Here is a 48,628-nt window from a genome sequence, read left to right on the forward strand (position 1 = left end):
CCGCCGACAATCTGCGCGACCGTCAGGAGGCCGTTTGCCCAGATGGCAATGGCAACCCGCCGGTCGCCTTCTTTAGGCTCCATATGGGCATGATCATGCGGCACGAGAAGCCTCCTCATGGCCGTGGTTTGGCCGGCTGAGCCCTGGAACGCTTGGCAAACGACCAGCGCGGATCGCCCTGACGCGGGCATTCATCCAATGGCGAATGAGGTGCCGATAGATCCAGTCGCGCAGCGGGCCTAACGCCTGACGATGGTGCTCATAAAACATGTCAGGATTATCGAATGTTCCAAAATCGCGGGCGATGCCGGTCTTCTGGATATATGTACTCTCCCCCGTCCATCCGACTGGCGGTGCGCTCAAGCAGTCGGTCCCGGCACCGTAGCCGCATAGGGACTGAGTCTCGGAAAACGACCGCTGCAAGGCCAACAGGAAGGATGTGTCGAGGATGAAGCCCTCAAGATCGACCCATTCTGCCTCGGTCTCGACCTCGATCCATGAGTGGAGGATTTCTGCGGGTGCGATCGGATAGATCAGTTCAGGCACGACGCCCCGTTGCAACGCTTTGTGGATTGTGAACCCGTGCAAGCGGCATCTTACGCCGACAGCGCGTAGAAGCGCCATCAGCAGCGTTCCCTTCGTGTTGCATTGTCCATACCTGTCATTGAGTACTTCGGAGGCAGGAATGTCGTCGGCGCGGTTATAGCCAAAGTCGATCTCGTTTCGCACGAAGTCGTAGATTGCACCAATTCGATCATGCAACGGCAAGGTTCCCCACCCCCGGTCGGCGATCAGAGCGGCAAGTGAAGGATGCCTGACATCCAAGAGTGGCGTCGACGAAAGCAGCGGGTCAACAGGGGTCATGAGCGTTTCCTAGAATCAACTATACAAAGATGATAGTTTCTACAGTCACTGTAGCTTCAACCTTTATCTTGTGGCGACGCGAGAGACTATTCTGGTTGGTGATTGTGAACTGCCTTGTGATGCTCGTCATGCGCGTCCCGCAGGATGCCTATGCCGCCCCACGCCGCGATGCCAGCCACCGCGACCCCGACAACGAGGTCGGGCCAGTTGCTGCCCAACCACCAAACGAGACCGCCCGCGATCAGGATGCCGCCGTTCGATGCGAAATCGTTGAGGCTGAAGGTGTTGGCGGCCCGGATGTTCACGTCCGGTTCCTTCAGTCGCCCGAGCAGCCAGATGCAGGCGAGGTTGACGACCGCAGCGATCAGCGACATTGCGATCATCAGAGTTCCGAGCGGTTCGGAACCGCCGACATAGCGCCGCCAAGCGTCAATCAGAATGCCAACCGCAAAGATCAGAAGCAATCCGCCGGATACGTTCGCGGCACCCCGCTTCCACTTCGACGACCGGGACAAGGCCAGAAGGCTGATGCCATAGACGAGGCTGTCGGATGTGTTGTCGAGACCATTGGCGATCAGGGCGCTGGAATCGCCGATAGCTCCCGTGGCGAAGAACCCCGCAGCGATTGCGAGATTGAGACCGAGAACAATCCAGAGCGTCTGGCGCTCTTTTTCATTCTTCCCGCTGAATTCGCTTTCGACCATCGAACTGGCAAACCTTCCGATTTCTAAGAAAGGGGGCAGAAACGCCCTCTTCGGATGAAGCTGTCAAAAAGATATATAGAACCTCTAGCGACTATAGATCCAAAATAGCTTATTTACGTCCCTCTGGGCACCGAAAGAATAATCGCGGCACCGATCAAACAGATGGACGTCCCTATGAAGTCCCATCTGTCAGGTCGCTCGCCCTCGACGAACCACATCCAGAGCATGGAGGCCCCGATGTAGATGCCGCCATAGGCTGCGAAAGCGCGGCCCGCTGCGCTGGTTTCGACCTGCGCCAGCAACCAGCCGAAAAGCGCGAGCGCGATTATGCCGGGTGCGAGCCAGAGCGGTGATGCCCCAAGACGCCACCACGCCCAGATGGCGAAACACCCGCTGATCTCCGCGACAGCAGCCAGCGGATAGGCAATTGCGGCGTTCAAGCCCCAATCTCGTCGTGCTCGGTGAGACATTCCGCATGGTCTCGAAGGACCTCCAGAACCTTGCACTCCGCAACGCTGTCACCGTCGCACTCGGCGACCATGCGTTTCAATTCCTTCTTAAGCGCTTGCAGACGCTTGATCCGCTGTTCGACTTGGTGGAGTTGCCGACGCGCGATCGAATCCGCCTCCGCGCAGGATTGGGACGGGTTGTCCGAGAGGTCCAGCAGCTCCCGGATGGAGTCGAGCGAAAATCCGAGCTGGCGTGAGTGCCGGATGAAAGCCAGCCGGTCGAGGTCCTTTTCAAAGTACCGGCGCTGGCCGCCTGCGGTCCTTCCGGCCTCGTTCATCAAACCGATTTGTTCGTAGTAGCGGATCGTCTGAACCTTGGTTCCGGTTCTCCGCGAGAGTGTTCCAATTGCCAGCATGTGCGATCCTTCAATCTACAAAGACTGTAGCTTACTGAAGAGCCAACTCCATTGAAAAGACAAAGGTTTCACATCAGCGTGACTTCGGACAACAAAAAGTAACTTTTCGCTTGAACCTCTATCTGCTGTAGCTTGTATCCCGCGCACAGACGAACTGAACAGGTGGGTAGCGCAAGCAATGAAGAAGGTCCGGATAGTTCTCTGGTCGGCAGTGGTTGTCACTGCGGCGGTGTCAGCCACGCTTTGGATGACTGAACGCAATCAGGGACCGGTCGCCGCGCGTGTTGATCCTGAGGCCGAGAGTTTCACTGCGGATTTTGAGCTGACGGACCATACCGGTATGGTGCAGACCGACGAGGATTTCCGGGGACGCTGGATGCTCGTCTTTTTCGGATTTGCGAACTGCCCCGACGTGTGTCCCATGGGGCTCGCAACCATCGCGCAGGTCATGGACGAGCTCGGCACCCAAGGTTCCGCCGTCCAGCCCCTGTTCATCACGGTCGACCCTGAAAGGGATACGCCAAGCGCTCTGGCCAACTACGTTCCCCAGTTTGGTCAGGGAATCCTTGGGTTGAGCGGACCGCCGGACCAAATCGAACGCACTGCCGAGACCTTCAAGATCTACTACCAGAAGATCGAGGAAGCCTCGGCGCCCGACGGCTATACGATGGGGCATACGTCGTCCTTCCTTCTCTTCGATCCGGAAGGCGAATTTGTCCGCATCTACGAATACGACGAGGAACCCGGACTGATCGTTACTGATCTTCGCGAAAGGATCGGCGCGTGACAGCTAGCCCAGACGCAACGCCAAGCGCCGCGAGCCCGGTGGCTTTCCTCTTCGCGGCATGGTTCGTCGCCTTGTCCGCGTCGCTTGCCGTGCTCTTCATCGGAGAGGTTCTGGGGCAGACCCCCTGCAATCTGTGCTGGTTCCAGCGTGCCTTCATGTTTCCGCTCGCGATCATCCTCGGGGTGGCGGCGTGGCGCGCCGACCTCTCGATCTGGCGCTATGCCGCGCCGCTCGCGGTTCTGGGTGGTGCCGTCGCCCTTTACCATTCCCTGCTTTACGCAGGGATCGTGCCGGCGCCGATCGTCCCCTGCACGGCGTCCGGGCCATCCTGCACCGATGACGCGATGCTGATCCTTGGCCTGCCAATCCCTCTGCTCTCCCTGCTGACGTTCGGGGCAATCCTTGTCCTTCTCATTCAACTTCGACGGATATCAATATGAACCGAAAGACACTTCTGCTCGCGATACTCACTCTGGTACTGGCCGTTTTCGTGGCTGGTGCCTGGTTCGTATCGCGCCCCGATCCGACCCCGGTGGCGACAGCCGCTCCGCTGGAACAACAGGATCGTCTTGTTCGGTCCTATTCTCCCATACTCGGGCGTGAGGATGCGCCAGTGACCATCGTGGAGTTCTTCGACCCAGCCTGCGAGGCCTGCCGCGCCTTCCATCCCATCGTGAAGCAGATACTGACGCAATACCCCGACGATGTGCGCGTCGTCATGCGCTACACTCCGTTCCACGGCGAGGGGTCCGAGCTGGCAATCAAGGTGCTGGAAGCGGCCCGGTTGCAGGACGTTTTTGTTCCCGTGCTGGAAGCGCTGCTTGAAAATCAGCCTGCCTGGGCCTCCCATGGCGCGCCTGCGGCAGAGCGGATCATGGAGATCGCCGGAGCGGCGGGTCTGGATACTGCGGCGGCGGCGGACCAGATCAGGTCACCCAGCATCGTCGGCGTCCTCAATCAGGACCGGGCCGACGTCGAAGCTGTCGGAATCCAGGGCACACCGACGTTCTTCGTCAACGGTAAGCCTTTGCCAGAGTTCGGTGCGGAGCAGCTTTTGTCGCTCGTCCAAGCCGAAGTCGAGGCTTTGGCAACCAATTAGAACGAACAGGAGAATCAACGTGTTCAAAACCTTCGCAAAGGCAATCCAGAGCCTGTCTGTCGCACTTCTGATGGGCTTGCCAATGGCATCCTCAGCGCAGCAGATGTCAGACAACGCATCTATTGTGGTCGAGAACCCTTGGGCGCGTTCGAGCCTTGGAACGTCGCGGCCCGGCGGGGCCTATCTGACCGTTCGGAACGAGGGCAGCGACCCGATCTCCCTTATCGGTCTTCGCGCGGAGATCTCCGGCATGGCTTCGATCCACGAAACCAGAACCAATTCTGACGGCGTCAGCAGCATGGCTCCGGCGGACGATATCGTGATCCCGCCCGGGGGTATGTTCGCCCTTGAACCCGGCGGATATCACGCCATGCTGATGCAACTGCAATCTCCGCTCGTCGAGGGGGAGACCTTTCCGCTGACCCTGCTCTTTTCCGATGGAACAGAGCTTGAAATCACCGTCCCGGTCCTTGGCATCGGCGCACGCGGCCCCGAAGGCTGATCCGGCTGATGATGAGGGTGGCCAAAATCGCAGCGATCGGAGCGGCGGCGGTCTTTGCCGCCCTGTTTGTCGGCTGGTGGCAGGTAGATGGGCCTGGCGCTGACTCCGCGCCGGGCAAGCGGTCTCTACCGCTGACTGCTATGGAATTCAGCCTGACGGATCAGGATGGTCGGGATGTCGGCCCGGAAACCCTCATCGGCGAGCCGAGTCTGGTCTTCTTCGGATTCACCTATTGCCCCGACGTTTGCCCGACGACCCTCTCGGACATTTCCGGATGGCTCGACGAGATTGGGCCGGATGCCGAAGACCTGAATACCGTTTTCATCACCGTAGATCCGGACCGCGACACGGTCGAGACCATGGCCGAGTATGTCTCGTATTTCCATCCGCAGATACAAGGATGGACGGGCTTGCCAGACCAGATCGCGGCCATCGCCGATGGTTTCCGTGCCACCTATGAGAAGGTTGAGGGGGAAAACGGCGAATATACGATGAACCACACGGCGGGTGTTTTCCTGTTCGATGCAACAGGTCGCTTCGTCACCACCATCGACTATCACGAACCACGCGAATTCGCCGTGCCGAAGATAAGGCGCGCGATGCAGAACAGAACCGAGAGGGCAGAATCTTGAAACTGAGACATATCGTTCTGGGAACGACAATGGCCGCGGCAGCGGTCAGCACGATAGCGAGCCGGGCTTTGATCCTGGAGGCGCCGCCCGAGTACATCTTTTCCGAGGCTCCGGAAGCCTTGGACAGTCCACCCGAACCTCTCGATGGACCAGGCGTCAACGCATCTGGCGAGACGATGCCGAATATGCTTCCGGCCGCTTTTCAGCCGCCTGAGTTTCCCGCACTCGAACGGGCCGAGCCAGATAATCTGATGGCGCTTGTTCAGGCCCTCGCCACGCCGCCTTGGGAGGCGACGGTCGAGGCGGGTGACACATTGGACGTGCTTCTCTCTCTCGCGGACATGGATGCGCAAACACGGACCGAAGTCGCACTGGCACTGACGGTTGAATACGACCTGCGCCGCCTTCGACCGGGCCATCGTCTCAGCGTCGACTTTCGCCCGGACGGCACGCCATTCGTTGTGACGTTGGCTGTCGATGACGGTGTGCGGATCGAAGTCACCCTGGACGACACCATTGCGAGCCGGACGGTAACGCCGAGCGCGTTGACAGTCGAGCGTGCGAGCCAGTTGCTGGTGAACGGGTCGATCTACGCTTCGCTGGATCGAGCAGGCGTCCCGGCCCGTTTTGCCGTCGATCTCGCACAAATCCTCGGGGAAACGGTCGACTTTCGCAGGGATCTTCAAGGCGGAGAGACCCTGAATATCCTTTGGGGTCAGACCGTCCTTCGCGATGGTTCAGAGGTCGGTCAACCGTCAATCTCCTATGCGGCCCTCGATCTGGCCGACGACCGCTTCGAAATCCTCTGGTCAGCCGAAGACAGCGGGCGGGCAACGGTCTATTTGAATGGTGAAATCCTGCGGACGGTCGCGCCGCCGGTGGAAGGCGCACGACTGTCGTCGGTCTTCGGGCAGCGCAAGCATCCGATCTACGGCAATATGCGGATGCACACAGGTGTCGATTATGCCGCCGCTGCGGGGACACCGATTGCAGCGACCGCACCCGGACGGGTCTCCTTCATCGGATGGCGGAGCGGGTATGGCCGGGTGGTCGAGATCGCGCACGGGTCAGACACAATGACCCGCTATGCGCACCTCAGCGCTGTGCCGGAGGGTCTGGCCGTCGGAAACCGCGTGGTCGCGGGCGAAACGATTGGCCAGGTCGGTGAGACAGGCACGGCGACAGCTCCGAACCTTCACTACGAAGTGCGCGTGGACGGCCGACCTATCGATCCGCTCGGGGAGGAATTGCTCGCCTCTGCGGAAAATTTCGACACTGCGGATGCCACTGAAATCCTTGAAGAGACGCGCACACGGTTCGCGACCTTTCTTCGCGAAGACACATGACTGATTTGAAAGGAATTCCGATGAAAAACAGGTTTCAAACCTTGGCCGCTGCGACCCTCATGATTGGTGCCGCGACGGCAGTAACCGCCCAGACCGCTATCCACGTCGGAAAGACGCGCGGCTGCGGTTGTTGCCTTGCCTGGATGGAAAAGCTGTCCGATGCCGGGTTCGCTCCTGAAGGTGAGAATATGGGCGGGGCGTTGATCCGTCTGAAAATGGATCGCGGTATTCCCGTCGATATGTTCTCCTGTCACACGGCGACCGTCGAAGGCTACACCATCGAGGGTCACGTTCCGCCAGCCGATATTACTCGACTGCTTGAAGAACGTCCCGATGCCATAGGCCTGGCCGTGCCCGGCATGCCCATCGGCTCGCCCGGCATGGATTTCGGCGACGATGCCGAAGCCTACGATGTCTTTCTGGTGAAATCCGACGGCTCCACTGAGATCTTTTCGTCCTATCCGGCGAGTTAAAGTGGAGCAAATCACAACACTCTCACCAGTCGCACTGGGCTTTCTAGGCAGCCTGGCCGCCGGTCTCATGACCGCCGTCGGGGCGACGCCCGTGCTTCTCGGCAAGACCCCGTCACGCAAATGGCGCGATATTTCGCTCGGCTTTGCCGCCGGGGTCATGCTTGCCGCGTCTTTCTTTTCTCTCATTATACCGGCACTCGACGCAGCGGAGGGCCGATACGGGGATGGCGCGATACCGGCGCTGATCGTCTGTGCTGCGATCCTGATGGGCATGGGCGCGGTCGCCATGATGAACGAAATGATCCCGCATGAGCATTTCAGCAGCGGGCGCGAAGGCCCAGAGGCGGTCTCGCTGCGCCGTGTCTGGCTCTTCATCATCGCCATCACGATCCACAATGCGCCGGAGGGTTTGGCCGTCGGCGTTGCGTTCGGTGCCGACGGTTTTACAGGCGGATTTCCCGTCGCTCTCGGGATCGGATTGCAGAATGCGCCTGAAGGGCTGGCCGTTGCAGTCGCCCTACTGGGCGAGCGATACTCGGCGGGCCGTGCGTTCGGCATCGCAGCACTGACTGGTTTGGTCGAACCCGTCACGGGCTTTCTTGGTGCCGCGATGATCGTCGTGGCGCAGCCTCTCTTGCCCTGGGGTCTGGCTTTTGCGGCGGGCGCGATGCTTTACGTCATCAGCCACGAGATCATCCCGGAAACCCATCGCAGCGGCCACCAGAAGCAGGCGACGACCGGGCTCGCGATCGGGCTCGTCGTCATGCTGTTCCTCGATGTCTGGTTGGGGTGATCCATGGCAACTCGTTCCATCGGCATTTGTACAGCTGTCGCGGCGCTCGCCGCCGATCAGGCATCGAAGGCGTTCGTGCTTGCGAACGCAGAAGCGCTCGCCACCGGCGTCGCTGTATTCCCCGGCTTCAACCTGATCTTCCACCGCAACTACGGGGTGACCTTTGGGTTCTTTCAAAATGTGCCGTGGTGGGTCCTTGCATTGGTCGCCACCGCCGTCGTTCTGTTCCTCGTCGTTTCACTGATCCGGGCAACGCAGGCAGCCGAGGCGGTTGCCTACGGCATGGTGATCGGCGGCGCTCTTGGGAATATCGTCGATCGTCTTCGCTTTGAAGGGGTGACCGATTTTCTGGATTTCTATCTCGGAACGGTGCATTGGCCAGCGTTCAACCTCGCGGATGTCTTCGTGGTCTGCGGCGTCGGGATTTTGCTGATCTTCTCGGGGCGCGAAAAGGTCGCTGCGTCCGAAACCTCAAGATAGATCTCGGTGATTTCAATCGGCATCACTGTTCTCCGCATTTCCGGAATGTCAGGTATCATCCTCACATTCTGTGCATTCGGCCTCGGCGCTTTGGCAGTTTTCGCTCTGCCACCATTCTCGATGCCGGTGCTTTTGCCCGTCGCGTTTGGCGCGCTGTATCTCCTTACGGTCGGAGAGAGCCGCATGCGGGCCGGACTTGCCGGATGGGCGTTCGGCGTTGGCTTCTTCCTGTTCGGATTGTCCTGGATCGCGGAGAGCTTTTTCGTCGACGCGGAGCGGTTCGGCTGGATGGCCGTTCCTGCGGTGGCTGGACTGGCCGCCGGCCTTGCGCTGTTTCCGGCGGCGGCAATGGCAGCGTTCGCATGGAGCAGGACGAAAGGTGTCTCCGGCGCATTGATCTTCGCGGTCTGCTGGTCGGTTTCGGAATGGCTGCGCGGCACCATGCTGACAGGCTTTCCCTGGAACCTGATCGCCTATGCATGGGCCGACTACGATATTCCACGCCAAATGGCCGCATGGGTTGGCAGCTACGGACTTGGCCTCGTCACAGTTCTGCTGTCGGTCCTGCCCGTAACGCTCCTCATGCGGAATCGTCGGCAAAATGCGTTCGCCGCATTTGTTTTCATGTCGGTGGTGGGGGGTGCCGGAACCCTCGGTACGGTTCGCCTTATGGCCACCACACCGCCAACAGACACAACCGTCAGGATCGTTCAGGGAAACATTCCTCAGACGGAGAAATGGGACCCCGCGTTCCGCGAACGGAACATATCCCGCTATCTGGACCTGTCTGCGCAGTCTGGCAGCTTCGACGTCCTTCTCTGGCCTGAAAGTGCATTTCCCGGTTATCTTGATGAGAATCCTGAAATGTTGGGTCGAATTGCAGAACGTCTGCCTGAGGGCCGCGTTCTTCTGACCGGTGCACAGACGCGCGAGTCGGACGGCACTGGCACACGCTACAGAAATTCGATCCTCGCAGTCGATCAGACCGGACAGATCGTCACGCGATACGCCAAGCATCACCTCGTGCCGTTCGGGGAATACGTTCCCCTGCGGAGTTTTCTTCCGATCCAGCGACTGACCGCAGGGCTTGGGGACTTCACGCCCGGTCCCGGCCCCCAGACCGTTGAGCTACCCGGTTTATCTCCGGTCGGCCTTTCGATCTGCTACGAGGCCATTTTTCCGGGACGTGTCGTAGACGCCGCTTCGCGTCCGGACTGGATATTCAACGCCACCAATGACGCTTGGTTCGGTGCGTCTCTCGGTCCCCGGCAACATCTGGCCTCTGCCAGGATGCGCGCGGTCGAAGAGGGGCTGCCCTTGGTTCGCGCGGCCAACACGGGCATTTCAGCAGTTATCGATGGGTACGGCCGGATCGTCGCCCGCCTCGGGCTCGATGAGACCGGCGTGCTGGACGCCCGCTTGCCAGTTGCGCTCCCGGCCACGCCATTCGCGAAATACGGGCAGATGATGTTCCTGCTCGTTTTGGCAGCGTGCATCGCGGGTGCCATTGGGTTGACTATTGGAAAGGAAAAGGCACCATGATCGTGATCTTCGGAGCATTGGTCGGCGCCGCATGGGGCGGATATCTCGCCAAGAAGCGTGGCGGCAACAGGCTGGACATCGCCCAATACGCGACGAGTTCCGCGATCGCATTCGGACTCCTGGCGTTGTTCGCCTCGATCTTTCTCGCACGGGTTCTATGAACCGCCAGCCAAGGCCGGTACGATGCTATGCTATGCGAATATGTCGATTGGCGTCCCGTCCCGCACCATCGCGTAGATATCCTCAATCTCGCGGTCCGACACCGCGATGCAACCCGCCGTCCAGTCTGGTTTGATCGCGTCGATACCGGGTCGTGGCCCGCCATGGATGAAAATGTCGCCGCCCGGCTCTTGTCCCTGTGCAGCGGCATAGGCGATATCGGCCTCGTTCGGATAGGAGATGCCGATGGAGAGATGGAACAGACTGTCGGGATTGCGGCGGTCGACTGTATAGGTTCCCTCGGGCGTTTTTCCATCACCCTCGAATTGCTTGGGCCCCTCCGCCGCAAAACCGAGATCGATCCGGTAGGCTTTCAGGACCGAGGTATTGTTGAACAGGAACAGGTTCCGGTCACTTTTGAACATCTGCAACCGGGTGACTGCGGGCCCGTCGTAGGTCCGGAACTTGCTGGCGCATCCCGCAAGGCCGAGTGCCAGTCCACCCAATAGCGCAGTTCTACGTGTCGTTTTCATCATGTCGTCCGCTCTATCTTTCTATGTGCCCATTCATATCGGTGTCGGCATGCCTGATCAATCAATGGCCGTGTGCCAGGGCTCCCTGCGCCATCTTTTCCCCGATTTTCTCACCCCCTGACGGGTCTGGCCGATCCGTCGTGGCCCGGAGCAGCCTGAGCGCGTTGGCGACGACCAGCAGCGAAACGCCAACATCCGCAGCGATGGCCCCCCACATAGTCGCCATGCCGAACGCCGTCAGCCCGACGAACAGTGCCTTGGTCGCCAGTGCGATGCCTATATTCTGATGAATGATGCCCATGGTCCGGCGTGAATGCCCGATCAGCCATGGCACCTTGGCGATATCGTCCGTCATCAACGCGATATCGGCTGTCTCAATAGCGGCGTCCGATCCGACCGCACCCATGGCGATGGCGAAATGCGCCCGCGCCATGGCAGGTGCGTCATTCACACCATCTCCGATCATTGCCACGACATCGTAACTGGCAACCAGTTCTTCGATTGCCGCCACCTTGTCTTCTGGCAGCAGTTCTGCGCGAACCTCATCGATGCCGACTTCCGCCGCCACGGCGCGCGCCGTGCGTTCATTGTCGCCGGTCAGCATGATGATCTTTTGCACGCCTTGGGCATGCAGACGCGCCACGACCCCCTTCGCATCCGGGCGGATACGGTCGCGCAGTTCGATCAGGCCCAGCAGGCGGCTTCCGGAGCCTACGGCCACGAGTGTGCTGCCAGCCCCTTCGATCCGTTCCAGCAGGTCGCGGGGGATCGCTTCGCCAAGCCCCTTCTCGGTCGCAAATCGATCCGAACCGAGCCAGACGGGCTGACCCTCCCAGGTTCCCTCGACACCGCGGCCCGGCACCGTTTGGGTGTCGGTAGCCGCCGACTGCTTCAGCCCATCGCGTTCGCCGCGCACCAGGATGGCCCGCGCGAGAGGATGCGAAGAGCGGGCTTCCAGCGCGACAGCGGCGCTCAGAAGGTCGCGCTCGGCCGTGCCGCCCAAGGGATGCAGACCCGCGACCTCCGGTTCTCCCATGGTGATCGTCCCGGTCTTGTCCATTGCCAGAGCTGTCAGGCGTGACGGCGCCTCCACATAGGCACCGCCCTTGATCAGCACGCCATTGCGTGCCGAGGCCGCGAGCGAAGCGACGATGGAGACCGGCGTAGAAATCACGAGCGCACAGGGGCAAGCGATTACCAGGAGAACCAGTGCATTGTAGAACCAATAATTCCATGCCCCCGCGAACAGCAGCGGTGGAACGACGGCGATTAGAACCGCCAGCACCATGACAATAGGCGTGTAGATGCGGGCGAACTTTGTGACCCACTGTTCAACCTCGGCGCGGCGCGAATGAGCGTCGCCTACCATACGGATGATTTTCGAGAGCACGGTATCGCCTGCGGCCTTGGTGGCCCTGACCGTCAGTGTGCCGTCGCCGTTGATCGTTCCGGCATACACTTCATCGCCAGTTTCCTTTGCCACAAGAGCACTTTCCCCGGTAATCGGAGCCTGATCAACATCGCCGCGACCCTCGGTCACCTCTCCGTCGAGCGGGATACGGTCTCCGCCGCGCACCACGAAGCGGTCACCGATCGCAACCTGAGCCGCAGGAACATCGGTCTCCGATCCGTCGTCACGAATGACGCGCGCCGTGGGTGGTGCTAGGTCCAACAGGGCCGAGACCGCGTTGCGCGCACGCCCCACGCTCCAGGATTCGAGAGCGAGGGACAGAGCAAAGAAGAATGCGACCGTTGCCGCCTCGAAAAACTCGCCCAGACCGATCGCCCCGGCCACGGCGACGATCATCAGCAAATTCATGTCAGGCGAAAATCTACGCGCGGCGGACCATGCTTTGGGGGCGACCAGCCAGGCTCCGAACACCACCGCCAGCATGAACAGCCCCATCTCGACCAGAGGCATAGACGTCTCGCCATGACCGGAGAAGAGCCGCAGCGCGCCGCCCGCCCCCGTCTCGACGATGTGGTAAAGGAACCCCGCGGCCCAGAAGCCGCCGCTGAGCCCGGTGAAGAGGCGTTGACGTGCGAAATGGGCCGCCTGGTCCGCTTCGGCGCTTTCAGCATCCCACATCTTCGCGCTCATCCCAGTCGACCCGACGATCTTGATGATCTTATCGTCGCTGAGCGGTTTGGCGCTTTTGAGGATGGTCATGCGCCCGTTGATCACATCGAAGGCCAGATGCTCGCTGCCGCCGACTTCCGGCCCGACGACCTTGTTCAGGATCGCGACCTCTTCCGCACAATCCAGCCCGTTAACGCGAAAACTGCGTCCGGAGGATGGTGGAGGTGCTGCCACCTGCGCGGTGTCTTCGGCCGTCTGGCCGCAGCAAGCCTTTGTGTCTTTGCGATCATCCTGATGACCGTGCGGATGCGTGTCTGGACCGTGGTGGGACATGGGAAACCTCTGAGAATAAGCGTTGAGCCAAAGATAGGAGCTTCAGTTGCTAGAGGTTCAAGAAGTTTCTTGGGATGTTCTGTGCTTAAGGCCATCACAATCAGCACTGTACCTCCTCTGAACTGTTCGGGCGCGACAGCGAGGCGATTGGACTTGACCTTCCATCTACGGGAAGCACTATTTGCGGACCCAGTGTAGTTTTTGAAAGGCTGGGAAATGGATCAGATAGTAGGCAAGGATGCGTCAGAGCGGTCGTCGGATCATGCCGTGGATCCGGTGTGCGGCATGTCCGTCACAATTTCTCCGGACGCACGCCGTGCAGACTATGACGGTGAAATTTTCTATTTCTGCTCCGACAGGTGCCACACCAAGTTCAAGGCTGATCCAGTTTACTACGCCTCTGGCAAGGCATCGGATCGTCGCATGACCTCACAAGCAGGCGCGCAGTATACATGCCCGATGCACCCTGAAATCGTACGTGATGAACCCGGATCTTGCCCGATCTGTGGCATGGCGCTTGAACCGATGTTACCGTCGGATGAACCCAGTGAGGAACTGACCGACTTCACCCGCCGCATGTGGATCAGTGCCGCCGCGGCCGTTCCCCTGGTCATCCTAACCATGGGTGAGTTGGTCGGTCTGCCCGTCCGAGACTGGATCGGGCATCAACTGGCGACCTATGTCGAGTTCGCGTTGGCGACACCAATCGTCCTATGGGCGGCGAAACCCTTCTTCGAGCGGGGATGGGCGTCGATCGTGAACCGCTCGCCCAACATGTGGACACTGATCTCCATCGGTGTCGGTGCGGCCTACATCTATTCGCTGGTGGCTACGTTCCTTCCGGGCGTGTTTCCGGAGGTCTACCGGATGGGCGCGGGGGTCGGCACCTACTTTGAGGCCGCCGTTGTCATCATCACCCTGATTTTTGTTGGGCAGGTTCTGGAGCTGAGGGCGCGGGAACGGACCGGCGATGCCATTCGGGCACTACTCGACCTGGCCCCGAAAACTGCGCGACGTATCCTGCCCGACGGCACAGAGTATGACGCGCCGCTGGAAAACATCGTTGAGGGGGATCGTCTGCGGGTCCGCCCAGGCGACGCGATCCCCGTCGACGCCACGGTCATGGACGGTACGTCGTCCATCGACGAGAGCATGATCACCGGCGAACCCCTGCCGGTCGAAAAAGGTCCCGGCGATACCGTCACCGGCGGCACGATCAACAAGAAGGGATCCCTTGTCATCGAGGCCGCGCGCGTGGGTGCCGACACGATGCTGAGCCAGATCGTCGAGATGGTTTCGAACGCGCGTAGGTCCCGCGCGCCGATTCAGGGTCTTGCCGACAAGGTCTCATCCTACTTCGTGCCGACCGTTGTCCTGATCGCGCTGCTCGCATTCGTCGCGTGGCTGAGCTTCGGACCCGAACCTGCTCTGGTCTTTGCCATTGCCTCGGCGGTGTCGGTGCTGATCATCGCCTGCCCCTGTGCTCTGGGTCTGGCGACCCCGATTTCGATCACGACGGCCGCGGGGCGCGGTGCACAGGCGGGTGTGCTGATCAAGGACGCCGAAGCTCTGGAACGCATGGCCAAGGTCGATACGCTGATCGTGGACAAGACGGGTACCCTGACCGAGGGGAAGCCGAAGCTGACCGATGTGGCCGCTCTGGGCGACGAAAGCGAGGAAACCATTCTAACCCTAGCTGCCGCCCTGGAAAAAAGCTCGGAGCACCCGTTGGCGGAGGCCATCGTGGAGGGTGCGATGGAGAAGGGCATCAAGGTCGGCAATGCCGAAAACTTCGAGGCGGTGACCGGAAAAGGCGTGCGCGGAACTGTCTTGGGGCGGGCTGTCGCACTTGGAAATACCGCAATGATGCGCGACATGTCTCTCGACACATCTACGGCGGAGGAAGCGGCAGATGTTCTACGGGCCGAGGGTAAGACCGCCATGTTCGTAGCCATTGAAGGTAAGCTGTCCGGCATCGTCGCAGTGGCCGACCCGATCAAGGAGTCGACTGCCGAAGCCATCAAGGTACTGCACGAGGCAGGTCTGCGGATCATCATGGCGACAGGTGACAACGAACGCACCGCCAGCGCCGTGGCGCAGCGGCTTGGAATCGACGAGGTTCGGGCCGGCGTTCTGCCGGAAGATAAGAAGGCGCTGGTCGACGAGCTGCACGCCGAAGGCAGAAAGGTCGCGATGGCGGGTGATGGTGTCAACGACGCGCCAGCCCTGGCCGCAGCGGACGTCGGCCTTGCCATGGGTACGGGCGCGGACGTGGCGGTTGAAAGTGCGGGCATCACGCTGTTGCGCGGGGATCTGAACGGCATCGTCAAGGCGCGGACACTGGCGGTGGCGACGATCCGCAACATTCGCCAGAACCTGTTCTGGGCGTTTGCCTATAACACGCTCGGTGTTCCAATCGCGGCAGGGGTCCTCTACCCGGTCTTCGGCCTATTAATGTCACCAATGATCGCCGCAGCCGCGATGAGCCTTTCTTCAGTCTCGGTCATCGCAAACGCTCTCAGGCTGAGGCGATTGAAGCTTTAGCGGGTCCGCGTTTTGAACGTGAAGTAGGTCAATTATCCATTTCAGCAAAACGTGTATTGCTGGTCTGTCAGAAATCCAACATAGCTGACCGATGATACTCAAAACGCGCCTTTTTGTGCTTACTCTTTTGATTGGCGTTGTTCTGGCGCAAATCAGTCATGCGTCCATTTCAAGCGTGGATTCAGGGTCTTCGATGGTCATGCAAAGCGATTGCTGTCCAGATGACTGCCCGGACATGCCGGAATGCGATGCTGCTTGCATTTCGACGATGCAATTTCGGGTAGCCCCGATTGTGCTGGGGCTGGAACGAGCAACTCTAGCGAGCTTGCCGAGCCCCGGAAACGCAGAGTTCTCACGGGCCGAGGCGGCAGCGCACCGACAACATGCGGACATTGAGCTTCAAAGACCGCCAAAGGCATGACGGGTCAGGTGTCTTTCGCACCAAAATCCACGCGCCGATGTAACGTATAGACTCAGGGTTGATACGATGGCTGGCGTTCCCGTTGCCCGTCAAAATAGGCGTATCATGCTCCGTTATATCCCCACCTTTCTTGCGACCCTCGTGGTTGCGACCCAGCTCTCCGTGCCGATAGCACAGGCGGCTGCATCTGATTACAACCTTGTTCTCGTCGAAACGACCTATCCCTTCGGAGACGGCGCGGTTCTGGAGCTTCGTCTGATTGATACCCGCACCAATGCGCCCGTCGAAGGCGCCGTCATCTTTGCCACAAGGCTGGATATGGAGCCGGACGGCATGGAGACGATGACTTCGACGGTCTTGGCGTTGCCCGGCGAAGAGCCGGGTCTCTATCGCTTTTCCGCCGATCTGACGATGGACGGAAACTGGCGGTTTTCCGTTGCGGCCAAGGTGCAGGGCGAACCTGAAACTGTTCAGGCGCAAATCGTGCTCGAGGTGCTGCCATGAGCGTCTTTGGCAAATTGGTGCTTATCGGCGTGGTTGGCGGCGCGGCTGGATGGGCGGGCCTCGCGGCAGGCGTCAAGGGTTGGACGCCTGCTATGCTGGCAAATGTGGCGCAGACGCAATTCACCGCGCTGATGGGACGGCAAGCTGAAGCAATGCCAGCCGCAACCCGAACGCCGACAGGCCCGGTCATCTACTACCGACACCCTGACGGTCTCGCCGAATGGTCCGCCGCGTCGACCGAGACTGCCGATGGAAAGTCCTTTTTGCCGGTCCTGGCGAACGAAGACGTATCGTTTGATCCAGAGGCGATCACGCCTCTAGAGGCAGAGAGTGGCGAACGAACCCTACTCTACTACCGCCACCCGATGGGCCTGCCTGATACGTCGCCGGTGCCAAAGCTGGATTCCATGGGGATGGACTACCTGCCCGTCTATGCCGACGAGGTAAGCGATGCCGGATCAGTGACCGTATCGCCCGGCAAGCTGCAACGCACGGGCGTGCGTACGTCAATTGCAGTGTTTGATCCCATGGCAACAACAGTGCGTGCGCCGGGGATCGTCGCGCTGGACGACCGTAGAGTCAGCGTCATTTCATTGCGTGCGGATGCGTTCATCGAAGAAGTTGAGGATGTAACGACCGGATCAATCGTTGAAGCGGGCGAACCGCTGGCGATGCTCTATTCCCCAGAGGTCGTCGCCGCTGCGGCGCAATATGTTTCCGACCTTCGGGGCGGTGAAGGGAGGGTCGAAGGCAGCCGCCAAAGGCTGGCAAATCTGGGCGTCCCAGCAGCCGTCATCGACAAGATCGCGGCGGAAAGGCGTACGCCGGTGCAAATCACTCTGATGGCACCGCGGTCGGGCGTGGTACTCGAACGGATGGCCGTCGAAGGCATGATGTCAGAGGCTGGAGAAACGCTGTTTCGTATTGCCGATACATCGGTTGTCTGGGTCATGGCGGACGTGCCGGAATCTGCGCTCGCGGGCCTTTCGGATGGAAACGCTGCGACGATCACCTTCCCAGGCCTGCCGGGCGAGACCTTCAGCGGCTTGATCGACAAGATATACCCTGAAGTCGATATGCAGACCCGGACTGCACGCGTCCGCATCGATCTGTCCAACCCCGAGGGTCGCTTGCTGGTCAACATGTTCGCGGATGTGGTTTTGGCGACGGGCGACGGTGCGCCCGTGGTGCAGGTCCCGGAAACGGCGGTGATCGACACCGGCGATCGCCAGGTGGTGATCCGCGATATGGGAGAGGGGAAATTTGTGCCGCAGGATGTGGTGCTGGGGCGGCAGGCCGCCGGGATGGTGGAAGTCCGCGAAGGTATTGCCGAGGGCGACCGGATCGTCACCACCTCGACCTTTCTGATCGACGCGGAGAGCAACCTGAACGCAGCCCTGGCTGCGCTGACCGCCCCGGAGGCAGTCGAATGATCGCGCGTGTCATCGAATGGTCCGCCCGCAACCTTGTTCTGGTGTTCTTTGCCACGGCCCTGATCATCGCCGCAGGGGTCTGGTCACTGCGCAACTTGCCGATCGACGCTATTCCCGACCTGTCTGACGTGCAGGTGATCGTGCTGACCGATTATCCGGGCCAGGCTCCGCAGGTCGTCGAGGATCAGGTCACCTATCCGCTGACTTCGGCGATGCTGACGGTGCCGCGATCCCGCGTCGTGCGGGGGTTTTCGTTCTTCGGCATTTCCTTTGTCTACATTATCTTCGAGGACGGCGTAGACCCCTATTGGGCACGGTCTCGCGTTCTGGAATACCTGAACGCCGCGGCAGCCCGCCTGCCGGACGGCGTGACGCCCACGCTCGGTCCCGATGCGACCGGGGTCGGATGGGTTTACCAATACGCGATCACCGGAGAAAATCTGTCGCTGGCCGAATTGCGGTCGTTGCAGGATTGGGTCGTCCGCTTTGGTGCAAGCCGTGCCGAGGGCGTGTCCGAAGTGGCCAGCGTCGGCGGCTTCGTCAAGCAATACTCGGTCACGGTGGATCCGGTGCGGATGCGGGCGCAGGGGTTCACGCTGTCCGACATCGGCAAGGCCATCTCTGAAAGCAACATGGACACCGGCGGGCGCACGGTAGAGCTTTCCGAGTTCGAATTCATGGTACGCGGACGGGGCTATCTGTCGGGGACCGAGGATATCGGCAACATCACCCTGCGCAGTATCGGCGGCGTCCCGATCAGCCTGCGCGACGTGGCGCGGGTCGAAATCGTCCCCAATGAACGCCGCGGCATCGCCGAGTTGAACGGTGAGGGCGAGGTGGCCAGCGGCATCGTGCTGCAACGGGTGGGCGCCAATGCACTGGACGTGATCGAAAACGCCAAGTCAGAACTGGATGTGGTTGCTCAAAGCCTGCCGGACGGGGTCGACATCGTGCCGGTCTATGACAGGTCCAACCTGATCCTGTCGGCAATAGAGACGCTGAAAACAACGCTTCTCGAAGAAAGTCTCGTTGTGGCCGGGGTCACGATCATTTTTCTGTTGCACGTCCGGTCGGCCCTCGTAGCGATCATCATGCTGCCTATCGGATTGCTCATGGCTTTCACCGCGATGAAATTCCTCGGGATCGGGGCCAATATCATGAGCCTCGGCGGCATTGCCATCGCCATCGGCGCAATGATCGACGCCGCCATCGTGATGATCGAGAACGCGCACAAGCATCTGGAACGTGCTGCCCCCGACAAGCCCCGCATCGAGGTGCTGATCGAAGCCGCAAGCGAGGTCGGCCCGGCACTGTTCTTCAGCCTGCTGATCATCACCGTATCGTTCCTGCCGATCTTTGCACTGGAAGGACAGGAGGGACGCATGTTCGGCCCGCTGGCCTATACCAAGACGTTTTCGATGGCGGCGGCGGCGTTCCTGTCGGTGACGCTGGTGCCTGCGCTGATGGTGGTCTTCGTGCGCGGCCGGATCATGCCTGAACACAGGAATCCGGTGAATCGGGCACTCATCGCCGTTTACCGCCCAATCATCCGCGCCGTGCTGAAGGCCAAAAGTCTCACGATCATAGTGGCTCTCGCCGCACTGGTGGTCACGATCTGGCCCGCGCGGCAGTTGGGGTCAGAGTTCATGCCCGTCCTGAACGAGGGCACGCTGATGTATATGCCGACCACTTTGCCCGGTCTGTCAGTCACCAAGGCCGCCGAGTTGATGCAGACGCAAGACCGCATCATCAAGACCTTTCCCGAGGTCCTGACCGTCTTCGGCAAGGCGGGCCGCGCCCTGACCGCGACCGATCCCGCGCCGACCGAGATGTTTGAGACGATCATCCAGCTCCGCCCGGAAGACGAATGGCGGCCCGGTGTGACGACCGAAAGCCTGCGGCAGGAAATGGATGCCGCCCTGCAATTTCCCGGCGTATCGAACGCTTGGACTATGCCGATCCGCGCCCGGATCGACATGCTGTCCACCGGTATCCGCACGCCGGTCGGTATCAAGGTTTATGGCACGAGTCTGACCGAGATGGAGAAAGTGGCTCGTGAGGTCGAAGCCGTGGTACGCACGGTGCCGGGAACGACCAGCGCCTATGCCGAACGGGTGATCGGCGGCTATTACCTCGACATCACCCCAGACCGTACAGTGCTTGGCCGCTACGGTCTGTCGGTGCAGGATGTGCAAGAGGTAATCGGCATGGCGTTGGGGGCCAAGGCCATCACGCAGACCGTCGAGGGGCGCGAGCGCTACGACGTCGCAGTGCGCTATCCGGCGACACTGCGGTCTGATCCGGAGACGATTGGGCGCGAGGTTCAGGTTGCACTGCCGGGCGGTGGCACCATTCCGCTGGGGGACGTGGCCACCATTGAACGCACCCGCGGAGCTACGTCGATCCGCACCGAGAACGGACAGCTTGCCGTATATATCTTTGTCGATATCGTCGGACGCGATCTTGGCGGCTATGTGGCCGAAGCTCAGGCGGCGGTCGCGGCCTCCGTCACTCTGCCACCCGGCTATTCTTTGGGCTGGAGCGGTCAGTTCGAATACCTTGAACGCGCGAAACAGCGGCTGGCCACTGTTGTGCCGCTGACGCTGGCGCTGATCTTTCTGCTGCTTTACCTAAACTTCCGCCGCCTGACGGAAACCTTGATCGTGATGCTGTCGCTGCCTTTCGCTCTGGTCGGTGGCATTTGGCTCATGTGGTTCATGGGCTTCAACATGTCGGTTGCGGTGGCCGTCGGGTTTATCGCGCTGGCCGGGGTGGCGGCTGAAACCGGAGTGATCATGTTGATCTATCTCGATCAGGCTTTGAATGAAGCGCGTGCCCGCGCGGGCGACAGGGACCTGACCCGCGACGAGCTCCACGCCGCGATCATGGTGGGTGCAGTAGACCGCGTGCGCCCCAAGATGATGACAGTTGTCGCAATCATGGCCGGCCTGATGCCGATCCTTTGGGCGCATGGCACCGGGTCCGAGATCATGCAGCGCATCGCAGTGCCCATGATCGGGGGAATGGTGTCGTCAACCTTGCTGACCCTGATCGTCATTCCGGCGGTTTATGCCATCATCAAAGGGTGGAGCCAGAAGCAAGCCGGTACAGTGCCTGATTTGGCCCTTGGGCGGGCCGCAGAATAAGGGCAACGGCGTCAAGCAAGCAATAGGATATTGAGATGTATGCTCGAAACCTATGGAGTCACCGCGACTTCGACCATGCGGATTGTAGTGTCCCCGTCCCCGCCGCCGGTCGGCTGCGTCCAGGCCACAAACGTACCGGCGTCTCCGCGCGCCATTCGGGGAAAACCGATCGATCCGCCGCCCCGATTGATATGGAGCGCCTGAGGCGCTGCGCATCCGGTACTTCGCGATATGTGGCACATGACGATCGCTTCACCGCCTCCCACATATTCAATCCAGAGCGCCAATGCGCTTCCATCCGGCATTTGCAGAACATCCACCCGTCCCGCGGCTGTGCCGAGGTCAATGCGGAGCGGTTCGTCAAACTGCGCGCCGCCATCGGCCGAAAACGCGATATAAACCTCCGGTTTATTCTCAGCTGCAGTGAACCAGATAACGGACACCTTGTCGTCCATCGTATCAACGGCTGGGCCATTTACGGGGCAGCCGGCAATTTCCCATCCGTCGTCGTGAACAGTGAGGGGTTGCGTCCAGTCCCCTCCGGTAGATCGAATAATCGAAATGTCGCGGATTTCATCGGCGGTTCGATCACGATAGACCGCCACGATATCGTCCGAAGCGGTCCGCGCTGCGGACGTCTGACAACAAGTACAAGCGCGCGCGTCCAACAGGCTTTCTGGCTTCATCGTTCCGTCAGAGTTGATCTGTCGTGCGCGCAGCTGCATCGCATTCTCGAAGTTTTCGCCTTCTGTTTGACTGTCATACTCCCGGCCATCCAGCCACAGCGCCGTCAACCCGCCAAACTGATCGGGAACCAACGAAACAAAACCGTGCTCGCGTTGTGATCTGTCATCATGGGGAATAAGCGGTTCCGTCCAGCTTCTGCCTTCATCTTTAGAAAAAGCGATATTGACGTCATATTGGTAATCACCCTCCCCATTCAGTTTAAGCCATTGTGCCGCCAGGCCGCCATCAGCCAGCACCGCTACCGATGGAAAATCGGCCCAGTTGATGTAAATCTTTGACGATTTATGAATTGTGCGAGCGTCCGACCACTCGCTGCCATCAAGGATGGCCATGCGAACTTCCGCTTCGGCTCCGTTTTCTTCTGTCCAACTCAATACGACCCGGCCATCCGGCAAGGTTGCAAGTGATGGCTCACGGGCACCGATGCCGACCGGGGCTGCGCGGTCGGTCAATCTGAAGAGGTCGGTTTCCTCGGCATATGTTGCGGTGAAAGAACTGAAAAATGCACCAATACTCAATATGGACGCATAAAGACATTTACTCATGAAAACGTTCTTCCGCCAGTTGTGGCCATGTCGCGGCGAACCTAGTAGTCGTTGACCGCGAACCAAACTCCACCCTCTTATCTGTCGAAACGGCTTAATTGATCCCATTGGCACGCTGCAATGCTCGAATATACGTCACGATAGCAAGGATCTCTGATCGCGTCACGCCTTCAACCGCTGGCATGTTTCCAAATTTCCAATGATGCGCCCGCACTCCATTTTGCGCCGCGAGGACAAACGCCATGTCGCTGTGATGGCTCGGTTCGTAAATCTTGTGAACAAGCGGTGGAGCAACGCCATCCCGGCCTTGCCCGTTCAGGCCGTGGCACACGGCACAGACCGCATCATAAGCGCCTGCGCCGATTTGCTCCTGCTCTGTAAAACTTGCTGGTAGCGTGACAGTTACAAGCGCGCCTGCGGGAAGCGCGACGCCCTCATCCGTCTGCGTACCCGTTTGAGAGTAATCCGGCTGCATGATGTACCAGCCTGCTGAAGCAACGGCGATCAAAGCAAAGAATATCGCTGCCCATTTCATCCCATCAAACTCCTTCATGATGTTGCTATGGCCCCCTGCCCTACCAAAGACAGAGCTGGGTATCTCTGCTTGGATCGCTCGAATTGGCCAGCCTCTTGTGGCGCAGTGTTGTCTGGCTGAGCATGCCCCAATGGCTGAATCGATTTGTTTAAAAAGGCCATGATTTCCTGATACCGGATCCGCGTGTCTTCCAGCGTCTGATAGTAATTGAAGAGCTCTTTCAGCGGTGCCGAGAAGTCCTTGTGTGCTGCCAGGACGGCCACCAGCGCGCCGAGTGTAATGCGACCTTCGATGACAAAATATCCACCCAAAGAGTAGAACAGGAAGGGCGTCAGCGCGGTCAGAAAATTGTTGAGGGCCTTGATGAAGAACTTCAGACGGAAAATCTTCCTGCGCACGCGCTCAAGCTCTCTAAAACTTGTACTCACTGGCAGCAGCCCGGCCGGATTGACCTGTCGTTCGCGCAACTGATCGCTGAGCTGCCTGCCAAGTTGTCGGACTTCCCTGATCCTTGTGCGTGAAAGGGCGTTGACCCGGCGTTGTAGCTTGGGCAGCAGCACGAGTTGAATTGGCAGCACCGTCAGTGCGGCGGCACCCAACACAGGGTCCTGAACGAACATGAAAGACAGGATCGTCAGAAGCGTACCGCCTTGCAGGATTGGTAGCGCAAGGACATCTGCAGCAAAGCCACCTATGGGCTCAACTTCCTGTGCGAGAATAGGGATGATTTCGCTCTGGTTTCGAGCGTCTGGATCGCTGCGCCAGTGCCGATAGACCAGCAGGCGGAAGCGCCGCAGAAAACGCTCAGCGACATACCCTTTGAAAACATTAAGGCCATATTTGTTTAGCCCGTTCAGGATGATCGCCAGAAGGTAAAGACCGCAAAGCAGCATGAGGAAAACGACCTGATCGAGGTCTTGTCCCAAAATGGCAATCGGGAAACGGCCTGAATCCAGAGCGTTGTTTACGATCTGTTTTGGCAGTTCTAAAGTCAGATAGAGTATAGGCATTGCGATGAGGCTAACCAATATCATCAATGCCTGCTGACTTCTGGAGTAGCGCAAGACAGTCTTGAAAAGACTTTTTTCAAGCCCTCGTATGGGCTCTGTGTGTAACGCCGGCGTGCTGCGGTACTTCCAAAGCTTCAGAATGCCGCGAATAGCAAGATATGAGCCAACGGTGATCAGCAGCGCGGGGGCCAAGACCAGTATGAGATGAATGAACGGATGCACCCAGTCTGGCGTGGCATCGTTGTAGTCGTACCCAAAGGCGGCAGCTACGTCGTGTACAAGCAGGTGATACCTGTCCAAGAGTGACATTGAAAAGTCTAGCCCTTGGATTTCGGCGCAAGGTGGTCGTGCACGATGATGACGCCCCACATGCCCGCTTCCCGGTGGCCGGGGATCAAGCATACGAACTCCAGGTTGGCCATATCGGAGAACTCCCAGATCAACTCGGCATTTTGTCCACTAGGGATCGAAACTGAATTGGCGTTGTCATGTTGCATATCGGGATGTTCGCGCATCCACTGCTGGTGTTCTGCAACCTCGTCAAAGGAGCCAAGAAAGAACTCGTGATCCAGTCTGCCGGCATTGCCGATCGAAAACCGGATGACCGACCCCCTTTCAATCTGGATCGCGTCCGGCTCGAAAAGCATGTAGCCGCTTTCTGTCTCCCTGATGGACAATTCAATCGTCCTGTCGATCGAGGAGCCATCACCGGGTTTCCCGATCGGATCATGGCCAAGCATTTCGAAGGCTCGGGCGTGAGGCTGCTGGCCCTTCCCACTGGAAGCGCCTACTGAAAAAGCCGGAAGGACGAGCGCAAGGGCGATGGTGCAGGTTCTCAGGAAATTCTTCATGCTCGGCTACCTCCGTAGCGCTTGATTTTATGGGATCTTCTTGCTTGCTCGGGCCAAGCGATCAAGGCGATGGGGCCGGAGTGTTTACCCCCGACCCCATTGTTTGTAGTTACTTCATCTGCGTGACGGTCAGTTTACCCTTGACCCGGTCAGCGACGAATTCGATGCCCTGACCTTCCGCCATCTTGGCCATCATTGCTTCGTCGGCGCGAAACACCATAGTCATCGCGGGCATATCGAGGTTGACCAGAGGGCCGTGGATGATTGTGACCTTGCCGGCCTTGGCGTCGATTTTCTTGATGGTCCCGCTCGTGTATTCCACGTCAGCTTGGGCCATCTGGTCACCGACTGCGACCTCACGGTGCATGCCGGATTCGTAGTGGCCAGGGATCAGGCACGCCGCTTCGAACGTACCAGAATTCGCGAAAGTCCAGACAACCTCACCCGACGCGCCCGCATCGAGACGGATACGGTTCGGATCGTCGTGTTCCATATCCATCTTGGCCATTTCGATCTTGTGCTCGGCATTCCGCTCTACCGTGTCGAGGACGAATTCATGCTCCAGCTCACCCTTGTTGGTGATGTTGAAGCGGATGGTTTCGCCCTCCTTGATATCCATCGGCTCACTCTCGATCAGCATCTGGCCCTCATCGTTTTCGAGCAAAGTGACGTCGATTGTGCGGTCCACCTTGGCGGCGTCACCAGGGACACCGATGTCCATCTGCGGTGCCGCCGTTTCAGCTTTGCTGGTATGCCCGGGAGATGCATAAGCGCCCGTGGCAAGTGTGAGAGTGATGGCCGTGCTGAGAAGTATCTTTTGCATTTTATTGTCCTGTAGGTTGGTTAGGTTGGAGATGACGAAGGGCCGCTCAGCCCTTCGAGGTTGGTTTCGGTGTGAGAATGGTCTTGGGGCTGTTGTTGGAGGCAAATTCGGGTAATTCGCCGGTCCATTCGTAGGCCATCTCGCCCGGAGGATTCTCGTACCAGCCGGGATCGGAGTAATCGTCCGCGTCGATGCCGTCCCGCACCTTCACGACCGAAAACATGCCGCCCATCTCGATGGGTCCGTACGGGCCCCAACCCGTCATCATCGGGATGGTATTGTCGGGTAGCGGCATTTCCATTTTTGCCATGTCCCCCATGCCGGACATGCCCATCGGCATGTATTCCGGCTGGAATTGACGGATCTTCTGGGTCAGCGGCTTCTTGTTCACCCCGATGAACGTCGGCACGTCATGGCCCATGGCGTTCATCGTATGGTGCGATTTGTGGCAATGGATCGCCCAATCTCCCAGATGATCGGCGACGAATTCGTAGGCGCGCATCGCACCTACGGGAATGTCGATGCTGACCTCCGGCCACTGTGCTTCAGGCGGCACCCAGCCGCCATCCGTGCAGGTGACCTTGAAGTCATAGCCGTGCATATGGATCGGGTGGTTCGTCATCGTAAGGTTCCCAACCCGTACTCGCACCCGGTCGCCCTTGTTCACGACCAGCGGATCAATGTCGGGGAAGATCCGGCTGTTCCAGGTCCAAAGGTTGAAATCCGTCATCGTCATGATGCGGGGTACATAGGTACCCGGATCGATGTCGAAAGCATTCAGCATGATCAGGAAATCACGATCCACCGGCATGAATGTGGGATCCTTGGGGTGGACCACGAACATGCCCATCATCCCCATCGCCATCTGGGTCATTTCATCGCCGTGGGGGTGGTACATGAACGTTCCGGACTTCACCAAGTCGAATTCGTAGACGAAGGTTTTGCCCGGCGGGATGCTTGGATGGCTCAATCCGGAGACCCCATCCATGCCTGAAGGAAGAATGAGCCCGTGCCAGTGCACCGTTGTGCCTTCCGGCAGCTTATTGGTGACGTAGATGCGCACCCGGTCGCCTTCGACTGCTTCGATCGTCGGGCCGGTGGATTGGCCGTTGTAGCCCCACAAATGCGCGATCATGCCGTCGGCAAGCTCGCGTTCTACCGGTTCGGCCACGAGGTGAAATTCTTTCACCCCGTTGTTCATCCGGTGCGGCAGGGTCCACCCGTTCAATGTGACCACAGGTGTGTAGTCCGGCCCGGAATTGGGACGCGCCGTGATCGCCGTTGCTGCGCTATCCATTTGGGCAGCTTCGGGCAGGCCCATGTTCAGGGTTTGACCCCAGGCTTTCGAAGATACCAGCGTTGCACCTGCCGCGCCGGCTCCGAGTAATTGACGTCTATTTAGCATGTCAGTTCCTTTCAGTGTCCTGCGCCGCCACCGGCGGCAAGTGTCGCGCCTTCTCCACCAGCACCGCCACCGCCTTCGCCGCCGCCATAGATCGCAGCGGTCAGATCAGCCTGTGCCATGTAGAATTCGCGTTTTGCGTTTGCCGCTTCCAGTGATGCGCCCAGTTTCTCGCGCACGTCTGTCAGCAGCTCGAAAGTGTTGGTGATCATGCCGTTATAAGACAGCAGCCCCTCTTCTTCGACGGTCGTGCGTAGCGGCACCAGAACGTCGCGATAGTGGCGGGCGATCTTATACGCGGCGTGATAGGAGGCTTCAGCACCACGCGCTTCGGACCGCACGTTGACGGCTCTTTCTGCCAGCACGTTAGCTGCTTGCAGGTACGACAATTCCGCCTTGCGCATCCGTGCCTTCCCGGTGTCGTAAATCGGGATTGCGAACTCCACCTCCACCTGAGGGGTGGTCACGGTCTCCGTTTCTCCGTCCTCAATTTCCCGCTCCGCTTCGAACCCGGCAATGAATTCGAGATCGCTGATAATGCGAGTCTGATCAGTCAGACCAAACGCCTTGGCCTGTGCTTCCAGGCCAAGTTTGGCAACGCGCAGATCAACCCGATTTCGCAATGCTTTCGCTTCGATGTCAGTCACACGGCCGACGGAACGCGGCAGCGCAGGAAGGGCATCGGGCACATAATAGTCGACTTCGGTGCCCCACAGCCCCATGAGCCTGGTCAAAGCCTCCTTGGACCGGGTAGCACTCAATCGTGCCTGGGCAAGTTGTCCAGCGAGTTCGGCATTGAATGCCTGCTCGCGGGCCTGTCCAGCTTTGTTGAGTGCGCCGGTCTCACCCAGCCTCATAGCCAATTCCGATCCGGCGTCAGACGTCGCCTTCGCACGGCGGAGATAACTCACAGCCTCGAAGGCGGCTACGGCATCGACCCATGCCTTCCGCGTCTGATTGGCCAGTGCGAGTGTGTCGTTCACGGCGCTCAGTTGAGCCTGCCGGAAGTTTGCGTCTGCAATGGCCGTACGCTGCTTGCGAGTGGTGGCATCGAGCACGTTCGACCGGATCAGTCCCTCGATCGCCCTGTAGGCACCCAGTTCGGGCGCACCGATGCCCAGTATACCAATCGACACGATCGGGTTTTCCGGCGTCGATTGCTGCCAGGCCTCTGCGGCCGATAGGCCAACGTTCGCATAGGACGCCTGCAACCCTTTGTTGTTCAGAAGCGCGACCTGAACGGCGGTGTCCGCCGAAATGGTCTTGCGGTACACCATTGCGTGCACCTGCTTCTTCAAGGCCTCGTTTTCGGCCTGGGTTTCGGCGAAGGCTGTCCGTTTGCCGATGGCTGGTGTGACCTGGCTGGAAATGTTGGCAAAGCCAGCTTTTGGTTCCGTGTAGATGCCCGGTACAGCTGCAGCACAGGCACCCAAGATTAGCGGAAAGCCGAAAACCAGCGGAAACTTCGATACCCGCATCAGTTGCCCTCCGTCTGTTCTTGATTGACGGAACGCCAGTCGCGGGGACCTGTAGGGCCGCGATAGGTGTAGCCCGCCAAGGGGTCCTGATAGCTGATCGGCGATGAAACTGCCGTGTTGACGACGGCCTGTTGGGTCGCGACGGACGGCAACGGGGTGGGCTCATAGGCGCATGCGCCAAGCCCGAGGGCCGAAGCCCCCATAAGTATATGAATTTTCATGAAAGTAACCTGATTGGTGAACGTTGTCTCACGCAGAATCTGCGCAAGGCTCACACCCGATTTGGGCGCCGGTTCAGATCAAGAATCGAGGGGGCCGAAGAAACCCTGCTGTTTCTACCGAATACGTTTGACCGTCCAGAATGACATATTCACTTGTACCAACCGGCTCTGCTCTGATCCTAGTGTCTTCGATGAAGACGACAGAAATACAGATGCCGTTGCAACACTCTTGAGATTGTTGCTCTTTGCCATCCTTGTCGGACGCTGCGATGTCAATGTCGCTTGCGACCCTAAGCGTCTCATGCGCGTGATGCGCATCGCTTCCGGTGTCATGAGTCATGGCAGCACCAACGACACCAACAGACTTGGCTTGATGTCCGTCATGCATGCCGGATGCCGCGTGAGCGGCAGAAGGTGGTGACAATACCAATGCCAGCGCAAACGCAATGCACGTAAACACCCTTGACCAGCTTGATATGAAAACTCGAAAGCTCATGCCGCGAACATCGGAGACCTGTGCAGTACAGTCAATCCGTCCTGCGCAGGAAGGTTTGTCGCTTTTTTTGAAACAGGCGAGTTTTGGCCGCTGCTGTCAGAGAGTGCTGCATATCAGCGACATAGAGAGAGAGCCACTATCTCCGTCCAGCGGAGCGTTGCTGACGCATCTTGGCTACTGAACCTCTGCCAGCTTCTCAGACCTGTAGCCCGCATCGCTGATCGCTGCGGCCAATGCAGTTTCATCCAGAGTGCTGTCGACGTCGACGATACGTGCAGTCAGATCGCACGAAACCGTTGCATCTGGGTCGGCCGCCATAATGGCCTTTTGGATGGAAGCGGTACAATGGCCGCAACTCATGTTCGGTACGCTGAATTTGAACATCGCAATCTCCTTTGACGACATGCATGTAAGGCGTTCCGGCGCGGGAAGGTCAATGGCCAGAATTTTATTCTACATGCCTGTTGACCTTCCAGTAACTGGAGGCCCTATCTGCAGGAGTATCAGAACAAGGAGATTCTCATGTCGGATCCGCGCACCCTTCGGCTTTCCCTGCAAAACATGTCCTGCGCTTCCTGCGTCGGGCGCGTGGAACGTGGCCTCACGGCTCTGCCGGGGGTCAGCGATGTCCGTGTCAATCTCGCCAGAGAGACCGCCCAGGCGCAGATCGACGCACCGGAGCGCATCGCCGAAATCGCCACGACCCTTCAGGAGATCGGCTATCCGGCCCGGAGCCGGAGCGTACGTCTGAACATTTCATCTATGTCCTGTGCCTCGTGCGTCGGTCGGGTGGACAAGGCACTGGCAGTGCTGCCGGGCGTGCTGGACGTGAACGTCAACCTGGCCTCGGAAACCGCTACTGTCAGCTATCTGGAGGGCGCAGTCGCGGTTGCCGACCTTATCAAGGCGGCCAGCGACGCGGGTTACCCCGCCACGCGGGCCGAAGACAGTTCATCGGAAGACGCAGGAGCCCGCAAGAACGAAGAGGCACGGGTTCTGGCTCGCCGGACTGTCGTGGCGACGACCCTCGCCCTGCCCGTATTTTTGCTCGAGATGGGCGCACATCTGATCCCCGGGATGCACGGTCTCATCGGCGACACCATCGGCCATCGGGCCAGCTGGATGATCCAGTTCGTGTTGACCACGGCAGTCCTGCTCTGGCCAGGACGTGCTTTCTACACACGCGGTTTCCCGGCACTGTTGAAAGGCGCGCCGGACATGAACAGCCTTGTCGCGGTTGGCACATCGGCGGCCTACATCTATTCACTTGTGGCGCTTTTCGCACCGACGCTGCTGCCCGCGGGATCGCGCGCGGTCTATTTCGAGGCAGCGGCCGTCATCGTGGTGCTGATCCTTCTGGGCCGCTGGCTGGAGGCCCGCGCAAAGGGCCGGACCGGGGCTGCGATCCAGAAGCTGCTGGGCCTTCAGGCAAAGACGGCCCGTATGCTGGTTGACGGGGAGCCGCAGGATGTGGCCATCGACCGCATCGTCGCTGGCGACATTCTGATCGTGCGCCCTGGCGAGCGGATCGCAGTGGATGGTGAGCTGACCGAAGGCAGTGCCCGTGTGGATGAGAGTATGATCACCGGCGAACCGGTGCCGGTCGCCAAATCCGTGGGCGATCCCGTCACCGGCGGCACCGTCAACGGCAGCGGTGCCTTCCGGTTTAGCGCGACGCGTGTGGGTGCCGACACGACGCTGGCCCAGATCATCCGGATGGTCGAAGAGGCGCAGGGCGCCAAGCTGCCGATCCAAGGGCTGGTGGACCGGATCACCCTGTGGTTCGTGCCCGCGGTCATGGCATTGGCGCTGTTGACGGTGATTGTCTGGCTGTTGGTCGGTCCTTCGCCCGCGCTGTCATTTGCGCTGGTGGCTGGCGTATCCGTGCTGATCATCGCCTGCCCCTGCGCGATGGGTCTTGCCACGCCAACGTCGATCATGGTCGGCACGGGACGTGCCGCCGAGATGGGCGTGCTCTTCCGCAAGGGCGACGCGTTGCAACAGCTATCCAGCGTGGATGTGGTGGCGCTGGACAAGACCGGAACGGTGACCCAGGGCCGCCCGGAACTGACCGATCTCGTGCTTGTGCACAGCTTTGACCGCACCGAGGTGCTGACGCTTGTCGCCGCTGTCGAGGCGCAATCGGAACACCCGATCGCCGAGGCGATTGTGCGCGCGGCAAAGGTCGAGGGCGTCGCGCGGCATGACGCTAAGGATTTTGAATCCATCACCGGCCACGGCGTGCGGGCAAAAGTGGCGGGCCGCGAGGTGCTTGTCGGGGCCGACCGCCTGATGACCCGCGAGGGGCTGACAATCAGCGATCTGGCCGACGAGGAGCGTCGGCTGGCCGAACAGGGCCGCACCGCACTTTTCGCGGCGATCGACGGTCGTGTCGCCGCCGTCATCGCGGTGTCCGATCCGGTGAAGCCGTCCAGCGCCGCTGCAATCCGCGCCTTGCACGCACAGGGACTGAAGGTCGCCATGATCACCGGTGACAAGCGCGAAACGGCAGAGGCTATCGCCCGCGAAATCGGCATCGACCATGTGATCGCTGGCGTTCTGCCCGACGGTAAGGTGGCGGCGCTCGACGATCTGCGCGGCGCGGGCAAGCGCATCGCGTTCGTTGGCGACGGGATCAACGACGCACCCGCGCTTGCCCATTCGGACGTGGGTATCGCCATCGGCACCGGTACAGACGTGGCCATCGAATCCGCAGATGTGGTGCTGATGTCCGGCGATCTGCGCGGCGTCGTGAACGCCCTCGAGGTGTCGCGGAGCACCATGCGCAACATCCGTCAGAACCTTTTCTGGGCATTTGGATACAACGTCGCCCTGATCCCGGTTGCGGCGGGCGTGCTTTATCCGGTGTCAGGACTTCTGCTCTCACCCGTTCTGGCAGCAGGTGCGATGGCTCTCAGCTCTGTCTTCGTGCTGACGAATGCGCTGCGGCTGCGCCGCGTGCGCCCGGCGATGGACGAAACGGCGCGCCCCGTCTCCGAAGCCTCGGCATCCCCGATTCCAGCTGAATGAACTCAAGGAGGAAACGATTATGAACATCGGAGATGTGGCCGACCTTTCCGGCCTTCCCGCCAAAACGATCCGCTACTACGAAGACATCGGTCTTGTCGAACCGCTGCGCAGTTCAAATGGCTATCGCAGCTTTCGGCAAAGCGACGTGCACAAGCTGGCCTTTCTCGGCCGGGCACGGGCCCTTGGATTCACCATCGAGGATTGCCGGAGCCTGCTGAAGCTTTATGCCGATACTGACCGCGCCAGTGCCGAGGTAAAGCAGATTGCCGAAGAGCATCTTGATCGGATTGACAGCAAGATCGCCGAACTGACCGAAATGCGCGCGACGCTGTCGCATCTTGTGGATGCATGCGCGGGTGATCACCGCCCCGATTGCCCCATCTTGGCCGATCTGGCGATGGAACAAAAGGCGGGCAGTATCAGCAAGGCGTCCGGGTAGCTCTGACGTCTGCAAAAGCCGAACTTTCCCGAAAACTACGGAACATTCCAGCGCAGCAATGTTGTTCCTTCTATAGGACATCAATTTTTCGAGACTGGAGGTCGCCAATGACATACCTACGCTTTTTCGCGATGATCGCCACATCCACGGTGGTGATGTTCATCCTGATGTATCTCAACACCTATCTGCTGAGCCATATCTTCTGGTCCGAAACACGCGCCTATATGGCCGTGCTGATGGGGGCCATAATGGCGATCATCATGCTGGGCTTCATGTTGTCAATGTACTCCAGCAAGGCGATCAACGCTGCCATCTTTATTGGCGGCGCCGTGGTGTTTGCCGGATCCCTCTGGCTGGTCCGGAGCCAGGTGACCGTGGGCGATACCAGCTACATGAAGGCAATGATCCCGCACCATTCGATCGCGATCATGACATCGAGCCGCGCCAACATTTCTGACCCTCGGGTGCGCAAACTGGCTGACGAGATCATCTTTGCCCAAGACAAAGAAATCGCCGAAATGCGGTATCTGGTGAATGACATCGACACGAATGGTGACGCGGCTGATGAGGGTCTGGATGGTTCAGCCCGCATCGTCGATCTGAACGAGGCACTCTCATCCGCCGAAATCGCCATCCTTGATCTGGAATTCCTGACTGGCGATGAGATCGCGCAGCTTTTCCCGGATGGGGCCATCTGCACCTTCAAGTATACGACGACCAGCAAACCTGTGCTTGCCACAGGACAGATCGACGGTGCCCCGGCGGCGCTGGCAAAGATCAGCGGCGACCTGGTGCGTCTTGGTTCAACCGACGCAACCGGCACCCTGAGCACCGAAGGAATGTCCGTAAGCCTCAGTGCGCCGGACGGGGCTGCGGCGCTGGAAAACAGTGGTGAAGTGCAGGACGCCAACCTCGTGCTCGAACTCGATGCCGGCCTGCGGGCAGGCTATCGCGGCTATTATGGCTGCGACGCCTGAACCCTGAAACGGAGGATATGACATGCCAAGAGACACAACCCAGACAGCCAAGCTTTACCGGATGGTGATGCCCGACCACCTCTGTCCCTATGGGCTCAAATCCAAGGACCTGCTGGAGCGCAAGGGTTTCGAAGTCGAGGATCACCCTTTGACCACGCGTGAGGAAACCGACGCGTTCATGGAAGAGCACGGCGTCGAAACCACCCCGCAAACCTGGATCGGGGACGAGCGGATAGGCGGATATGACGACCTTCGGGTCCATTTCGGCATCGATGCGCCGGAAGACGAACGCTCGGACACGTCCTACCAGCCGGTGATCACGATCTTTGCCGTCGCGTTCCTGATGGCGCTCGGTTTGTCGTGGTACAGCTTCGAGAACATTTTCACCCTGCGCGGGCTGGAATGGTTCATTTCGATCTCGATGTGCTTTCTGGCGGTACAAAAACTTCAGGATGTCGAGAGCTTCTCGACCATGTTCCTGAACTACGACCTGCTGGCGCGTCGGTGGGTGCGTTATGGCAAGATCTATCCGTTTGGAGAGGCTTTCGCAGGTATCCTCATGGTCGCCGGGGCGCTGACCTGGCTTTCGGCACCGGTGGCCTTGTTCATCGGCACTGTTGGCGCAGTATCGGTTTTCAAGGCGGTCTATATCGACAAGCGTGAATTGAAGTGCGCCTGCGTCGGCGGCGACAGCAACGTACCGCTCGGCTTTGTCTCGCTCACAGAGAACCTGATGATGATGGTCATGGGGATCTGGATGCCGATCAGAGTCTATCTGATCGGCTGAAAGGCGGGTGCCGTTTTCATATCCCTCGGACTCGTTCTCCCGATAGATGCGCAAGTCGGACAGCACTGCGAAAAAGGGTCAAGCTGAATGGACCAGATAATCGAAGCATTCACGACCGGGGCGGGCATGCTCTGGAAGGCGCTCTGGGCGCTCATCTTCGGGTATATCATCTCCGCAGGCATCCAGATTTTCGTGACACGGGATCAGATGGCGCGTGTTCTTGGCGACCGTGGTGCCAGGAAGGCAGGCATTGCCGGCTTCTTTGGGTTTGTGTCATCGTCCTGTTCCTTCGCGGCTCTTGCCGCGTCGCGTTCGATCCTCGTGAAGGGTGCGCATCCGGTCAATTCGATCGCCTTCCTGATTTCATCGACAAATCTGGTGATCGAGCTTGGAATCGTCCTTCTGGTCCTGCTGGGCTGGAAATTCATGGTGGCAAATTTCATGCTTGGCATCCTGATGACGATCTACGCCTATGCCCTCACCCTGATATGGCTTCCAAGGTCGTTTGTCGAAAGCGCAAAAGAGCATGCGGAGAAGGCCCAGTCCGACGAAGGTATGGACAGGGACCAGACCATGAAGGGTTCGTTCCGCGACAAACTGCTGTCCCGCGAAGGATGGGACCGGATCGCCCGCGCTTTCTTCATGGAATGGAAGATGGTCTGGAAGGAGATCCTCTTCGGCTTCACGGTCGCGGGTTTCATTTCCGTCTTTGTGCCGCAGAGCTTCTGGAACGCGATCTTTCTGGTCGGAGATGGCGGTGCGCAGGACGCGCCGGGCTTCCTGATCGTTCTTGAAAACGCGCTGGTGGCACCGGTCGTGGCCTTCTTCACCTTCATCGGGTCGATGGGCAATGTCCCCCTGGCTGCGATGCTCTGGTCGCGTGATGCGTCGTTCGGAGGCGTGATCGCCTTTCTCGGAGCCGATCTTGTTGCTGCCACGGTGATATGGGTGCACGCAAAATATTACGGCTGGCAGTATGCGCTCTATCTTTCAGGCTTGCTGTACCTGTGCATGGTCGCTGCGGGAATTACGGTGCATTACCTGTTCGCTCTCGTAGGGATGATCCCGACCGAGCGGCCTTCGCTTCAGGAAATGGTCCGGTTCAGCATCGATTACACGTTCTTCCTCAACCTGATCTTTCTTGTCATCGGGTCAGCACTGATCTGGCTTCACATCAGGAATGCCGAGGAAGACTAACCGATTGAGGCCAAGAATGGGAAGGTTCCCAGAAGCCAGTAGGCAAACCGGGACAATTGGCCGGTCATGATGGCAACGCCCATGATGATCATGGCGACGCCCGCGCCCTTGTAGAGCCAGCGACCGGCTTTGCCGATCTGTCTGACCCGTGCGGCGATGGCGTCGGTGAACAGCGCGGCCAGCAGGAACGGCACGCCCAGCCCTGCGGAATAGATCGACAACAGCCAGATGCCGTCCGACATACCGCCGGATGTCGAACTGAGCGTCAGGATTGCGCCGAGGATCGGCCCGATGCAGGGCGTCCATCCAAAGGCGAAGGCCAAGCCCAGGACGTAGGCTCCAAGCGGGCGACCCCCCGGAATGTCGAGTGTGAAGCGGGTGTCACGCGAGAACGCTTCCAGACGGAAGGCACCCAGCATGACCAGTCCGAACAGGATGATGATCGCCCCGCCCAGATAGTTGAGCTCAGTGCGCCAAGTCAGCAGCAACGACCCGAGCGCGCTGGCCCCGGCCCCCAACGCGACAAAGACCGTGGAGAACCCCAGAACGAAGCAGGTGCTTAGGCCAAGTGCCCCGGCGCGTGCCCGCAGGCCGACCGATCGCGTCGTGCGCAAATCCGGCTGGCCTGCGATGTAGGAAACATAGCCCGGAACCAGTGGCAGGACGCAGGGTGACAGGAAGGAAATGGCCCCCGCCAGAAAGGCCGCGAAAATGCCGATGCCGGAAATATCCATCATGCTTTATGCTCGGCGCTGAAGGGTCGCGCCGCCCACCAGAAGGCAATCAGCGGGATTACGATCCATTGCAGCACGGGCGACAGCCCTGCATCGAGGACCGGAATGATCGGCATCAGGTCCGAATAGGCCCAAGCCGCGCGGATCACGATGTTGAGCCATTCGCTGAACAGCGTATATCCCAACCCGAACACCACCGTCAGGACGGTTACCGAGCGTCGCGTCGGAGCCACGAAGGGCCAGCCACGGCCGGTCAGCATCAAGGCAAGCACCAGCGCGCTCATGGCAATCAGGATGTCGCCACCCGTGCAATGAACCGCGGCGAAGACGATCTCACCCCAGGTGCCCTCGTTCCAGATCGTGTAGAGCGGCATATGGGCGAACTCCCAGATCAGATTGGCCGGGATGATTACCGAAAAATACCGACGTAGCGCTGTCAGGGATATTCCATCCGCCGAAGATGGCATGACGCCAGTCGCGGTGACACTCATTGAAACACCCCTGTCACCCGGTCCCACCAACTGCGTTCCCGGCGTCGATGCTGGGCATTGTTGATCAACTCGCTGACATAGAGGATCAGGTTCACATTCTTGAAATCCATGCCATGGAACTTTGCGGCGAACCGCCCGCCGATATCCACGACATGGGTGACCGCACCGTGCATCATCATGTCGCTGTCGGCGGTCGTGGTGAACTCGAGCCCATAGTCCCGCGCCACAAGGCGCGTCGCGTCGTCGCTCTGATCGGGCCGTTTGGTCAGAATGACCCAGTTGCTCGGATCGAGCCCATGCCGGTCCGCGTAGTCGCGCAGAACGTCCGGCGTGTCATTCACGGGATCGGTTGTGATCGAGATGAATTGCACCAGATCCCTCATCGGCCCGTCGTTGATCGAAGCCTGGACCGCCGCGATCTTTTCCGCATGGAGCGGGCAGATATCCGGGCAGTTGGCGTAGATGAAATGCAGGATGACGACCCTTTCGCTGAAATCCGCCAAGCGCACAGGATTGCCCTCCGCATTCAGCAACTCGAAATCCGGGGCCTGTGCCGCGTCGATGGCCTGGAAGTATGGCTCCATCTCGAACATCCGGGCATCCAGATTTTCACCCGGATGATCGGCGGAGGCCGGAAAGGCGATCGTGGCCGCAAATGTCGCCAAGGCGGCGCGCCGGGTCAGATAGACAATCAACTGCATCACCTTTCGGATTGATCGGGCTTGCCACCACCCGCATCGTCGCATTTCCCGCCGGACCCGCCCTTCATGCACAGACCGAGCCCGCACATCGCGGCACAGGGTGCCAGCGAAACCAAGACAGGCGCGAGACCGATCGCGGTGAGCCATCCCCAGTTCAGCGCCATGCCGCCGCCCATAACGGTTGCCGCACCGACGAACAGCAGTCGTCTGCGCGTCAACCACCGGGGCCAGTTGCCTGCGCTTTCGATGTCGGCGGCACCCGCATCGTTGGAAGATGATATGTCGGTCATCCGGAAAATCCTTCTGAAGTTTGAGTACTGGTCATTCTGATAACTGGGCGGTCAAGGGCGGGCGGCGCTCTTTCAGGGGCGCTTATTCGATAAAGCCTCGCAAGAAGGAGACCATCTCGGGATCATCCCATTCGGCCGGGCCGACCAGTCTCCCAAGCTCCCGCCCCTGCGCGTCGATCAGGATCGTTGTCGGCAGACCGACGGTGCGCAGCGCGGTCATCGACAGCATGGTCTTGTCGACATACATCTTGAGATTGTTGACACCGATCTCGTCGTAGAACCGCCGCACGACGGGCGACCCGGCCCTGTCGATGGACAGGGCGACAACCTCGAAACGGTCGCCGCCAAGTTCCGCCTGAAGTGCATCCAGCGTCGGCATCTCTTCCCGGCAGGGGACGCACCAGGTTGCCCAAACGTTCACGAGGATCACCTTGCCACGAAAATCCTCCATGTCCCCACGGCTGCCGTCCTCGGTCTCGTAGCGCACATTGATCACCGGCTGCGGCGTGTCGTGCAGTGCGAAGCCTTGCGGCCCGGCAAACGCCGTGCCGACGGACAATGCCCAGACGAGCAGCGCCGTTTTGAGATATTTCATGGCGTTGGCTCCTTGCCGGCTTGGGTTTTCAGATCACGGACGATCGGCAAAAGGGTTTCCTCCAGAATCGCTCGCGTGATGGGGCCGACATGGCGGTAGGCAATGGTGCCGTCGGAAGTGATGACATAGGTTTCAGGCACGCCGTAAACACCCCACTCGATTCCCGCACGTCCGTTTATGTCGGCCCCGATGCGGGTGTAGGGATCACCCAGTTCGTCTAGCCAGGCGCGCGCCTGTTCGGGCGGATCCTTGTAGTTGATCCCGTAGAGCGGCACTTCGCCCGTGGCGCTCAATTCCATGAATAGCGGATGTTCGGCGCGGCAGGGCACACACCACGAGGCAAAGACGTTCACCAGCGAAACATGGCCGATCAGGTCCTGCGTCGAAAGACCTTCCTCGCGGCCGAGCACCGGAGCGAGTGCAAACTCCGGTACAGGCTTGTCGATAAGCGCGGACGGCAGATCATCGCCCTCGCTGAAAAGCCCCCAGCCAAACAGGACCATAAGGGCCAAAGCCACGACGGGCACCAGCACAAAGCCGAGATTTCTCCGGCGGGGCGTGGGAACAGTCATATTGTCACGATAGCTGGTCATGGCTGTGCTTGCTGGTCCTCGCGGGTCCGCTCACTCTGAAAGGCACGTTCTTTGTCGGGCCAGGTGCTCTTGATGTAGTCGACGATCGACGTGATTTCGTCATCTGTCAGTACGCCCTCATATCCGGGCATGTCGCTTTCATAACCGGCCCCGACAATCGCCGCCGGTCCGCGTTTCACGATGTCGAACAATACGCGGTCCGTATGATGCCAGGTATGACCCGACGCATCATGCGGCGGGGCAGGCAATCTGCCGTTCGGCAATCGGGTGCGCCAATCAGGCTGCCCCTCCAGGTTTGCGCCATGACAACTGGCACAATTCTCCTGATAGAGACGCTCGCCCATGCGCAAGTCGCTCTCCGCCGAAACGGGAGAGACCGTTGTGGCGAGCAAGACCGCGGCGAGCCTAATGGTGTTTTTCATGTCGCTTGTGCCTTCTTCTGGCTATCCAAATACAACGAGAGTGCGACTATCGATGCCACGACAAGCAGGACGCACGCCCCCAGACCAATCCCCATCGACAACAGGCCGTCGCCGTTGCTGTCGCCCTCATTCCGCATCTTGGCGCATTTCTATTTTCCGCTGTCCGAGCGGATGTATTTGACCAAGGCGATTGCCGCGAGCACCAGCACCGCCACGATGAGTAACCAAACCAGTCCCATCGCGATCATCATGCCGCCACCCATCATTCCACCATCCATCATCATGCACTTCATCCTTTGTTTTCCCTTGAAACCGGTCAGGCACGGGATCGCACCAGTCCGCGCAATTAATCATTCGACCGCATAGACGGTCGGGTTCACACCTTCTTCGACGGTGTAAATCTTGAACGGTTCCTGCTTCGCGCCCCCCATACCCGGCGATCCCAACGGCATGCCGGGAAGTGTCAGACCGGCAATGTCCAGGCGCTCATCAAGCAACTTGTTGACGACATCAATTGGCACATGACCGCTGACGACGTAGTCACCCAGAAAGGTCGTATGGCAGCCCTGGAAATCGTCCGGGATACCTGCATCACGGCTGATCTGAGCCAGATCATGGGTCGGCTTTACCTCGACCGTGAAGCCATTCTCGCGCAGGTAGTCCGCATAGCTCTCGCAGCATCCGCATTGCGGGTTCTTGTAGAGCGTGGCCTCTTGCGCTGCTGCAGGCGCGGCATTCAGGCTCATTGCAAGGACAGCGGCAGCACCTGCGGTGCCAAGACTGGCAAGTCCAATTAGTTTCTTCATCGGTTCTTTCCTTTCGTGGTGATCGTTACGTGAGATTGTTTCAGGTTTTGGTCGTGCCAGGATCGACACGTATGATGCCCATCATGCCGGCCGCCTGGTGTTCCAGGATGTGACAATGGAACATCCAGTCTCCCGGATTGTCCGCCACGAAGGCGATCTCGACCCGTTCCTCCGGTGCCATCAGGACGGTGTCCTGCCATTCGCGATGCCGTGTCGGTTGCCCGCTCCGTGTGATCACACGGAACGAATGTCCATGAAGATGCATCGGGTGATGCCACGCGGTGCGATTGTCCATCTGCAGCACATGCGACGTGCCCTGCGGCAGGACCAGCAATGGATCCATCATGTGCCCCGTTGCTGCTTTGCCGTTGATGAACCACATGTTGCCTTCGCGCATCTGCTCCATCATGGACCCCATGCCGCCGCCCATCATCATCTGCCCCATCATGCCGCCATTAAAGATGATCTGATGCCGCGTGGCAGCTTGCATATCGGGTTCGGCCAGCGGGTTGGGTGGCAGTTCCATCGACCAGTCCGGGACCGCGTCCCGTAACCGATCCGGCCCGTAGGCGAGATCGACCAGACGGTATTCCAGATCCCTGTAGAAGACATCGGTGATGGTCAGGCTCTCTCCGGGCTTGCCGGTCATATCAATCACCAAATCGACACGCATGGCCGGACCGACCACCACGATGTCATCGTCTGGTACATGAGGTGACACGGGTTGACCGTCCAGAGCGACCACGACCGGCGCAAGCCCCCCGAAATCCAGCCCGAATATCCGCGCGTTCGCTGCATTGACCAGCCGAAGGCGGATGCGTTCCCCGGATCGCACCGCGATACGGTCAGGGATCTGGCCGTTGATCGTCACGGAATTGCCGATACGACCGCCGTGCATCGTGTCGTGCCGGCTTCCGAAATCTGTCGCAATCTGTCCGTCGCCGGTCATCCGCCAGTCATCGAGCATCCAGGTCAAATCGCGATCCACGCGGATCGGGTCCGCCTCCTCGACGATCAGCGGCCCGTAAAGGCCGCGTCCGACCTGTTCCGAACTGCGCTGGTGCGGGTGATACCAGAATGTACCTGCGTCCAGCGCATCGAATTCGTAGAGAAACTCGCCACCGACCGGGATCGGGTCCTGTGTCAGGAACGGCACACCGTCCATCGCATTGGGTGTGCGAATGCCATGCCAGTGGACCGTCGTCCCTTCATTTAGCCCGTTCCGGGCCAGAACCCGAATTCGGTCTCCCTGCCGCACCCGGATCTCGGGGCCGGGGAGGGATCCGTTGTAGCTCCAGACGTCGGTAGGGCCGTAGGGTGCCGGTCGCAGGGCGGCTTGTCCGGCCGCAGCGCGTAGCAAGAATGGGTCCTCTGTCGGACCTGCCATCGCTACTCGTGCCGGTGACAGAGTGGATATGGCCGTGAAAGCGGCACCGGTGCGCAGCACGTGCCGTCGTGAAATCAGTCTGTTGAGGGTCATTACTTCTGCCTTGATCTGAAAGGGTCGCACTCAGCCAGCTTCGGCCAAGGCAACGGTCAGGCCCCGCAACAAGCGAGGCCGCTATCAGGTTCAGACAGGCAGCTTGGGAGGAAATGGATCAAGGGAGGGAACCGCGCCAATCGGGATCACAGGTCCCGCGACCGGGATGACAACACCGAAGGCCATCTCAAGCGTCATCGCTGACGTACGAGCTACGATACCGGCCGTAGTTCCCGCGCCACAAGGGACTGTACACCCACCCTCGCAGGTTATCCCGTCAGCAAATCCGATCGGATCGCATCCGCCGCAATGGTCGTCCCCGCTTTCAGCGCCCACCATCTGAGCCATTGCTGCCTCAGCCGCATTCGCTGCCGATACATCCGGCGCAACCACAGCACCGAAGCTCAATGCAAGAATCAAAATGAGGCGGAAAACGCAGATCATGCGATCCTTATGCAAGCTTCCAGTAGGGGGAGGTCAAGAAGTATCCCGTAACATAGGCGTGACATTGCCACGCGGGTACTCACTGATTGGCCAAAAGATGCCCGAGGTTGGTTTCGGGGGAAAATCTGAGGCGAGACTGCGGACTCATCCAAGGTCTGTTTCGGAGCCAGGCAACCACCCGCATCTTTTCATGCGGGTGGCTGCCCTTGTGTCAACTTGCGTCTTTGAATTCGGTGTATTCGCCGCGCACCTGGACAGTCACGGTTGCGGGCTGGCTGTCCCGATTCCGCCAGAACCATCCGTGTTCGCCGTCGAATGCCGCGATGATCTCGCCCTCGTCGCCCGTCGAACCGCGGCCCTTTTCATAGGTCACCGAATTGCCGCCGCCGTGGCCGTGCATGTCAAAATTCACCCGACCGCCATCGACCAGCATTCGGTATTCCACCGTCTGGCCCTCTTCCATGACCAGCTTCCACTCGGCACTGTCGCCGGGTGCAAGCGTAAAGGTGGTTTCGTCACGCCAGATTTCGGCCTCCTGTGCATATGCCGTGCCGACAAAAAGTCCAAAGATATCGTTCATAAGGCTCGACTGCTCTTCGGCTTCGATCTCCAACAGCCTGTCGGCTTCGGCCTCCTCCGCAAGCTGGGCTTTGATCTCACCCATCTCGCTCAGCCCGAGAACCCCGCCGATCCCGGTCGGGTCGATGTTGTATTCGGCAGGCAGCACGACGGTCACAAGGATCGCAACGGCGCTGGCCGCCGCAATGGCAGTGGAACGGATAAGCTGCGCGGAGCTGGGAAGCTCATCAAGGCTCGGTTTTTTTGCGTTAAACATTTTGGTCTCCTAAATTCTCAGGTGGCTACGAAGTAGCCGGTGATTTGCAGGCCCATGAGGATGAATCCCATGGACATCATGACGACGTTGGCGGTGTAGGCTTGGCGGAAGAAGCTTGGGGATTTCCGCCAGAAGCCCATGACGATGAGGATCACGGCAAGCGCCATGATCTGGCCAAGCTCGACGCCCACGTTGAACGCCAGAAGATTGGCCAGTAGGCCCTCTGACGCGATCTCGTAGTCTAGGATCTTCGTGGCCAGGCCCGTGCCGTGGAAGAAGCCGAAGATCAGCGTTGCGGCCTTGGTGTTCGGCTGGAACCCAAACCAGCGCTGATAAGCCCCGAGATTGTCGAGCGCCTTGTAGACGACCGAAAGGCCGATGATCGCGTCGATGATGTAGGCGTTGATGCCCCAGCCGAACCAGACACCGGCCAGCATCGTGGTCGAGTGCCCGAGGGCGAAGAGGCTGACATAGATGCCTACATCCTTCATCTTGTAGAGGAAGAAGACGACGCCGAGCAGGAACAGGATGTGATCGTATCCCGTGACCATGTGTTTGGCGCCGAGATACATGAAGGGGATGATGTTCACCCCCCAGATTTCCTGGATATAGCCTGCGTCACCTTCTGTGACGGCATGGGCAAGAGCGTTTTCCGCACCCAGGACGAGCGCCGAAAGGGCAATGAAGGACAGGATCACGATCCGGCGTATGCCGGGATCGGTCCAGCCCTGGTGGACTGTATTCATGGATTGAACTCCGCATATGTGTTGATGATCGAATGCAGCGCGCTGTTGGCACGCAGTCGATCAGACGCGCGGAGGTCTTTCGATTTGGTATGTCTGCAAGGTGTTCGACGTGGCCGAACTCAACGGCCATGCGGCTCTATAAATATCGAGCGGGTGCGGCGATCGGTCGGGGCCAGGCACGACCGCCTGACTGTGATCGTGATCGATGCTGTCATGGCTATGTCCATGCATGGCCCAGGCGAGGTCTTCTTCCAGTCCATGCGAATGACCGTGCTCAGCAACCATTTCTGCGTGCTCTTGAAGGACGCCGATGACTGAGGGTGCGTGCGAGGTTGCGGGCACCACAGACCAGAGGAGTACGGCCAAACATAAGAGTGTCGCAAACGCGGCGTTTACAACTGTCCTCAAGGTATCCATAGGATCTGCCCGTCTCTAGCGTGGTGCGTCGTGGCACCATCTTGTTCTATCCTCCCGGGGGGGATAGAACTACTTTATGACAAAACATCCAGTCCATGCAACCCATCCCGCCCTTGTCGCCCGGCTGAAACGCGCTGACGGCCATTTGCGCGCCGTGATCGAAATGATCGAGGCGGGCAAACCCTGTCTGGAGATTGCTCAGCAGATGCAAGCGGTCGAAAAGGCCGTGACGAACGCCAAGCGTGCGCTGATCCATGATCACATGGACCATTGTATCGACGTTGAAAGTTCTGAAACTGATCGCGCCGAGTTGCGGGCGATCGCCCGATATCTCTGAGGCTGACCATGCTCGATATTCTCTCCGACCGCACTTATCGGCACCTGTTTCTGGCACAGGTCGTAGCCCTTCTGGGTACCGGACTCGCCACAGTCGCACTCGGCCTGCTCGCCTTTGATCTTTCGGGCGACGGGGCGGCGCTGGTCCTCGGCACAGTCTTCACCATCAAGATGGTTGCTTATGTGGGCATCGCGCCCATTGCAGGGGCTTTCGCAGACCGCGTGCCGCGCCGCGCGCTTCTGGTGACGCTCGATCTGGTGCGTGCCGGTGTCGCGCTCGCACTGCCCTTCGTGACCGAGGTCTGGCAGGTCTACGTCCTGATCTTCCTTCTTCAATCGGCTTCCGCCGCCTTCACGCCGACCTTTCAGGCGACGATCCCGGACGTTCTGCCCGAAGAGGCGCGCTATACCCGCGCGCTGTCGCTGTCGCGGCTGGCCTACGATCTGGAAAACATCGTCAGCCCGACGCTGGCGGCCCTTCTGCTCGCGGTGATGTCCTACAATTCGCTTTTCCTCGGCACGGTCCTCGGTTTCGCCGCATCGGCCCTTCTGGTTGTTTCGGTCGTGCTGCCCAGTCCCCGCCCATCCGAGCCGCGCGGTGTCTATGACCGCACTACGCGCGGCATCCGCATCTATCTGGCCACGCCCCGCTTGCGCGGGCTCTTGGCATTGAACCTCGCGGCGGCGGCGGCAGGTGCGATGGTGCTGGTCAATACCGTCGTTCTTGTGCGCGGCTCGCTCGGCCTTTCGGAAAGTGCTCTGGCCTGGACGATGTTCGCCTTCGGCGCAGGGTCGATGATCGCCGCGCTGGTCCTGCCGCGTGTTCTCGATGTGTTGCCGGACCGGCCCGTGATGTTCGGCGGAGCCACGCTGATGGTGGCTACTCTGGTCGGTCTGGCGTTGACGGTCCTTGGAGCGGGCCTTGGCTGGTCCATCCTTCTGACAGCCTGGTTGCTGGTGGGGCTCGGATATTCCGCTGTCCTCACCCCTTCCGGCCGACTGCTGCGCCGTTCCGCCCACGCCGGGGACCGCCCGGCACTCTTCGCGGCGCAATTCGCGCTGTCCCACGCCTGCTGGCTTGTGACCTATCCGCTGTCGGGATGGCTGCTGACAGTCTATGGTGTCGTTCCCGCACTGATCGGACTGGCCCTCATCGCCGCCTTCGGAATGCTCGCAGCGCTGAAACTCTGGCCGTCCGGCGATCCCGTTGAGCTTGAGCACACCCACGATAATTTGCCACTCGACCATCCCCACCTAAGGGGACATCGCAGGCACAGCCATGCCTTGATCATTGACGAGAGCCATCCTCGCTGGGCCACGCATTTATAAGCCGCAGCAAGAGACGAAGACTGGACACGGGCGGTTCGTTTTCATCCATGCGGACATTCGTGCTTCGAGCAAAATTCATCAAAGTGGGCTCGATGCGCGAATTCTCTGCAAGTTTGGCGGACAGAAGCGTTGACTCTAACATAAACTGTCGGCCCCCCGACAAAGAGCACGGCTTAAGTTGCGACCCTCCACATCCGATACCGCCCCTGCCCCGTCATCTCGTGGATCATACCACGCGCTTCCATCCAAGCAAGGTTGCGCTGGACGGCAGCACGGCTGGCGCCGATCAGGGCCTCGGCCATCGGAGCGGACACGAGCGGCCATTCGGTAAGTACCGCGCACAAGGCCGGGGGCGTGCGGCCGGAAAGCGGGCTCATCTCGGCTTCCGCCCTCGCCGACCATGCCTCGATATCATCGAGGTGACGCATTGCGGTCAGGCATGCGGTCTCCATCCCGTCAAGCCAACGAGACAGACGGTCAGCGGGTGGGCCACCGGAGCGCAATCCTCCTGCCCCGCCCATGGCCAAAGGCGCGAAGAGCGCCCCCTTGCCCTCACTGGCCACGATCCGTGCGGCTGTGACCGCCGCTTCCATCCGGTCGCCGTGCTGCCCGAGGCCCGCGAGACTCCAGAGATGGAAGCCCATGCAAGCGCGCGTGATTGGGTGAAGATCGGCGGCTTGCGCCATAAGATCGAGCCAACCGCCCGCGCGATCCGCGAACGGTTCGGCTTCAACGCCGAGGTTCTCGGGGTCGCGGCGGTCGAGGAAGGCGGACAGGTCCACTTCCGGTCCAAGGCCGCCTGTAAGACGCCGCACTGCCCATCCGACACGCGCGAGCGCCGCGGTGTCGTCCTGCACGCCGGACAAGCGCATGGATTTCCAGAGCGCCAGCCGATCCGGGCCAATTCGGTCGCCTACAAACCAGCTGAGGTCTGCCGCCTCCATCAGCGCGAGCCTGTGCCGCCAACCTTTCGGGCCACGGCGCAGCCGGTCGTCCAGCGCGCCGATCCGGCCAGCCACACGGGCGAGACGCGCGGCATTGCCCGCCTCTGCCTTCCGCCAATCGTCGAGGACTGCGGTTTCACGAAGCTCTGCCCTAGGTCCGGGCGGCAGATAATCTGGCTCCTCGTCCATCGGACCGGGCAGGAACCACAGGTCGTCCTCAGACGTCTCTTCAAGCCCCTCCGCATTCACAAGAGGATCGTAAAAAATATCATACTGCATAGATACTTGAGTCTTCATGTATGCAAAATACCGCACTTTTGCATTTTACCAAAGTGTTTTGTCAGAGTGCGCCTGCACACCTTATATAGCACGGGCGCGCGATGGTCTGCGAGAGCTCGCTGATCGCGCTCAGCGTATGGAAACCAAGGGTTCTCTGCTGAGCAGCGCCACAGTGCACGCCCTTGCATTCGTTTTCAAACGGTCGTTTATTAGCGATACATAAAACTGCAAAAAGACTGTTTTGATGCCCCTGATAGGTTACGCTCGGGTCTCGACCGAGGATCAGACCCCCCTGCCCCAGACGCAGGCCCTGAAATCCGTGGGCTGCGCCGAGATCCATGAAGAACAGGCCTCGGGCGGCAATCGTGCGCGGCCGGTGCTGGCGCGGGTGTTGGAGCGCATCGGCAAGGGCGACACGCTGGTGGTCGTGCGGATCGACCGCCTTGCGCGATCCCTGTCGCATCTGCTGGAGGTGATCGAGCGGCTGGAGGCCAAGGGCGCGTTCTTTCGTTCCATTCACGACCCCATCGACACCGGATCCCCGCAGGGCAAGTTCACGTTGCAAGTGCTGGGGGCCGCGGCCGAGTTCGAACGCGCCCTGATCCGGGAACGTACCAAGGCCGGCCTCGCCAGCGCGCGCACAAAGGGCCGCGTGGGCGGGAACCCTGGGCTGCGCGCCAAAGACCCTGCCGCTCTTCGTAAGGTACGGCTGGCAAGACAGGACGGCTACATGGAGCGCCTGAACGAGACGGCACAAGACTGGGTGCCCCATGTGCGCCGGTTGCGCCCCGACTTGGCCTGGGAAGACGTGTTGCGCATCATCAACGGCCCCTTGCCCGAGGCGCGTCGCTGGACCCAAAGCCGTCTCTTGCGCGCTGTGAAGGCATATGTCCGCGACGGCTTCCTGCCTGCCGAGGTTCTGGCCCGCGCCGGGCGCCGCGAAACCGACGACCGCCTGCCCGCCATTATTGCTGGCATCAAGGGCGCAGATCCTGACATCACGCTTCGAGCGATCTGTGAACGGCTGGAAGCTATGCGCGAACGCACGCCCCGTGGCCGAACGAGATGGCAGCCCTCATCGGTCAAGATGCTGTTGGAGCGAGCCGAGAGTCTGGGAATGATTTAAGAGACTCAGATTCGTTCTTTGGAAGCAAAACCGCCTATGTGAATCGAGTACATCTTGCGTTTAAGAGATGGCAGCGACACAAGCACTTGACGCGCTGGATCCGCAAAATAAGATAAGTCATTGTAAATAAATGATTTCACCGGATACCGGCCCACGATTTGAAAAAATCCTTGCCTGTCAAACGCTTTCCTGACATTTTTGCGGAAGAACGCTAACCATCAGTTTCCGGCGGTTTTGCGTTCCTTCTCAAGATAGACCCGGAAGACGGGCGGCGGGACGGGC

Annotated in this window: 53 protein-coding genes (1 of these 53 cut by a window edge); 23 read left to right on the top strand and 30 right to left on the bottom strand. The window is 59.8% G+C overall.

The window, feature by feature from the left end:
- The 5 genes from DSM14862_RS21440 to DSM14862_RS21460 all read right to left on the bottom strand — a co-directional run.
- Nucleotides 1-104 carry the 5' end (the start) of a cation diffusion facilitator family transporter gene (locus DSM14862_RS21440; protein ID WP_007121394.1) on the bottom strand. Its footprint begins 805 nt before the window's first position, so only the first 104 of its 909 coding nucleotides appear in the window; its start codon is at nt 102-104; the stop codon falls past the left edge of the window.
- Nucleotides 94-864 carry a transglutaminase-like domain-containing protein gene (locus tag DSM14862_RS21445; RefSeq protein WP_007121395.1) on the bottom strand — a complete coding sequence of 257 codons (771 nt, stop codon included), beginning with the start codon at nt 862-864 and terminating at the stop codon, nt 94-96. Before DSM14862_RS21445 ends, DSM14862_RS21440 begins: the two co-directional genes overlap by 11 nt.
- A gap of 86 nt (nt 865-950) precedes the next feature.
- On the bottom strand, nt 951-1,568 hold the full coding sequence (locus DSM14862_RS21450) for a cation transporter (protein ID WP_024099354.1): 618 nt from the start codon (nt 1,566-1,568) through the stop codon (nt 951-953).
- Between the two features lie 113 nt (nt 1,569-1,681).
- A complete protein-coding gene (locus tag DSM14862_RS21455; protein ID WP_090270124.1) occupies nt 1,682-2,008 on the bottom strand; it encodes a YnfA family protein in 327 nt (108 codons plus the stop codon).
- Nucleotides 2,005-2,433: a MerR family transcriptional regulator gene (locus DSM14862_RS21460; protein ID WP_243254686.1), complete on the bottom strand. Its 429-nt coding sequence runs from the start codon at nt 2,431-2,433 to the stop codon at nt 2,005-2,007. Before DSM14862_RS21460 ends, DSM14862_RS21455 begins: the two co-directional genes overlap by 4 nt.
- Nucleotides 2,434-2,611: 178 nt before the next feature.
- On the opposite strand from DSM14862_RS21460, the gene DSM14862_RS21465 reads away from it, so the two are divergent.
- The 11 genes from DSM14862_RS21465 (at nt 2,612) to DSM14862_RS21515 (ending at nt 10,248) form a co-directional block, all read left to right on the top strand.
- On the top strand, nt 2,612-3,220 hold the full coding sequence (locus DSM14862_RS21465; protein WP_040701839.1) for an SCO family protein: 609 nt from the start codon (nt 2,612-2,614) through the stop codon (nt 3,218-3,220).
- Nucleotides 3,217-3,660: a disulfide bond formation protein B gene (locus tag DSM14862_RS21470; protein WP_007120864.1), complete on the top strand. Its 444-nt coding sequence runs from the start codon at nt 3,217-3,219 to the stop codon at nt 3,658-3,660. The genes DSM14862_RS21465 and DSM14862_RS21470 overlap by 4 nt, the downstream gene beginning before the upstream one ends.
- Nucleotides 3,657-4,319 (top strand): DsbA family protein, encoded by a 663-nt coding sequence (locus tag DSM14862_RS21475; protein ID WP_007120865.1) that lies wholly within the window; start codon nt 3,657-3,659, stop codon nt 4,317-4,319. Before DSM14862_RS21470 ends, DSM14862_RS21475 begins: the two co-directional genes overlap by 4 nt.
- A gap of 70 nt (nt 4,320-4,389) precedes the next feature.
- The gene (locus DSM14862_RS21480) at nt 4,390-4,821 is read left to right on the top strand and encodes a copper chaperone PCu(A)C (RefSeq protein ID WP_050770452.1); all 432 of its coding nucleotides are present in this window, start codon (nt 4,390-4,392) and stop codon (nt 4,819-4,821) included.
- Between the two features lie 8 nt (nt 4,822-4,829).
- On the top strand, nt 4,830-5,453 hold the full coding sequence (locus DSM14862_RS21485; RefSeq protein WP_007120867.1) for an SCO family protein: 624 nt from the start codon (nt 4,830-4,832) through the stop codon (nt 5,451-5,453).
- The gene (locus DSM14862_RS21490) at nt 5,450-6,799 is read left to right on the top strand and encodes a M23 family metallopeptidase (RefSeq protein WP_243254687.1); all 1,350 of its coding nucleotides are present in this window, start codon (nt 5,450-5,452) and stop codon (nt 6,797-6,799) included. Before DSM14862_RS21485 ends, DSM14862_RS21490 begins: the two co-directional genes overlap by 4 nt.
- Before the next feature lie 20 nt (nt 6,800-6,819).
- A complete protein-coding gene (locus DSM14862_RS21495) occupies nt 6,820-7,272 on the top strand; it encodes a DUF411 domain-containing protein (RefSeq protein WP_007120870.1) in 453 nt (150 codons plus the stop codon).
- A 10-nt stretch (nt 7,273-7,282) separates the two neighbouring features.
- Complete coding sequence (locus tag DSM14862_RS21500; RefSeq protein WP_040701850.1) at nt 7,283-8,065, top strand: ZIP family metal transporter; 783 nt, start codon at nt 7,283-7,285, stop codon at nt 8,063-8,065.
- 3 nt (nt 8,066-8,068) lie between these two features.
- Nucleotides 8,069-8,545, top strand: coding sequence for a signal peptidase II (lspA, locus tag DSM14862_RS21505; RefSeq protein ID WP_007120872.1), 477 nt, complete (start codon nt 8,069-8,071; stop codon nt 8,543-8,545).
- A 6-nt stretch (nt 8,546-8,551) separates the two neighbouring features.
- Nucleotides 8,552-10,087 (top strand): apolipoprotein N-acyltransferase, encoded by a 1,536-nt coding sequence (gene lnt, locus DSM14862_RS21510; protein ID WP_007120873.1) that lies wholly within the window; start codon nt 8,552-8,554, stop codon nt 10,085-10,087.
- A complete protein-coding gene (locus tag DSM14862_RS21515) occupies nt 10,084-10,248 on the top strand; it encodes a hypothetical protein (protein WP_007120874.1) in 165 nt (54 codons plus the stop codon). Before lnt ends, DSM14862_RS21515 begins: the two co-directional genes overlap by 4 nt.
- A 30-nt stretch (nt 10,249-10,278) precedes the next feature.
- Here DSM14862_RS21515 and DSM14862_RS21520 read toward each other — a convergent pair whose 3' ends face one another.
- Together DSM14862_RS21520 and DSM14862_RS21525 are read right to left on the bottom strand one after the other, a co-directional pair.
- Entirely contained in the window at nt 10,279-10,779 is a 501-nt protein-coding gene (locus DSM14862_RS21520; protein ID WP_040701851.1) for a L,D-transpeptidase family protein, read from the bottom strand.
- Between the two features lie 61 nt (nt 10,780-10,840).
- Entirely contained in the window at nt 10,841-13,192 is a 2,352-nt protein-coding gene (locus tag DSM14862_RS21525) for a heavy metal translocating P-type ATPase (protein WP_243254688.1), read from the bottom strand.
- A 216-nt stretch (nt 13,193-13,408) separates the two neighbouring features.
- On the opposite strand from DSM14862_RS21525, the gene DSM14862_RS21530 reads away from it, so the two are divergent.
- The 4 genes from DSM14862_RS21530 to DSM14862_RS21545 all read left to right on the top strand — a co-directional run bounded on the left by DSM14862_RS21530 (nt 13,409) and on the right by DSM14862_RS21545 (nt 21,240).
- The gene (locus tag DSM14862_RS21530) at nt 13,409-15,736 is read left to right on the top strand and encodes a heavy metal translocating P-type ATPase (protein WP_007120877.1); all 2,328 of its coding nucleotides are present in this window, start codon (nt 13,409-13,411) and stop codon (nt 15,734-15,736) included.
- 526 nt (nt 15,737-16,262) lie between these two features.
- The gene (locus tag DSM14862_RS21535) at nt 16,263-16,661 is read left to right on the top strand and encodes a FixH family protein (RefSeq protein ID WP_007120878.1); all 399 of its coding nucleotides are present in this window, start codon (nt 16,263-16,265) and stop codon (nt 16,659-16,661) included.
- Nucleotides 16,658-18,094, top strand: a complete 1,437-nt coding sequence (locus DSM14862_RS21540) for an efflux RND transporter periplasmic adaptor subunit (RefSeq protein WP_007120879.1) — start codon at nt 16,658-16,660, stop codon at nt 18,092-18,094. The genes DSM14862_RS21535 and DSM14862_RS21540 overlap by 4 nt, the downstream gene beginning before the upstream one ends.
- Nucleotides 18,091-21,240 carry an efflux RND transporter permease subunit gene (locus DSM14862_RS21545; protein ID WP_007120880.1) on the top strand — a complete coding sequence of 1,050 codons (3,150 nt, stop codon included), beginning with the start codon at nt 18,091-18,093 and terminating at the stop codon, nt 21,238-21,240. The genes DSM14862_RS21540 and DSM14862_RS21545 overlap by 4 nt, the downstream gene beginning before the upstream one ends.
- 50 nt (nt 21,241-21,290) lie before the next feature.
- On the opposite strand, the gene DSM14862_RS21550 is transcribed toward DSM14862_RS21545, so the two are convergent.
- From DSM14862_RS21550 to DSM14862_RS21595, 10 genes are all read right to left on the bottom strand, one after another.
- Nucleotides 21,291-22,532, bottom strand: coding sequence for a sialidase family protein (locus DSM14862_RS21550; protein WP_007120881.1), 1,242 nt, complete (start codon nt 22,530-22,532; stop codon nt 21,291-21,293).
- A gap of 94 nt (nt 22,533-22,626) precedes the next feature.
- On the bottom strand, nt 22,627-23,067 hold the full coding sequence (locus tag DSM14862_RS21555; RefSeq protein ID WP_007120882.1) for a c-type cytochrome: 441 nt from the start codon (nt 23,065-23,067) through the stop codon (nt 22,627-22,629).
- A 14-nt stretch (nt 23,068-23,081) separates the two neighbouring features.
- Complete coding sequence (locus DSM14862_RS21560; protein ID WP_007120883.1) at nt 23,082-24,386, bottom strand: ABC transporter transmembrane domain-containing protein; 1,305 nt, start codon at nt 24,384-24,386, stop codon at nt 23,082-23,084.
- Between the two features lie 8 nt (nt 24,387-24,394).
- Nucleotides 24,395-24,928, bottom strand: coding sequence for a cupredoxin domain-containing protein (locus DSM14862_RS21565; protein WP_007120884.1), 534 nt, complete (start codon nt 24,926-24,928; stop codon nt 24,395-24,397).
- Nucleotides 24,929-25,037: 109 nt separating this feature from the next.
- Complete coding sequence (locus DSM14862_RS21570; RefSeq protein WP_007120885.1) at nt 25,038-25,751, bottom strand: copper-binding protein; 714 nt, start codon at nt 25,749-25,751, stop codon at nt 25,038-25,040.
- 46 nt (nt 25,752-25,797) lie between these two features.
- Entirely contained in the window at nt 25,798-27,156 is a 1,359-nt protein-coding gene (locus tag DSM14862_RS21575; protein ID WP_007120886.1) for a multicopper oxidase family protein, read from the bottom strand.
- A gap of 11 nt (nt 27,157-27,167) precedes the next feature.
- On the bottom strand, nt 27,168-28,631 hold the full coding sequence (locus tag DSM14862_RS21580) for a TolC family protein (RefSeq protein ID WP_007120887.1): 1,464 nt from the start codon (nt 28,629-28,631) through the stop codon (nt 27,168-27,170).
- Nucleotides 28,631-28,852 (bottom strand): hypothetical protein, encoded by a 222-nt coding sequence (locus DSM14862_RS21585; RefSeq protein ID WP_237280028.1) that lies wholly within the window; start codon nt 28,850-28,852, stop codon nt 28,631-28,633. The genes DSM14862_RS21580 and DSM14862_RS21585 overlap by 1 nt, the downstream gene beginning before the upstream one ends.
- Nucleotides 28,853-28,925: 73 nt before the next feature.
- Nucleotides 28,926-29,348: a hypothetical protein gene (locus DSM14862_RS21590; protein ID WP_237280027.1), complete on the bottom strand. Its 423-nt coding sequence runs from the start codon at nt 29,346-29,348 to the stop codon at nt 28,926-28,928.
- A gap of 174 nt (nt 29,349-29,522) precedes the next feature.
- A complete protein-coding gene (locus DSM14862_RS21595; RefSeq protein ID WP_007120889.1) occupies nt 29,523-29,732 on the bottom strand; it encodes a heavy-metal-associated domain-containing protein in 210 nt (69 codons plus the stop codon).
- Between the two features lie 138 nt (nt 29,733-29,870).
- Here DSM14862_RS21595 and DSM14862_RS21600 point away from each other — a divergent pair, with 138 nt between their 5' ends.
- From DSM14862_RS21600 to DSM14862_RS21620, 5 genes are all read left to right on the top strand, one after another.
- Nucleotides 29,871-32,378, top strand: a complete 2,508-nt coding sequence (locus DSM14862_RS21600; RefSeq protein ID WP_007120890.1) for a heavy metal translocating P-type ATPase — start codon at nt 29,871-29,873, stop codon at nt 32,376-32,378.
- Nucleotides 32,379-32,397: 19 nt separating this feature from the next.
- Nucleotides 32,398-32,817, top strand: coding sequence for a Cu(I)-responsive transcriptional regulator (gene cueR, locus DSM14862_RS21605; RefSeq protein WP_007120891.1), 420 nt, complete (start codon nt 32,398-32,400; stop codon nt 32,815-32,817).
- A 107-nt stretch (nt 32,818-32,924) separates the two neighbouring features.
- Nucleotides 32,925-33,794: a DUF305 domain-containing protein gene (locus DSM14862_RS21610; RefSeq protein WP_237280026.1), complete on the top strand. Its 870-nt coding sequence runs from the start codon at nt 32,925-32,927 to the stop codon at nt 33,792-33,794.
- Between the two features lie 22 nt (nt 33,795-33,816).
- Nucleotides 33,817-34,581, top strand: a complete 765-nt coding sequence (locus DSM14862_RS21615; protein WP_197089315.1) for a MauE/DoxX family redox-associated membrane protein — start codon at nt 33,817-33,819, stop codon at nt 34,579-34,581.
- An 87-nt stretch (nt 34,582-34,668) separates the two neighbouring features.
- Nucleotides 34,669-35,778: a permease gene (locus DSM14862_RS21620; protein WP_007121398.1), complete on the top strand. Its 1,110-nt coding sequence runs from the start codon at nt 34,669-34,671 to the stop codon at nt 35,776-35,778.
- Here the strand turns inward: DSM14862_RS21620 and DSM14862_RS21625 are convergent.
- From DSM14862_RS21625 to DSM14862_RS21675, 12 genes are all read right to left on the bottom strand, one after another.
- Nucleotides 35,775-36,515 (bottom strand): cytochrome c biogenesis CcdA family protein, encoded by a 741-nt coding sequence (locus tag DSM14862_RS21625; protein ID WP_040652296.1) that lies wholly within the window; start codon nt 36,513-36,515, stop codon nt 35,775-35,777. The genes DSM14862_RS21620 and DSM14862_RS21625 overlap by 4 nt on opposite strands.
- Entirely contained in the window at nt 36,512-37,003 is a 492-nt protein-coding gene (locus DSM14862_RS21630) for a hypothetical protein (RefSeq protein WP_007121400.1), read from the bottom strand. The genes DSM14862_RS21625 and DSM14862_RS21630 overlap by 4 nt, the downstream gene beginning before the upstream one ends.
- Nucleotides 37,000-37,704, bottom strand: coding sequence for an SCO family protein (locus DSM14862_RS21635; RefSeq protein ID WP_007121401.1), 705 nt, complete (start codon nt 37,702-37,704; stop codon nt 37,000-37,002). The genes DSM14862_RS21630 and DSM14862_RS21635 overlap by 4 nt, the downstream gene beginning before the upstream one ends.
- Nucleotides 37,704-37,994, bottom strand: coding sequence for a hypothetical protein (locus DSM14862_RS21640; protein ID WP_007121402.1), 291 nt, complete (start codon nt 37,992-37,994; stop codon nt 37,704-37,706). The genes DSM14862_RS21635 and DSM14862_RS21640 overlap by 1 nt, the downstream gene beginning before the upstream one ends.
- Before the next feature lie 82 nt (nt 37,995-38,076).
- A complete protein-coding gene (locus tag DSM14862_RS21645; protein WP_007121403.1) occupies nt 38,077-38,589 on the bottom strand; it encodes a TlpA family protein disulfide reductase in 513 nt (170 codons plus the stop codon).
- Nucleotides 38,586-39,182: a DsbE family thiol:disulfide interchange protein gene (locus DSM14862_RS21650; protein WP_009820201.1), complete on the bottom strand. Its 597-nt coding sequence runs from the start codon at nt 39,180-39,182 to the stop codon at nt 38,586-38,588. The genes DSM14862_RS21645 and DSM14862_RS21650 overlap by 4 nt, the downstream gene beginning before the upstream one ends.
- On the bottom strand, nt 39,179-39,604 hold the full coding sequence (locus tag DSM14862_RS21655; protein WP_090270163.1) for a c-type cytochrome: 426 nt from the start codon (nt 39,602-39,604) through the stop codon (nt 39,179-39,181). Before DSM14862_RS21655 ends, DSM14862_RS21650 begins: the two co-directional genes overlap by 4 nt.
- 149 nt (nt 39,605-39,753) lie before the next feature.
- Nucleotides 39,754-39,888, bottom strand: coding sequence for a hypothetical protein (locus DSM14862_RS21860; RefSeq protein WP_007121580.1), 135 nt, complete (start codon nt 39,886-39,888; stop codon nt 39,754-39,756).
- A 66-nt stretch (nt 39,889-39,954) separates the two neighbouring features.
- Complete coding sequence (locus tag DSM14862_RS21660) at nt 39,955-40,410, bottom strand: DUF411 domain-containing protein (protein ID WP_007121581.1); 456 nt, start codon at nt 40,408-40,410, stop codon at nt 39,955-39,957.
- 40 nt (nt 40,411-40,450) lie between these two features.
- Entirely contained in the window at nt 40,451-41,890 is a 1,440-nt protein-coding gene (locus tag DSM14862_RS21665; RefSeq protein WP_243254689.1) for a multicopper oxidase family protein, read from the bottom strand.
- 655 nt (nt 41,891-42,545) lie between these two features.
- Nucleotides 42,546-43,169, bottom strand: a complete 624-nt coding sequence (locus DSM14862_RS21670; protein WP_007121517.1) for a hypothetical protein — start codon at nt 43,167-43,169, stop codon at nt 42,546-42,548.
- 17 nt (nt 43,170-43,186) lie between these two features.
- Nucleotides 43,187-43,915: a HupE/UreJ family protein gene (locus tag DSM14862_RS21675; RefSeq protein WP_009820205.1), complete on the bottom strand. Its 729-nt coding sequence runs from the start codon at nt 43,913-43,915 to the stop codon at nt 43,187-43,189.
- A 493-nt stretch (nt 43,916-44,408) separates the two neighbouring features.
- Here DSM14862_RS21675 and DSM14862_RS21680 point away from each other — a divergent pair, with 493 nt between their 5' ends.
- The gene (locus tag DSM14862_RS21680) at nt 44,409-44,669 is read left to right on the top strand and encodes a metal-sensing transcriptional repressor (RefSeq protein WP_007120627.1); all 261 of its coding nucleotides are present in this window, start codon (nt 44,409-44,411) and stop codon (nt 44,667-44,669) included.
- Nucleotides 44,670-44,677: 8 nt separating this feature from the next.
- Nucleotides 44,678-45,997 (top strand): MFS transporter, encoded by a 1,320-nt coding sequence (locus tag DSM14862_RS21685; protein WP_007120628.1) that lies wholly within the window; start codon nt 44,678-44,680, stop codon nt 45,995-45,997.
- A gap of 173 nt (nt 45,998-46,170) precedes the next feature.
- On the opposite strand, the gene DSM14862_RS21690 is transcribed toward DSM14862_RS21685, so the two are convergent.
- Nucleotides 46,171-47,220: a hypothetical protein gene (locus DSM14862_RS21690; protein ID WP_007120629.1), complete on the bottom strand. Its 1,050-nt coding sequence runs from the start codon at nt 47,218-47,220 to the stop codon at nt 46,171-46,173.
- A 244-nt stretch (nt 47,221-47,464) separates the two neighbouring features.
- Here DSM14862_RS21690 and DSM14862_RS21695 point away from each other — a divergent pair, with 244 nt between their 5' ends.
- Complete coding sequence (locus tag DSM14862_RS21695) at nt 47,465-48,346, top strand: recombinase family protein (protein WP_007120630.1); 882 nt, start codon at nt 47,465-47,467, stop codon at nt 48,344-48,346.
- The last annotated feature ends 282 nt before the right edge of the window (nt 48,347-48,628 follow it).

It is taken from the genome of Sulfitobacter indolifex (assembly GCF_022788655.1).
Classification (GTDB): domain Bacteria; phylum Pseudomonadota; class Alphaproteobacteria; order Rhodobacterales; family Rhodobacteraceae; genus Sulfitobacter; species Sulfitobacter indolifex.

Excerpts from the sequence above, each read along its gene's own strand:
- DSM14862_RS21445 (WP_007121395.1), bottom strand. The coding sequence starts at position 864 with ATGACCCCTGTTGACCCGCTGCTTTCGTCGACGCCACTCTTGGATGTC.
- DSM14862_RS21450 (WP_024099354.1), bottom strand. The coding sequence starts at position 1,568 with ATGGTCGAAAGCGAATTCAGCGGGAAGAATGAAAAAGAGCGCCAGACG.
- DSM14862_RS21460 (WP_243254686.1), bottom strand. The coding sequence starts at position 2,433 with ATGCTGGCAATTGGAACACTCTCGCGGAGAACCGGAACCAAGGTTCAG.
- DSM14862_RS21465 (WP_040701839.1), top strand. The coding sequence starts at position 2,612 with ATGAAGAAGGTCCGGATAGTTCTCTGGTCGGCAGTGGTTGTCACTGCG.
- DSM14862_RS21475 (WP_007120865.1), top strand. The coding sequence starts at position 3,657 with ATGAACCGAAAGACACTTCTGCTCGCGATACTCACTCTGGTACTGGCC.
- DSM14862_RS21480 (WP_050770452.1), top strand. The coding sequence starts at position 4,390 with ATGGGCTTGCCAATGGCATCCTCAGCGCAGCAGATGTCAGACAACGCA.
- DSM14862_RS21485 (WP_007120867.1), top strand. The coding sequence starts at position 4,830 with ATGATGAGGGTGGCCAAAATCGCAGCGATCGGAGCGGCGGCGGTCTTT.
- DSM14862_RS21495 (WP_007120870.1), top strand. The coding sequence starts at position 6,820 with ATGAAAAACAGGTTTCAAACCTTGGCCGCTGCGACCCTCATGATTGGT.
- lspA (WP_007120872.1), top strand. The coding sequence starts at position 8,069 with ATGGCAACTCGTTCCATCGGCATTTGTACAGCTGTCGCGGCGCTCGCC.
- DSM14862_RS21515 (WP_007120874.1), top strand. The coding sequence starts at position 10,084 with ATGATCGTGATCTTCGGAGCATTGGTCGGCGCCGCATGGGGCGGATAT.
- DSM14862_RS21520 (WP_040701851.1), bottom strand. The coding sequence starts at position 10,779 with ATGAAAACGACACGTAGAACTGCGCTATTGGGTGGACTGGCACTCGGC.
- DSM14862_RS21525 (WP_243254688.1), bottom strand. The coding sequence starts at position 13,192 with ATGTCCCACCACGGTCCAGACACGCATCCGCACGGTCATCAGGATGAT.
- DSM14862_RS21530 (WP_007120877.1), top strand. The coding sequence starts at position 13,409 with ATGGATCAGATAGTAGGCAAGGATGCGTCAGAGCGGTCGTCGGATCAT.
- DSM14862_RS21535 (WP_007120878.1), top strand. The coding sequence starts at position 16,263 with ATGCTCCGTTATATCCCCACCTTTCTTGCGACCCTCGTGGTTGCGACC.
- DSM14862_RS21540 (WP_007120879.1), top strand. The coding sequence starts at position 16,658 with ATGAGCGTCTTTGGCAAATTGGTGCTTATCGGCGTGGTTGGCGGCGCG.
- DSM14862_RS21545 (WP_007120880.1), top strand. The coding sequence starts at position 18,091 with ATGATCGCGCGTGTCATCGAATGGTCCGCCCGCAACCTTGTTCTGGTG.
- DSM14862_RS21550 (WP_007120881.1), bottom strand. The coding sequence starts at position 22,532 with ATGAGTAAATGTCTTTATGCGTCCATATTGAGTATTGGTGCATTTTTC.
- DSM14862_RS21555 (WP_007120882.1), bottom strand. The coding sequence starts at position 23,067 with ATGAAATGGGCAGCGATATTCTTTGCTTTGATCGCCGTTGCTTCAGCA.
- DSM14862_RS21560 (WP_007120883.1), bottom strand. The coding sequence starts at position 24,386 with ATGTCACTCTTGGACAGGTATCACCTGCTTGTACACGACGTAGCTGCC.
- DSM14862_RS21565 (WP_007120884.1), bottom strand. The coding sequence starts at position 24,928 with ATGAAGAATTTCCTGAGAACCTGCACCATCGCCCTTGCGCTCGTCCTT.
- DSM14862_RS21570 (WP_007120885.1), bottom strand. The coding sequence starts at position 25,751 with ATGCAAAAGATACTTCTCAGCACGGCCATCACTCTCACACTTGCCACG.
- DSM14862_RS21575 (WP_007120886.1), bottom strand. The coding sequence starts at position 27,156 with ATGCTAAATAGACGTCAATTACTCGGAGCCGGCGCGGCAGGTGCAACG.
- DSM14862_RS21580 (WP_007120887.1), bottom strand. The coding sequence starts at position 28,631 with ATGCGGGTATCGAAGTTTCCGCTGGTTTTCGGCTTTCCGCTAATCTTG.
- DSM14862_RS21585 (WP_237280028.1), bottom strand. The coding sequence starts at position 28,852 with ATGAAAATTCATATACTTATGGGGGCTTCGGCCCTCGGGCTTGGCGCA.
- DSM14862_RS21590 (WP_237280027.1), bottom strand. The coding sequence starts at position 29,348 with ATGAGCTTTCGAGTTTTCATATCAAGCTGGTCAAGGGTGTTTACGTGC.
- DSM14862_RS21595 (WP_007120889.1), bottom strand. The coding sequence starts at position 29,732 with ATGTTCAAATTCAGCGTACCGAACATGAGTTGCGGCCATTGTACCGCT.
- DSM14862_RS21600 (WP_007120890.1), top strand. The coding sequence starts at position 29,871 with ATGTCGGATCCGCGCACCCTTCGGCTTTCCCTGCAAAACATGTCCTGC.
- cueR (WP_007120891.1), top strand. The coding sequence starts at position 32,398 with ATGAACATCGGAGATGTGGCCGACCTTTCCGGCCTTCCCGCCAAAACG.
- DSM14862_RS21610 (WP_237280026.1), top strand. The coding sequence starts at position 32,925 with ATGACATACCTACGCTTTTTCGCGATGATCGCCACATCCACGGTGGTG.
- DSM14862_RS21615 (WP_197089315.1), top strand. The coding sequence starts at position 33,817 with ATGCCAAGAGACACAACCCAGACAGCCAAGCTTTACCGGATGGTGATG.
- DSM14862_RS21620 (WP_007121398.1), top strand. The coding sequence starts at position 34,669 with ATGGACCAGATAATCGAAGCATTCACGACCGGGGCGGGCATGCTCTGG.
- DSM14862_RS21625 (WP_040652296.1), bottom strand. The coding sequence starts at position 36,515 with ATGATGGATATTTCCGGCATCGGCATTTTCGCGGCCTTTCTGGCGGGG.
- DSM14862_RS21630 (WP_007121400.1), bottom strand. The coding sequence starts at position 37,003 with ATGAGTGTCACCGCGACTGGCGTCATGCCATCTTCGGCGGATGGAATA.
- DSM14862_RS21635 (WP_007121401.1), bottom strand. The coding sequence starts at position 37,704 with ATGCAGTTGATTGTCTATCTGACCCGGCGCGCCGCCTTGGCGACATTT.
- DSM14862_RS21640 (WP_007121402.1), bottom strand. The coding sequence starts at position 37,994 with ATGACCGACATATCATCTTCCAACGATGCGGGTGCCGCCGACATCGAA.
- DSM14862_RS21645 (WP_007121403.1), bottom strand. The coding sequence starts at position 38,589 with ATGAAATATCTCAAAACGGCGCTGCTCGTCTGGGCATTGTCCGTCGGC.
- DSM14862_RS21650 (WP_009820201.1), bottom strand. The coding sequence starts at position 39,182 with ATGACCAGCTATCGTGACAATATGACTGTTCCCACGCCCCGCCGGAGA.
- DSM14862_RS21655 (WP_090270163.1), bottom strand. The coding sequence starts at position 39,604 with ATGAAAAACACCATTAGGCTCGCCGCGGTCTTGCTCGCCACAACGGTC.
- DSM14862_RS21860 (WP_007121580.1), bottom strand. The coding sequence starts at position 39,888 with ATGATGATGGATGGTGGAATGATGGGTGGCGGCATGATGATCGCGATG.
- DSM14862_RS21660 (WP_007121581.1), bottom strand. The coding sequence starts at position 40,410 with ATGAAGAAACTAATTGGACTTGCCAGTCTTGGCACCGCAGGTGCTGCC.
- DSM14862_RS21665 (WP_243254689.1), bottom strand. The coding sequence starts at position 41,890 with ATGACCCTCAACAGACTGATTTCACGACGGCACGTGCTGCGCACCGGT.
- DSM14862_RS21670 (WP_007121517.1), bottom strand. The coding sequence starts at position 43,169 with ATGTTTAACGCAAAAAAACCGAGCCTTGATGAGCTTCCCAGCTCCGCG.
- DSM14862_RS21675 (WP_009820205.1), bottom strand. The coding sequence starts at position 43,915 with ATGAATACAGTCCACCAGGGCTGGACCGATCCCGGCATACGCCGGATC.
- DSM14862_RS21680 (WP_007120627.1), top strand. The coding sequence starts at position 44,409 with ATGACAAAACATCCAGTCCATGCAACCCATCCCGCCCTTGTCGCCCGG.
- DSM14862_RS21685 (WP_007120628.1), top strand. The coding sequence starts at position 44,678 with ATGCTCGATATTCTCTCCGACCGCACTTATCGGCACCTGTTTCTGGCA.
- DSM14862_RS21690 (WP_007120629.1), bottom strand. The coding sequence starts at position 47,220 with ATGCAGTATGATATTTTTTACGATCCTCTTGTGAATGCGGAGGGGCTT.
- DSM14862_RS21695 (WP_007120630.1), top strand. The coding sequence starts at position 47,465 with ATGCCCCTGATAGGTTACGCTCGGGTCTCGACCGAGGATCAGACCCCC.